Consider the following 56,873-nt stretch of genomic DNA (forward strand, 5'->3'; position numbering starts at 1 on the left):
GCCCACGACCCCCGGGCGGCGGACGACGGACCCCCCCGGACGCCGGCCGGGGGGGGTGTGGGGGCGCCGGGGGGGGCCCGCCGGGGCCCCCGGGCGCCCCTCGACCCTGTCTGCCCCCGCCCACGGTTGCCGCCCGTTTGCCGCGACCGGGCCGGGGTACGGCTGAAGGCATGACGGACGACAGGACCTGGCGCGAAGAGGAACGGCTCTCCCTGGAGGAACTGGACCGGGCCGTGGCCCGTAACACCCTGGACGGGCAGGCCGACGACATGACCGCCAACGACGCCGGTGAGGAGGCCGCCTTCGGGCACGGTGCCGAGCCGGCCGACCGGGGCCGGAAGGTGCCGGGCAGCGACCTGGAACCGACCGACCCGGAGCGCGGCTACCGCCCCTCCACCACCGGCCGTACCGGACCCGACACGATGTGATCGTTCTCCCGCGATGCGGAAAGCGCCGGCCGGACGGTCGGAAAATCGGACAGCTCGGCCAGAATCGGCCGTTCGGCTGACGGCAAGGGCCGCATCGCGCGCAAGACTTTCGGAATGCATCAGGGCTCCGGTTTCCTCACCACGCGTCAGCGTCGCCTGGCGTGGCTCGGCTTCCTCCTCGCTGCCGTGCAGGCACCCGTCTCCGCCCGGCTGGTCGCGGACAGCTCCTGGCTGTTCAGCCTCTGTGTCGCGCTGATGGTGGCCACCGTGATCATCGCCGACGACGCCGCCCGGCGGCGTCCCGCCGCAGACGGCCCGTCGCCGGACTGAATCACCGCGGCACCCCGCCCGGTCCGAATCGCCCCCTTCTCACCGGTTCCGGCCGCTGTGCGTTTGCTCACCCGGCCGCCGGCCGGTGCGGGTCGGTTCGGAGGATTCCGCTCCGGTCGTCCCCTTCCCGATGACCCCTACTGTCCGGTCCGCACCGAGTTGGACCGGGCGACCGAAGGGGTGGCTCCGGCGGTGGAGGGGTCGACCGGCCGACCGGACGAGGACGCGCAGGTCCGGCTTGGATAGATTTGTTTTCCATGCAGGTGCCCCCGAACCAGGTTCCCGCCGCCACCGCCGTCGACTCGACGCGCACCACCCTGGTGGGACTCGTCAACGCCGTAGGCCTGGACGGACTGGCCGCGGCACATCAACTGCCGGGACTGCTCGCGGCCGTCGATCAGCACGCCGCCGCGGTACGCGACAGCCTGCACGGCGATCAGCGTCCGCTGACGGCCCCCGCCCTGGCCGGGTACGCCGACGGGATCAAGGCCGCCGCGACCGAACACGGCTGGCAGCCGCCCACCGACCCGGTCGACTGGTCGGAGGCGGACTGGGTGCTGGTGCGGCTGCTCGCCGTCTGCGCCTTGACGGCCGCCCTGGACACCCCGGCCGCGCAGCCCTCGCCGCTATGACGGCAACGGGTGCCCGCCGAGGGCGGACACCCGTTGCGCGCTGCTGCCGTGCTCAGGTACGAAACTGCTGGGTCTCGTCGCCGGCGGCGCCGGACTGGTGGGTACCCCGGCCACCGGCCATCGCCTGACTGCGCTCGGCGGCGGCCCGGTCGGCCATCTGCCGCTGCATGTCACTGCGGCCGGCTGCCGCGCCCTGCCGCTGCTCGCGGACGGCCCGCGACTCCTCGGAGATGCGATGCAGCCAGTCCTCCCAGCGGTTCTGCATCGGCTTCACGAGACCACCGCCCACGCCGACGATCAGGATGCCGGCCACGGTGGCCAGTACCGCGACCAGCACCGGAGTGGTGACCGTGGTGGCGATGCCCACCTGGTTCAGCGCCGCGATCACACCCAGGGCGATGACGAAGAACGCCGCCAGGTCCGCCAGCACCTTGCCGTAGGACATGCCGCCCAGCGCACCGCTGACGATGTCCCGTACGGCGTTGGCGATGGCGAAGGCGATCACCACGATGACGATCGCGACGAACGCTCGTGGCAGCCAGGACACCACCCCTGAGATCAGGTTGCTGATCGCGTTGGGCCCCCAGACCCCGAACGCGAACTGCAAGGTGAACAGCAGCACGGCGTAGTACGCCAGCTTCGCCAGGATGTCACTGGCGTCGTACTTCGTGCGTTCCAGTGCCCGTTTGACGCCACCCCGCTCGACCGCCCGGTCGAACCCCACCCGTTCCAGGGCCGCGTCGACGATCTTGAGTACGGCTCTGGCGATGAGCCATCCGACCACCAGGATCGCGATGAACGCGATGGCCCTCGGTACGAACAGCAGCACCGACCTCCACATGTCGGCCACGGCGTCGCCGATATCGACCTGCCTGGCCGCGAAGGTTTCCGGCATGATGTCCCTCCTGTCGCATGGTCTGCCCGGCGCGCTTACCCCATCCCTCGGCCCACACGCCGCGCCGATCCCCTCCTTTTTCTCGACAGGTCGCCAGGAAGGGGCTCTTACCTGGCCTTATGCCCCGGCTGCGGCGCACCGGGACGGATGATCGAAACACTGTTCGGCCGTCCGGACTAGGCTGCTGCCATGCCAGGAACGGTCGGGCGAGTCCCCACGCCAGCAGGCCCCGTGTCGAGCGCGCGGCTGCCTGGCGTCACCGGCCTGGTCGGTCGCCACCAGTGGAGCGGCAGCAGGCTCGGCCCCCCTGAGTTCTGGGACACCGCGGTTCGGGCCGCCGCCGAGATCGTGCTCGCCTCCCCCGCCCCGATGGCGCTGCACCTGGGCGACGAGTTCTTCCTGGTCTACAACGACGCGTACGCCGCACTGATCGGCGACAAGCACCCCCAGGCCCTGGGGCAACCCGCGCCGCAGGTGTTCGCGGAGGTGTGGCCGATGCCGGGCATCGGTGACGTCGTGGAGCACACCTACCGCACCGGTCAACCGTTCCTGGAACGGGAGACGACCATGCCGCCGCGCCCGACCACCGGTCAGCTGGACCAGGCCGGGTACGTGCGGGCCTGCTCCCCGGTCCGGGACAGCCGGGGCCGCATCGTCGGGGTGCTGTCCGTGATCGCCGAGACCAACCCGGCGATCCGGCAGCTTCAGGGGATCAGCGACCTGGCCGCTGCCCTGTCGGCCACCCTCACCCTCGACGACGTGGCCCGGGTCGCCATGCGCTACGCGATCACCTCCTTCGACGCCGACCGGGTCTCCTTCGCGGTGGACGACGCCGGTGGGTGGCGGATGACCCGGCGGGTCCGGGGGGAACTGGTGGACGAGGCCGACGAACGGCTTCCCCCGCTGTGGCGGCGGGGTCCGGCGGACTGGTCGGCCCCGGGGGCGGCCAGCGCCCGCACCGGGCGGGCCAGCTACCTCAACGACGGCGAGCCGCTGCGAGAGGTCGCCGCCGACCGGCACGACCAGAAGATCCGGGCCCTGGCGGCCGTACCCCTACGGGCCGTCGGGGTACGCGGTGCCCTCACGGTCGGCTACCGATCCGCGCACGCCTGGTCGGCCCAGGAGCGGGCGTTGCTGGAGGCCACGGCCGAGTTGGTCGGCCAGGCCACCGAACGGGCCCGCCGCTTCGAGACCCAGCACGGGACCGCCCAACTGTTGCAGCGCAGCATGCTGCCGGAGAACCTGCCCAGCCTGCCCCGGCTGCGGATCGCGGCGCGCTACGACCCGGGGGTGGACGGCAACGCCGCCGGTGGGGACTTCTACGACGCCTTCGTGCTGCCCACCGGAGATCTGGGGGTGGTGCTCGGCGACGTCGCCGGACACGACGTGCAGGCCGCCGCCCGGATGGGCCAGGTACGCGCCGCCCTGCGGGCGCTGGCCCTCAACGACCCCCGCCCCGACCAGGTGCTCGTCGGGCTCGACCGACTGGTCAGCAGCCTGGGGGCGGAGGCCGGCACCCACGAACTGTTCGTCACGGTGGCCTTCGGGGTCATCGATGTCGCCGGTGAGCTGCTCACCCTGGCCAGCGCGGGCCACCCGGCGCCGCTGATCCGACGCTGCTCCCCCGACGGCGAGCCGAGAGCCGAGTACGTGCCCGTGCCGGTCGGCGCCCCGCTGGGGGTCGGCTACCGGCCGGCGACCTGCACGGTCGCCTTCCCGCCCGGGGACACCTTGTTGCTGTTCAGCGACGGGGTGGTGGAACGGCGGCGGCACGGGCTCTCGCACGGCCTGGCGCGACTGGCCGAGTCGGTGGCCACGGCGAACAGCGGCGATCCCCGCGCGTTGTGTGCCACCGCCACCGCCTCGGTACCCGGTGCCACCGAGGACGACGTGGCCGTGCTCGCGGTCGAGTACGCCCTGCGGCCGAGCCGGTCGGCCCGGATGGAGGTGCCGGCCGAGCCGACCGCCCCGAGCCGGGTACGGCACTGGCTGACCGCCCAGCTCACCGAATGGCAGGTGGCCGAGTCGGTGATCGGGGCGGCGGTGCTGTGCACCAGCGAGCTGACCACCAACGCCCTGCTGCACGCCGGTACGGCGGCCCGGGTGGAGATCGACCTCAGCCCGGAACGGCTGCTCGTGTCGGTGGCCGACTCGGGTTCGCGCGGCACGGTGACCCGGGCCCGGACGGACACCCTCAGCAGCCGGGGCCGGGGACTGGGCCTGATCGAGGAGTTGAGCGACGCCTGGGGCACCGACCCCACCGTGCGGGGCTCGACGGTCTGGTTCGAGATCCTCACCCCGCCGCGGTAGCCCGATCGCAGGGCTCAGGCCAGTCGTTCGGCCAGGGCCCGCCCGAGGTCGCGGCCGGAGCGCCAGGCCGTCTGCACCCGGGGCTGGGCACCGAAGGCGTCACCGGCCAGCCCGATCCCCGCCTCGTCGAGGTGGAAGGTGGCGGGGTGACCGGCCGTGGGCTGGGCGTAGCGCCACCGGTGCAGGTGCACCTCCACGGCCGGGTCGGGCAGGCCCAGCAGGTCGCGGACGGCCGCCTCGATCGCCGGGGCGGCGGCGGTGGGCTGGGCCAGATGGCCTTCGGCGAACTGCCCGGTGGTGTGCGCGACGAGCACTGCGGCCCGGTCGCCCGGCGTTCCCCGTCGTCGCAGACCAGACGCAGCATCGGGTGGTCGTTGACGAAGGCCCCCCGAAAGTCCGGCCAGCGTCGAGCCGGGAAGCGCAGCACCGCCGCCAGGGCGGGTGACCAGCGCTGGGTGGCGAGCGCCTCGGTGGCGGCGGTCAGGGCGGGGTCCAGCAGCAGCGCGGCCTGGGGCCCGGGCATCGCCAGCACGACCGCCTGGCATCTGCGGCCGTCCACGGAGGGGCCCGGAGCGACATCGAGCACCAGACGGTTCACCCGCACGGGCAGGTCCCGGGCCAGGTGTTCGACCAGCGAGCGGAGCCCACCGGGCGCGGCCCACCGCAGGGGACCGCCGACCGTACGCCTGCCCTGCTCGCCGTAGGCGAGGAAGGTGTCGGTCCACTCCCGGGCCAGCCCGGCCCTCTGCCACCCCGCCACCACCTCGGCGAAGTCCGGATCGCTGACCGTGAAGTAGGCCGCCCCGAGGTCGGCCGGGCGGCGGCCGTCGAAGCGTTTGCTGGCCATCCGGCCACCGACCACCCGGGCCCGCTCGTGGATCTCCACCGGCACCCCGGCCCGGCGCAGCTCCTCGGCACAGGCCACCCCGGCGATGCCGGCACCGACCACCACGACGCCCCTCCGATCGGTAGTCATCCGGTGATCCTACGTACCGGGCCGACCCGAATCCGTCCGTCCGAGGGCTGACCAGGCCGAGAGATACACCTAAAGCCGTCGATGCTTCCGGAAGGTCTTCACAATTTCGCAACGGCCCCGTACCTTGGCGGACATGTGGGAGCGCTTCCACGCAACTTGCTCGATATATCCGAGGAGCAGACCATGAGAACCCGACGCACGTCCGCCGTGGTCGGCGCGGTGACGGCACTCACCGTCGCCGCCACCGTCGGTGTGGGCGCGCTGCTGGCAGCACCCGCCGCAGCGGCCGATTCCGCCTTCTACGTGGACCCGCAGACCAGCGCCGCCCGCTGGGTGGCGGCCAACCCGGGCGACTCCCGGGCCGCCGTGATCCGGGACCGGATCGCCAACGTGCCGCAGCCCCGCTGGTACACCACCACCAACACCTCGACCGTGCAGGCAGAGGTGAGCCAGTTCGTCGGCGCCGCCGCCGCAGCGGGCAAGATCCCGATCCTGGTGGTCTACAACATCCCCAACCGTGACTGCAGCAACCACAGCGGTGGCGGCGCGCCCAACCACAGCGCCTACCGCCAGTGGGTGGACCAGGTGGCGGCAGGCCTCCAGGGCCGACCGGCCACCATCATCCTGGAGCCGGACGTGCTCCCCATCATGACCAGCTGCATGGACGGCAACCAGCAGGCCGAGGTCCGGGCCTCGATGGCGTACGCCGGCAAGGCCCTCAAGCGCGGCTCGTCGGCGGCGAAGGTCTACTACGACATCGGCCACGGCGGCTGGCTCTCGGCCGGCGAGGCCGCCAACCGGTTGGTCGCCGCGGACATCGCCAACAGCGCCGACGGCATCTCGGTGAACGTGTCCAACTACCGGAGCACCGCCGGTGAGGTCTCGTACGCCAAGTCGATCATCGCGGCCACCGGGATCTCCCGCCTGAAGGCGGTCATCGACACCAGCCGTAACGGCAACGGTCCCGCCGGCTCGGAGTGGTGCGACCCGCCGGGGCGGGCCATCGGCACGCCGAGCACCACCAACACCGGCGACTCGGCGGTCGACGCCTTCCTCTGGGTGAAGCTGCCCGGTGAGGCCGACGGCTGCATCGCCGCCGCCGGTCAGTTCGTGCCGCAGCGGGCGTACGACATGGCGATCGCGGCCGGGCCGCTGCCCACCACGCCGGCCCCCACCACCCCCGGCCCCACCACTCCCCCGCCGCCCACCACTCCCCCGCCGGCCAGCACCCCGCCGCCCGGTGACCCCGGTTGCACGGTGACCTTCACCCCGAACACCTGGACCGGTGGCTTCACCGCCGAGATCCGGGTGACCAACCGCGGCAGCTCGTTGAACAGCTGGACCGTGGCCTTCAACGCCGGGTCCGGGGTACAGCTGAGCAACGGCTGGAACGGCATCTGGAGCCAGTCCGGCGACCGGATCTCGGTCCGTAACGCCGACTGGAACGGCAGCCTGTTCAGCGGCAACACCGTCAGCATCGGCTTCCAGGGCACCTACAGCGGTAGCAGCCTGCCGGCGCCGAGTGGTTTCACCCTCAACGGCACCAACTGCACCTGATCACACACCTCGGACAGGCCCCCCGCCACCGCCTTCGGGCACCGGCGGGGGGCCTTCCCCTTCTCCGCATCCCCGGCGCCGGCCGGTGCTGGCGCGTTACCGCCGCCCTCCGAGGGGAACGCGTCATACGACGAAGGAGGAGACCCATGACCACACAGTCGAATCCCCCGGCCTGGCAGCCGGGCGTGACCGGCGGCGGCACCCTCCCGTCGGGCCCGGGCGGCCAGACCGCGGCACCCAGTGGCGACGGGCACGGTCCACAGTTCGGTCCGCCGACCGTGACGATCGGGGCCTACCCGGACTATCCCTCCGCCCAACGGGTGGTGGACCACCTGGCCGACAACCGGTTCCCGGTGGAACGCAGCGCGATCGTGGGGACCGATCTGACCCTGGTGGAGACCGTTCTGGGCCGGATGACGACCGCTCGTGCCGGACTGATCGGCGCCGGCACCGGTGCCTGGTTCGGTCTGTTCATCGGCCTGCTGTTCGGCATCTTCACCATCGGCAACTGGATCGCGGTCATCCTGGCCGGCCTGGTCATCGGGGCCGTCTGGGGCGCGGTGTTCGGCGCGGTGGCGCACGCCATGACCGGCGGCAAGCGGGACTTCACCTCGGCCAGCTCGCTGCGCGCCAACCAGTACGCCGTCATCGTCGACGCGGACGTGGCCGAACAGGCCCGTCAGGTGCTGGGTCGACTGCACCTGGGCGGGCGCACTCCACAGACCGCGGGCTGAGCACCCGATCGACGGACGCCGACGGCGTCCGGCCGCCCTCGACCATGACGGTCGGGGGCGGATCGCGTGTCAGTCGGTGGCCAGTCGGGCGTGCAGGTGCTCGTCGTGGCGTCGGCCGTCACCGTAGCGGTGCGACTGCCGCAGGGTGCCCTCGGCCAGGTACCCGGCCCGTTCGGCGACCCGGCAGGAGGCCGGGTTGCCCACCGCGTGACACAACTCGATCCGGTGCAGTCCGAGTTCGGCGAAGGCCCAGGCGGTGAAGCGGACGACCGCGGCCGAGGCCAGCCCTCGGCCACGGGCCGCGGGCACCACCCAGTAGCCGATCGAGGCGTCGTCCTCGTGGACACGGTGCAGCGACACCGAGCCGAGCAGCACGGCCGGATCGGTCGGATCGGCCAGGGCCAGGGCCACCTTCGTGCCGTCCGACCAGTCGGCCCGCCGCCGTACCCACCGGCGGGCGGCCGCCAGGTCGAGTCCCTCGCCCTGCGGGTTCCACAGGGCGATGTCCGGGTCGCGGAAGGCGTCCAGGGCGGCGGGGGCGTCGCCGTCGCGCCACGGACGCAGCAGCAGGTCGGGGCCGGTCAGGTTCACGCCGGGCAGTGTGGCACACCCTCCCGGCGTACCACCGCTGGAAATCCGGTCCTGTCGTTCAATCCTTCAACAACTGGCCCCGGGTCCCCGTTGATCAGCCGTACAGGCAGCGGTCCGGTGAGTTTGTTCAAATTTGAATTTTGAGCTATGGTCGGGTCATGACCGAGAGCCTGAGCGCCGACCGCCTCACCGCCTGGCGGGCGTACATCGAGGCCAGCCAGCGTTTGCTCACCCGGCTGGAGGAGGAGCTACGCGCCACCAGCGAGCTCAGCCTCGCCGACTACCACGTGCTGGTGCTGCTCAGCGAGGCCCCCGGGCACCGCCTGCGGATGGGCGAGCTGGCCGGCCGAATGGTCTTCTCCCCCAGTCGGCTGACCTACCAGATCTCCTCGATGCAGCGGCGCGGCCTGGTGGTGCGACAGCCGTGTCCGCAGGACGGCCGGGGCAGCGAGGCGGTGCTCACCGCCGCCGGCCTGGTGGCCCTGCGCGAGGCCGCACCGCAGCACCTGCACTCCGTACGCACCCACCTGATGGACGACCTCGACGACGCCGAGATCGCCTGCCTGACCAGGATCTTCACCCGACTCGGCCAGCGGCTACAGGCAACCGCCAGCCCCGCCCACAGCGACAGTTGAAGGAGCCTTCGATGCCCGCGATCACCGTCGACAACGTCCTCGTCCTGCCCCGCCTGCCCCGCCTCGACGAGTCCACCACCACCATCCGCCCGGTCCGTCGGCTGACCACCGCGCCCAGCGGCTTCGAGGGCGAGGGCTTCCCGGTGCGCCGGGCCTTCGCCGGGGTACCGGTCAGCGAGCTGGATCCCTTCCTGCACCTCGACCAGATGGGCGAGGTGGAGTACGCCCCGGGCGAGCCGAAGGGCACCAGTTGGCACCCGCACCGGGGCTTCGAGACCGTCACCTACATCATCGACGGGGTCTTCGAGCACCAGGACACCCACGGCGGGGGCGGCACGATCACCAACGGCGACACCCAGTGGATGACCGCCGGCAGTGGCCTGCTGCACATCGAGGCCCCGCCGGAGCACCTGGTCGTCAGCGGCGGGCTGTTCCACGGCACCCAGCTCTGGGTCAACCTGCCCAAGGTGGCGAAGATGAGCCCGCCGAAGTACCAGGACATCCGGGGCAACCAGGCCGCCCTGCTCACCACCCCGGACGGGGGTGCGCTGATCCGGGTGATCGCCGGTGAGATCGCCGGGCACCGGGGACCGGGCTCGACGTACACCCCGATCACGGTCACCCACGTCACCGTCGAGCCGGGGGCCCAGGTCGACCTGCCCTGGCGGCCGGACTTCAACGCCCTGGTGTACGTGCTGGGCGGGCGCGGCACGATCGGCGCCAACGGCCGTGGGGTCCGGACCGGACAGCTCGCGGTGCACGGCCCGGGTGACGCCCTGCGGATCAAGGCCAACGCCCGGCAGGACAGCCGGACTCCCACCCTGGATCTCTACATCATGGGTGGTCAGCCGATCCGGGAGCCGGTGGCCCAGTACGGCCCGTTCGTGATGAACAGCCGGGACGAGCTGATCCAGGCCTTCGAGGATTACCAGGCCGGGCGGCTTGGGGTGATCCCGGCGGAACGGCTGGCGCACACCGAGGGCCAGGGTTCCCGGCCCTGAGTCAGCACGGAGACGAGTCGGGGGCGCCCGATGCGACCGGAGCGCCCCCGCCCCACCTCGTCCGGCACGAACGAACCGGCCCCCGGGACAGTTGCCCCGGGGGCCGGTTCGTCGCTGTGTGTCGGTGTTCATCCCGACCGAGGTCAGCCGGTGACGGCGTCCTTCGCGTTACGGCCGGCGTCCTTGACGTGCTCGCCCGCCTGCTTCGCCCGCGCCTCGGTCTGCTGGGTGACGTGGAGGATCAGAAAAAGACCAGGCGGGCGGCGAGGGCCACGAAGACCGTGCCGGCGATCCGGTTGAGCAGCTTGTCGACCCGGTGCCGCCGGTGCAGCCACTCCCCCAGCCGACCGGCGGCGAGCGCGATCACCGAGTCGACCAGCAGCCCCACCAGCACGAAGAGCAGCCCCAGCACCAGCAGTTGCACACCCGCGCCCCCGGCGTCGGCATCGACGAACTGCGGCAGGAAGGCCAGGTAGAACAGGACGATCTTGGGGTTGAGCAGGTTCGTCATGGTGGCACGCCAGAGCACCGTGCGCAGCGGCACCACCGCACGCTCCTGGACCGCCGACGCCGACGAGGAATCCAACCAGGCCCGGATACCGATGTAGACCAGGTAGGCGGCACCGACGTACTTGATCACGTCGAAGAGCACCGGCACGGCAGCCATCAGTGCCGCCAGGCCGAGCGAGACCAGCACGGTGTGCACCAGCATGCCCAGGGACATGCCGACCGACGCCACCAACCCGGCCCGGACGCCCTGGCTGACCGAGGTGGCCAGGATGTAGAGCATGTCCGGGCCGGGCGTCACGCAGATGACCAGCACCGCGACGAGGAAGAGGGCCAACAGGCCAGGATCGATCAGCACAGACACCAACCACAGTGAACGGAGGTTCCGAAGAAGGGCCTACCTTGCCACATCCAACCGATCAAGAAACGCCGCCAGGTCCGCCAACGGGGAACCGGCCGCGAACGCCTGCCCGGCTGGCTCACTGGGGATGAAGTGCGCGGAGCTGTCGGTGAAGAGACGGTCGAAGCTGGCCGGGGCGACCGGGTCGGCGCCCTGCGGCGCCGGCAACAGCATCGCCACCCGGACCAGCCGCTCGTCCGCGTCGCCGGACGCCGCCAGCGCGCTCAGCCGGGCCCGGAACTCGGCGTACCCGAGGTGTTCGGCGCCGGCCTCGGCCAGCCGGGCGAAGATCTCCGCGTACCCGAGACCACCGGGTCGGAGCAGGTGCACCGTGCCGCCGGCCGCAGGTGCCGCACCGAGGACCGTGTCGGCCAGACAGCTGGCCAGCAGATCCACCGGCAGGTGGTCGGTGCGCGCCCCGGTCGGAAAGACCACCCCGGTACGCGTCGCCGCGTAGACCACCGAGTGCGCCAGTGACGCCGGGTTCGGCAGCCCGATCCGACGGTGCGGCCAGATCTCGCCGAGCCGGTAGACCACCGCATCGACCCCGAAGCCGCGGGCCCGCTCCAGCAGGTGCTCGGCGACCAGCTTGGACTGGTCGTACCCGCCCGGCGGGAGCGGCTCGTCCAGTCCGGGCAACCGGTCCGGGCCGATCGGCGTCCCGGACGTGCCGCGCGCCGCGGCGGACAAGACGCTGAACGTGGAGAGCACGTGCAGCCGGCAGCCGGATCCGGTGGCGGCGAGCCGGACCAGCTCACCGGTGCCGAACACGTTGGGGCCCCGGTGGGCGCCGTAGTCGCGCAGGAAGTTGACCAGTGCACCGGCATGCACCACCGCGTCCACCGCGCCGGCCAGGGCCCGGAAGGCGGTGTCGTCGAGGCCGAGCAGCGGTGCGCCCAGGTCACCGGTGACCACCCGGACCCGCCCCTGCACCAGGGCGTGCTCCAGGGCGGTGAGCGCGTCGGTCAGCCCGTACGCCCGCAGCACCGCCACCAGCCGGGCCGCTCCGGCAGCCGGATCGGCCGCCCGGACCAGGCAATGCAGTTCGACCTCCGGCCGGGTCACCAACTCGGCCAGTACGTGCGCGCCGACGAAACCGGTGACCCCGGTCAGCAGCAGCTGTCGGGCCAGCGTCGGCGCCGGCGGCACGCCGGCACCGACCAGGTCGCTCGGGTCGGCGTCGCGGGCCAGCAGCGCGGGATCCACCGCTGCGCCGGTGTCGCTCTGCCCGCTGCCCAGCAGCCGGGCCTGGGCCCGTACGGTGTCGGCCGCCAGCAGGTGGGCCAGGGAGACCGGACGGGCCTGGCGCAGGCCGAGCAGTGCGGCGAGCCGGTGGGTGAGCAGCGAGGTGCCGCCGTAGTCGGCGAAGGGCACGCTGACCGAGACCTCGGCGCGGCCGAGCACCTCACACCAGGCCGAGGCGACCAGATCCTCCGCCGGGCTGCCGGGCGCCTCCACCGGAGCACTGCCGGCGGCCGTCCGGGCCATCTGCTCCAGGGCGCGCCGGTCGAGTTTGCCGTGTGGGGTCAGCGGAATCTCGTCCACCACGGTCACCGCCCGGGGCACGGTCTCCGGGGGCAGCGACGCCCGTAGCCAGTCGACCAGGGCGGCCGGGGTGACGGTGTGGGACTCGTCGGACCGCAGACTCACGAAGGCTGCCAGGGACCGCGCGTCGCCCTCGCCCCGGACGATCACCGCGGCGCCACGTACCGCCGGGTACGCGGCGAGGACCCGCTCCACCTCGGCCAGTTCGATGCGGACCCCGCCGACCTTGACCTGGTCGTCGCGGCGGCCGTCGAACATCAGCAGCCCGTCCGGGGTGTGGTGACCCAGGTCCCCGGTGCGGTAGAGCAGGTCACCGGCGATCTCGGGGAACGGGTTGGGCACGAAGGCCCGGGCGGTGCGCTCCGGATCACCGAGATAGCCGGCGCCGACGCAGAGGCCACCGATGTAGATCTCGCCGACGGTCTCCGGGGGCACTGGGCGATGTGCGTCGTCGAGCACCACGGCGGCGGTGTTGCCGATGGCGGTGCCGAGGGGGATTCGGCCGGTGACCTCGGTGATCTCGTGGAAGACGGAGCCGATCGAGCACTCGGTCGGGCCGAAGGTGTTGGTCACCCTCAGGTCGGGCAGGAGCTTCCAGAGGCGGTCGAGCACCGCACCGTTGGCTTCCTCGCCACCGATCAGCATCCGGCGCAGACCGGCCAGTTCGGCGCAGAGGTCGGCCCGGAGTTCGAGGAGGCTGACCAGTGCGCCGAGCACCGAGGGGACGAAGTCGGTGATGGTCACCGCGTACCGGCCGAGGATGTGGCAGGTCTGCTCCAGGTCCAGGATGCCCTGCCGGTCGGGCAGGACCACCTGACCGCCGGTGGTCAACGGCCAGAGCAGTTGCCACATCGAGGAGTCGAAGGTCGGCTTGCTGTTCTGCAACACGACCTGCTCGGCGCCGTCACCGAAGTGGTGTGACATTGCCGCGAGCCGGTTGACCAGACCCCGATGTCTGTTCAGTGCGCATTTGGGAGTGCCGGTGGAGCCGGAGGTGAAATACCCGTAGATCAGGTCGTCCGGGCCGGGGCGTGGGCCGGTCGGAGTTCCGGTCACCAATTGTTCGCGGTCAATTATCAGAACATGGTCGGCGGGGCCGAGGCCGACCAGTGCCGGTGCAGTGGCGGCCACGGCGAGGACGACCCGGGGCGAGAGTTGACGGAAGAGTTCGGCCAGCCGGGACGCCGGCCAGCCCGGGTCGACCGGCACGAAGGGGGCACCGACCTTCATCGCCGCCAGCAGACCGATCGGAAACTCGACGCCCTCGGCGATGACCAGCGGGACGAAGTCACCGACGCCCACCCCGCGCTCGACCAGACTCTCGGCCAGCGCCTCGGCATGCTGGTTGAGCTTGCGAAACGTGAGGGTCTGGTCGCGGAAGCGGACGGCCGGCCGGTCCGGGGTCCGCGCCACCGTGGCCTCGAAGAGGTCGATGACCGAGCTTTCGGCCGGCACCGGCAGGGCGGGCCCGAGGCCAGCCCGGAGCGTAGAGGCGGGTCGTGGTGCGGATGATCGGGCGTCCAACGCTCGTCCCTTCTGCCGTGCCGCCGGCAGGTGTCGCCAGCGCGCACGGTCGAGGACCGGCGATTCACTGGGAATCGTCAGGCCATAGTGGATCTAGGTGTGATATGACCGAAATAATGGTTGCCGATCGTCGGCGCGGATTCGATTTACGCAAATCGAGTTACGTTTTTAACATAGACCAGCTGGTCGCGACAGTCCTTGCTGAGTGACGGATCACGTTGCTAGGGTGTGCCGGCCCTGCCAGGAGCCCTGATGGGCAGTGCTGCCCCATGACGAGAGGCACCGAACACATGCGACACGGGGACCTCGCCGACCAACGCGTCGGCGTCTTCCAGGCCGGTGGCCTCTCCAGTCTGGCCCTCGGTGTGTGGCTGCGGGAGCAGGGCGTGGCCAGTCACCACTACGTCGCCGACCTGGGACAGAGCGACCCGGACGAGATCGCCGACCTGGTCGCCTCGCTGCGCGACGCCGGCCTGCCGGCCAGCGTCGTCGACCTGCGCCCCCGGATGGCCGAGATCGGTCTCGACCTGCTGCGTTACCAGGCGCGACACGACGGCGGTTACTGGAACACCACCGGTGCGGCCCGGCTCGTCCTCGTCGAGCAGCTGACCCCGGTGCTGCGGGCCGACGGCTGCACGGTGCTCGCGCACGGCTGCGTGGGCGGCGGCAACGACCAGCGTCGCTTCGCCGCGTACGCTCGGGAGTTCGCCCCCGACCTTCGGGTCTACGCCCCCTGGACCGACCCGGACGCCCTCGAGCGCTTCGCCGCCGGCCGGGGCGCCATGCTCAACGCGGTCAAGGACGCCGGCTTCTTCCTCGACCGGGGCAGCGACGCCGACCGCTCCACCGACGCCTGCCTCGCCGGCGCGTCGCACGAGTCCTCGGCCCTGGAGGATCTGGCCACCCCGGTCGACGCCGGCAGCCTGACGCCCCGCTGGAGCGTCTATCCGAGCGAGGCACCGGCACAGGCCGAGACGGTCGCGGTCAGCTTCGACGCCGGCCGGGTCACCGATGTCGACGGCAGCGGTCCCGACCCGGTCGACGTGCTGCGTACCGCCCGGGATCTCGGCGCCCGGCACGGCGTCTGGTTGCGCGACGTGGTGGAACGCCGGATCATCGGCACCCGGTGCCGGGGCGTCTACGAGGCACCCGGGCTGGAGATCCTCGACACCGCCTGGCAGCGGGTGCTGGAGGTCTGCCTCGACCCGCACGCACGAGGGCTCTACCAGTCGCTCGGGCCGGTGCTCGGCGCGGCGGTCTACGAGGCCCGCTACGCCAGTCCGGTCGCGGCGGCCGCCCGCGCGGCGATCGACGAGCTGGTCCGCCCGGCCACCGCCACGGTTCGGCTGGTCCTGCACCGGGGCACCGCCCGGGTCGCCGGCATCGACGCCCCCGGGGTCGGCCACGACCAGCAGACCCGCTTCGGTACCGGCGGCAACCGGTGGCGCGAGCCGGTCGTCGGCCTGCGCTGACGGCACGTCACCGGCGCCTCCGCCCGGTCCCGCACCACCATCGAAGGCAGCGACAGGACAGGAGAGGTCCGTGCAGTACCGCAGGTTCGGTCGGTTGGGCTGGTCGGTCAGTGACGTCGGTTACGGCATGTGGGGCATCGCCGGTGGCGAGGGGGGTTGGAGCGGCGCCGACGACGCCATCGGCCACGCCGCCCTCGACGCGGCGGTCGAGGGGGGTTGCAACTTCTTCGACACCGCCTGGATCTACGGCCGCGGCCACAGCGAGGTGCTCCTCGGTGAGCTGCTGCGCCGGCATCCGGACCGCCGGCTCTACGTGGCCACCAAGATCCCGCCGAAGGACCGAAACTGGCCGTCCACCCGGGAGTCGAGGCTCGAGGACGTCTTCCCGGCCGACCACGTCCGGGAGTACCTGCACAAGAGCCTGGAGAACCTCGGCGTCGAGCGAATCGACCTGTTGCAGTTCCACGTCTGGGAGGACTCCTGGGCCGAGGATCCACGCTGGCAGGACATGGTGCGGGAGCTGCGCGAGTCGGGGTTGGTCACCGGGATCGGGCTCAGCCTCAACCGCTGGGAACCGTGGAACGGCATGGCCGCGATGCGTACCGGCCTGGTGGACGCCGTCCAGGTGATCTACAACATCTTCGACCAGGCCCCGGAGGACGAACTCTTCGGTCTCTGCCAGGAGCTGGACGTGGCGGTGATCGCCCGGGTGCCCTTCGACGAGGGGACGCTGACCGGCACCCTGACCATGGAGAGCACCTGGCCCGAGGGTGACTGGCGCAACAGCTACTTCGTGCCGGAGAACCTCGCCGCCAGCGTGGCGCGGGCCGAGGCGCTGGCCAAGGACGTACCGGACGGGATGACCATGCCGGAGCTGGCGCTGCGGTTCATCCTCGCGCACCCGACGGTCAGCACGGTCATCCCCGGCATGCGCAAGATCCATCATGTGCACGCGAACCTGGCCACCAGTGACGCGCCCCCGCTGGAGGAGTCGGTACTGGCCCGGCTGCGCGAGCACCGCTGGGACCGCCAACCCACCGCCTGGTCCCAGTGAGCGGAACCCCGGTGATCGCCCTCTGGGCGGTGCCGCGCTCCCGCTCCACGGCGTTCCTGCGGATGCTGATCGAGCGCGGTGACCTGGCCGTCGTGCACGAACCCTTCTCCAACCTGGCGGCCGTGGGGCACTTCGACATCGACGGCGAGCGCGCCGCCAGCATCGGTGAACTCTTCGACCTGCTGCTCGCCCTCGGCCGGCGCAGCGGACAGCGGGTCTTCCTCAAGGAGACCACCGACTACCCCTACGACGAGATCCTGCGCGACCGGCGGCTCTACACCGACGTCACCAACACCTTCATGATCCGGGACCCGGCCGCCGTGGTCGCCTCGCACTACGCGATGAACCAGTCGGTCGAACGCGACGAGATCGGCTTCGAGCGACTGCACGGCATGGTCGAGGCGGTCTGCGCGGTCACCGGGGAGGTCCCGCTGGTGCTCGACGGCGACGAGGTGGCCGCCACACCGGAGGCGGCCACCGAGCGGTTCTGCCAGGTGACCGGGCTCCCGCACCGCCCGGAGGCGCTGCGCTGGCAGCCCGGTGAGCAGCAAGCCTTCGCGCGCACCCGGGCGTGGCACCGGGACGTGGAGGCGAGCAGCGGCTTCACCACCCGGACCACCCGCCACGAGGTACGCCCCGACAACGACCCCCGGCTGGCCGCGCTGGAGGCGTACCACCGGCCGTTCTACCAGGCGCTGCACGCGCTTCGGTTCTCGCTGCACCCGGCCTGAACAGCGCCCGGACTGCAGTCCCGACGACCTTCCACGGCCGGTGCCGGGTCACTCCTCGCTGGCGGCCGATCCGGGAGCCGGTGGCCCAGTACGGCCCGTTCGTGATGAACAGCCGGGACGAGCTGATCCAGGCCTTCGAGGACTACCAGGCCGGACGGCTAGGGGTGATCCCGGCGAAGCGGCTGGCGCACACCGAGGGCCAGGGTTCCCGGCCCTGAGTCAGCGCGACGACGAGTTGGGGGCGCCCGATGCGACCGGAGCGCCCCCCGCTGGTCAGGAAACGGCGAAGATGCCGGCCAAGCCGAGCACCACCATCACCAGTACGGCCAACAGCGCTCCCCGCTCCCCTTCCACCGCCTGCTCGCGGTGCTCGGTCACAGCGCTGGTCGTCTCGCCGGGCATGGTGCGGCCTCCTCGAGTTAGGGGTGCGTGCCGATTCGGCCCTTGAGTAACCCGTCTGGGCCGCCGGAAACCCGAGGGCCCCGCCTTACCGCGACCAACCCGGCCCGGCACCCGCACGCGGAGAGTAGTAAGCCCGGTCGATGTCCGTTACCAGTGCCCAATTTGAGCCGGTTTCACGGTTTAAATCACTTAAACACATCGTCCGTTCGGCTAGATTTCTGCTGGACTATCAGGTTAGGGTGACTCCCGAACGTACCAACAGCGCCCAACCGAAGCGTCACGTCTTTATTCGCCGACGAGGTGCAGGGAGGACCACCATGACCGCGCCAACGATCACCGAGGCGACTACCGCGCCGACGACCGCGACCAAGCTCGACCCGCGAGCACTCACCGACAGCGCCACCGACCTGCTGAACGCGATGGCCGCGCTGCCCGCCGGACACCCGTCCCGCGCCGCGCTGCGCGACCGGGCCATCGAGGCCTGGCTGCCGCTGGCCAACCACCTGGCCCACCGCTACAGCGGGCGGGGCGAGCCGACCGACGACCTGGCCCAGACCGCGGCCGTCGGCCTCATCAAGGCCATCGACAAGTTCGACCCCTCCCGGGGTGTCGACTTCGCCGGCTACGCCATCCCCACCATCATCGGCGAGCTCAAGCGCCACTTCCGCGACCGCACCTGGGACATCCGGGTGCCCCGACGGTTGCAGGAACTGCGCCTGGCCATCTCGGACGCCAACAGCTCGCTGCTACAGACCCTCGGCCGCTCGCCGACCGTGGCCGACATCGCCGCCCACCTCAAGCTCACCGAGGAAGAGGTGCTGGAGGGCCTGGAGGGCGCCCGCGCGTACAACGCGGTGTCCCTGTCCACCCCCACCGGCGACGGCGACCGGGCCACCGAGCTCGGTGACATGCTCGGCGGTGAGGACAGCGAGTTCGAGCTGGCCGAGCTGCGGGTGGCGCTGGGGCCGGCCCTGGCCACCCTGGACGAGCGTGAGCAGAAGATCCTGACCCTGCGCTTCTACGGAAACCTGACCCAGTCGCAGATCGCCGAGCAGATCGGGGTGTCGCAGATGCATGTGTCCCGGCTGCTGGCCCGGGCGCTGACGAAGCTGCGGGGGCAGCTCGACGGAACGTACTAGGAGGGGGTGGCGACGGTGGCCGGGCCGGCGGGCCCGGCCACCGTCGTGTCCGCGATCAGTCGGTGCGCGGCTCGCGCCACATCGGCCAGAAGGGGGTGCCGTCCGGCAGCCGGAAGGGCTCGGACTCCTGGTAGCCGTGCCGGGCGTACAGGACCCTGTTGCTCTCGCTGCTGGCCTCCAGGTAGGCCGGTATCCCGTTGGCGTCCAGCCAGCTGTGGTGGTGACGCAGCAGGGCGCTGCCCACCCCGGTGCCTTGCCGGTCCGGCCGCACGGCCAGCAGCGCCAGGTGGTGGTGATCGGCGTGCGGGTGGTTGGTGGCGAACAGCTCGTCGAGGTGCGCGAAGCGGGGGGTCCACTCGCCGCAGGCGGCGGCCAGTCGGGCGTCGTAGTCCTCCGGTTCGGGCAGCGGATCGCCGACCGAGGGCAGCCAGACCGCCACCCCGGCCCGGTCCGTGGTGCCGAACACCAGCCCGTGCCGCAGGGCGTGGGAGACCACGATCTCGAACTGGCCGGCCAGCACCGCTTCCCGCTTGGCCTCCTCCGGCACCAGCCACCGGGTCGCGTCCAGCACCAGGAAGGACTCCGCGATCCGTTCGGCCACCCACCGGGCGTCGGTCGGTTCCAGCCGTACGATGCTCGCCTCGGTCATCGCCGTACCTCCGTGGTGGGCAGCACCGCGGCGGTGCTCTCCGCCCCCAGGCCGATCCGGGCGTAGGTGTCCGGGCGGCTGTTGCGCAGCACCAGCCCCCAGAGCACACCGAGTGCGGCGGCCACCGGGTACGCCGCCGGGAAGAGCCAGCGCAGCGGCGAGTCGGGCTCCACCCCCAGCAGGTTGGCGAAGTTCTGCACGGCCAGCACGATGATGGCGATCAACGCGATCCCGGCAATGCCGGGGGCGATCAGCCGGCGCCACAGAGTCTCCTGCTCACCGCTGCGCGCGAAGTAGACGATGATCGCGACAGCGGTCGTCGCGATCAGCAGCAGCACGCCGAAGCCGCCGCTGGTGCCCAGCCAGAAGAACAGTTGGAGCACCGGGTCCCAGCCGTTGATCGCGTACAGCAGGATGACCGCCAGGCCCAGGGTGCTCTGCGCCAGCGAGGCGGCCCGGGGGGCGCCGGTGACCGGCGAGGTCCGTCCGAAGATCGCCGGCAGCACCCGCTCCCGGCCCAGCGCGAAGGCGTACCGGGCGGTCGTGTTGTGGAAGGAGATCATGGCGGCCAGCACCGAGGTCAGGAAGAGGGCCTGCCCGATGGTGAGCACGGTGCCACCCAGGTGCGCCCCGGCCAGGTTGAAGATCAGGTCGATGCTCTGGGTGCCGGCCTCCTCGACGATGCGGTCCGGTCCCACGGCGACCGTCATGCTCCACGAGGAGAGGGCGTAGACCACGCCGATGATCGCCACGGACAGGTAGGTGGCCATCGGCACGGTGCGCTTGGGGTCCTTGCTCTCCTCGCTGAACACCACCGAGGCCTCGAATCCCACGAAGCCGAGGACCGCCAGCACCAGCACCGCACCGACCCCGGGTACGAAGAAGTTGTCCGGCGAGAAGGCCGCGAAGCTGGCCCCGCCGGGGGCCGGATTGCTCAACTGGCCCAGGTCGAACAGCAGGATGACGGCGATCTCGGCGCAGAGCAGGGCGGCCAGCACCATGCCGTTGATGTCCACCCGCAGCAGGCCCAGTACCCCCACCATGGCCCAGGCCACCAGTGCCACGACCCACCACTGTGGGGTGACGCCGAACAGTCGGTCCAGCACCGGGGTGGCCGCCGCGCCGATGGTGCCGTAGAGCCCGACCTGAAGCGCGTTGTAGGCCAGCAACGCGACCCAGGCCGTGCCCACTCCGGCGGGGCGACCCAGGCCCCGCGAGACGTAGGCGTAGAAGGCCCCGGCGTTGGCCATCCGGCGGGCCATCGCCACGTACCCGGCGGAGAAGACCGCCAGCACTGCGGCGACCGCCAGGAAGGCCAGCGGGATACCGAGCACCCCGATGACCCCGTAGCCGGTGGTGACCACCCCGGCCACCACGGTCAGCGGCGCCGCCGCGGACAGGACGAAGAAGACCACGGAGGGTACGCCGAGCCGACCCCGGGCCAGTGCCTCGGAGACGTTGCTTGGTCGCTGTGGTGTCAGTGTGGAGGACATGGATGGCTCCGGATGAGTGTGAGGGGGTGAAGGCGCCGGCTCAGGAGGTGCCGCGCAGCACGGCCGCGCCCACTGCGGCCTCGGTGTGCGCCACGAGTTCCTTCAGGGGGGCCGGCAAGGCGGGGATGATCAGATTGAGCCGGTGGTGGGCACGGGGGCCGGCGCTCCACAGCACTTCCCGGGTCAACCCGGCGGAGGCGACCAGACCCAGCAGCAGCGCGTCCGGCACGCTCGGCGGGTCGGCACGTTCCAGCACCGCACGCAGTCGGGTCGCCGGCCAGGCGGCCACATTGGGATCGATCGGCACGTAGCTGACCGTGGTGCGCAGCAGCCGTCGGCTCTCCTGCCGACGCAGCGCACCGGCCCGACAGAGCCGCTCCCCCACCGAGGTCACCGAGGTCTGGGCGAGAAAGCTGAGCCAGGTACGCACCGACTGGTGCTGGGCCTCACCGATCAACTGGTCCAGCACGGTGTGCGCCAGGGCGTCCGCGGGCGGACGGCGGTCGATCACGCTGACCTGACCGTTGGTGACGGTCAGGTGTCCGTAGAGGATCAACTCACCGAGCAGCCCGCCGGCCAGGCCCAGACCGGTGGCGGCCGGGTGCAGTTTCGCCTTGCCACGGATGTCGTTGTGCGCGATCAGGAAGAACTCGTCGGCGATGAGCAACGGTCCTCCCCCGAATGGCCGTCCTATGTGATCGCGAACCCGGAAAGCATGCACCTCGATGCCCTGCAATGCAACTCCCGTTTTCGACAGTTGCACTCCGTGCTGATGCGACCTGCGGGTTTCCCCGTGACAGACTCGGAGGGTGACCGCAAGCCCCACTGTTCGCCGCCGCCGCATCGCTCGGGAACTCCGTCAACTGCGGGAAAGCGCCGGAATGACGCTGGATGTCGCCGCCCGGCAACTGGACATGTCCAAAAGCAACCTCTCCCGCATCGAGAACGCCCAGATCGGCATCAAGCCACGCGACGTACGCGCCGCGTTGGCGCTGTATCAAGTGACCGGAAACGACGCCGAAGCGCTCATCGAGATCGCCCGTGGTGCCCAGCAACGCGGCTGGTGGCAGCACTACAGCGACGTACTGCCGGAATGGTTCGAGTTCTATGTCGGCCTGGAGGCCGAGGCCGCCACCCTGCGCACCTACGAGGCCGAGGCGGTGCCCGGCCTGCTGCAGACCGAGGCGTACGCCCGGGAGGTCTACCGGCTGACCGCCGGCGAGGAGGATCTCGACCGCAAGGTCGCCGCCCGACTGCGCCGACAGGACGTGCTGCACAGCGACGCGCCGGTCGAACTGTCGGTGGTGTTGAACGAGGCGGTCCTGTTACGCCCTGTCAGCGACCGGGCCGTGATGGCGGGTCAACTGTCGCATCTGGAGACGGTCGCCCAGTTACCGAACGTCACAATCCAGGTACTGCCCTTCGAGGCGGGCGGGCACCCGGCGATGAACTCCCCGTACGTGATCCTCACCTTCGCCGACGCCGCCGACGCCGCCGTGGTCTACCTGGAAAATCTCACGACAGGCCTGGCACTGGAGGAGTCCGCGCAGGTGCGCTCGTATAGCCTTGTGCACGAGCGGCTGCGCCGGTTGGCGCTCGATCCGACGGCATCCCTGATCCGCCTGAAGGAAGCCTCTCGCTACTTTACGTGATCGCGTCGGCGCGATCACCCTCAGTATTTATGAAGGGATCGCGATGACCGCGCTCGACCTGTCCCGGGCGAAGTGGCGCACCAGCACCCGCAGTGTGGGTAACGGCAACTGCGTGGAGGTCGCCACATTCGACGGTCATGTCGCGGTGCGGGACAGCAAGGATCGAGGCGGGCCGGTGCTGGCGTTCGCACCCTCGGCCTGGACCGCCTTCGTCGTCGGCCTTCACGAGGCCGACAACCGCTGACCGCTCCGACATCGCCGTCCAGGCGGCACCCGGCGTCGCCGCACGGCGCGATCGCCGGGCAGAGGGCAGCCCTCCACCCAGGGGCTGCCCTCTGCCGCAACCTGGACCGGCGCCTCGTCACCCCGGCGATCAGGCGGCTCAGTCCTCCTCGACCACGTCCGCGATGACGACCGTGATGTTGTCCGGCCCACCGGCGCGCAACGCCAGGTCGATCAGCCGCCGCGCGCACTGCTGACGGTCCGGGTACTCGGCCAGCACCTCGGCCAGGGTCTCGGCGCTGACGACGTTGGACAACCCGTCGCTGCACAGCAGCCACCGGTCCCCGGCCCAGGGAAGCATCGTCGCGTACGTCGGGGAGATCTCGTCGCCCTGCAACGCCTGGGTGACCACGGCCCGACGCGGATGGCTGCCGGCCTGGTCGGGGGTGATCAGACCCTGGTCGACCAGCATCTGCACGAAGGTGTCGTCCCGGGTGATCTGCTTGAGCACCCCCTCGCGGAACAGGTACGCCCGGGAGTCGCCCACGTGCGCCAACGCCAGGCAGCTGCCGGTACGCGCGAACAGCAGCGCGGTCAGCGTGGTGCCCATCCCCTGCCGCTGCGGATCCTCCACGACCGCCTGACGGATCCGACCGGTGGCCAACTGGATGCCGCTCTGCAGAGCGGCCACCAGGGCGTCCTCGGGGGTCTCCACGTCCAACGGGGCCATCGCCTCGATGGCGATCGAGCTGGCCAGGTCGCCCGCGGCCATGCCACCCATGCCGTCGGCGACCGCCACCAGCCAGGCGCCGGCGTGCAGGGCGTCCTGGTTACCACTGCGGATCAGGCCACAGTCGCTCGTTCCGGCAGAACGCAGCTTCAGGGTCATGGCACGCAGCCTGCCAGGCGAAGGGCGGGGTTGTCTCTAGGAGATCGGGACGACCGGGCGTGGCGCGGCAAATCTCACTGCTGAACGCCCCGATGAGGATCGGGTGCGATCGATTGACACGATCGGCCGTCCCTGGAAACATGCCCGATACCTGGGAGCGCTCCCAGGTTTTCCCCCACCATTTGCCCGTCCTGTTCGTCGGAAGGATCCCCCGTGACGCCACCCCGACGTCGTCTAGCGGTGCTCGCTGCGGCAACCGCCGTGGCGCTGGCCGGCACCACCGCCGGCACCGCGTACGCCGACCCCCCGGCAGACCCACCCGAGCAAATCAACAACGGCGACTTCAGCAACGGCTCCTCGCCCTGGTTCTCCTTCGGCACCGGCCCGCTCGGCGTGGTCGACGGCCAACTCTGCACCACGGTCGCCGGTGGCCTGGCCAACCCGTGGGACGCCGGCATCGGCCACGACGGGGTCCCGCTGGTCGCCGGCGCCGAATACACCCTGGGCTTCGACGTCACCTCGACCCCGGGCAGTTCGGTGACCGCGGTGCTGCAACTCGGCAGCGCCCCCTACACCGGCTACTACTCGGTCGTCGCGGCCGCCACCCCCACCCAGCAGCGGGTCGAGCGGACCTTCGTGGCCCCGACCGACGACAGCCGGGCCCAGCTGATCTTCCAGGTCGGTGGGGCCGCCGAGCAGCAGACCGTCTGCCTGGACAACGTCTCGCTGCGCGGCGGCAACCCGCCCGAGCCGTACGAGCCGGACACCGGCCCCCGGGTCCGGGTCAACCAGGTCGGCTACCTGCCGCACGGGCCGAAGCACGCCACCGTGGTCACCGACGCCACCGAGGCCCTGCCCTGGCAGTTGAAGTCCGCCTCCGGTGCCGTGGTGGCCAGCGGCAACACCACCCCCCGCGGGGTGGACCCGGCCTCGGCGCAGAACGTCCACTCGCTGGACTTCTCCTCGTACCGCACCCCAGGGCAGGGTCTGACCCTGACGGTGGACGGTGAGGTCAGCCACCCGTTCGACGTCTCCGGCGCCCTCTACGAGCAGCTGCGCTCCGACGCCCTGCAGTTCTTCTACATCCAGCGCAGCGGCATCGCCATCGACGGTGACCTGGTCGGCGAGGAGTACGCCCGCCCGGCCGGCCACCTGGGGGTGGCCCCCAACCAGGGCGACACGGACGTGCCCTGCCAGCCCGGGGTCTGCGACTACCGGCTGGACGTGCGCGGCGGCTGGTACGACGCGGGCGACCACGGCAAGTACGTGGTCAACGGCGGCATCGCCACCTACCAGCTGCTGAGCACCTTCGAGCGGACCAAGAACGCGGCCACCGCCGGGTTCGGTGCCGCCCTCGGCGACGGCACCCTGCGGCTGCCCGAGCGGGACAACGGGGTGCCGGACGTCCTCGACGAGGCCCGCTGGGAGCTGGAGTTCCTGCTGCGGATGCAGGTGCCGGCCGGCAAGCCGCTGGCCGGGATGGCCCACCACAAGATCCACGACGAGAACTGGACCGGACTGCCGTTGCAGCCCGAGGACGACCCGGAGCTGCGTGAGCTGCACCCGCCGTCCACCGCCGCCACCCTGAACCTGGCCGCCGTCGCGGCCCAGTGCGCCCGGCTGTTCGCCCCGTACGACGCCGAGTTCGCCACCCGGTGCGGCACCGCGGCCAAGACCGCCTACGCCGCGGCGAAGGCCAACCCGACCCGCTACGCCAGCCCGACGGACGGCAACGGCGGCGGCGCGTACGACGACAGCAACGTCACCGACGAGTTCTACTGGGCGGCGGCCGAGCTGTACCTGACCACCGGTGAGGCCGCCTACCTGGCCGACCTGACCGCCTCGCCGCACCACACCGGTGACGTCTTCGACGCCCGGGGCTTCGGCTGGCAGAGTGTGGCCGCCCTGGGCCGCCTCGACCTGGCCACCGTGCCCAGCGGGCTGCCGACGGCCGAGCTGACCCGCATCCGCAAGTCGGTGACCGACGCCGCGGACGGCCACCTCGCCGAGATCGCCCGGCAGGCGTACGGGCTGCCGATGCCGGGTGAGCCCAGCAGCTACTTCTGGGGCGGCAACAGCAACGTGATCAACAACGCGATCGTGCTGGCCACCGCCTTCGACCTGACCGGTCAGGCGAAGTACCGCGACGGCGCGGTGCAGACGATGGACTACATCTTCGGCCGCAACGCCCTGAACATCTCGTACGTGACCGGTTGGGGCGAGCACGCCGCAGAGAACCAGCACAGCCGCATCTTCGGGTACCAGCTGGACCCGAGCATGCCGAAGCCGCCCGCGGGTTCGCTGGCCGGCGGTCCCAACGCCGACCTCCAGGACCCCTTCGTGGAGCAGTTGCTCGCCGGCTGCGCCCCGATGTTCTGCTACGTCGACGACATCGCCTCCTACTCGACCAACGAGGTGGCGATCAACTGGAACTCGGCGCTCGCGTGGATCGCCTCGTTCCTGGCCGACCAGGGTGACTCGGCGGCCGTGCCGGCACCCACCTGCTCGGTGACGTACACCAACTACGGCTCCTGGCAGGGCGGCACCGGCTTCACCGGCCAGGTGACCATCAGCAACACCGGCACCACCACCCTGAACGGCTGGACCGCCAAGTTCGCCTTCACCGGTGACGCAAAGGTGCGCGAGGCCTGGATGGCCGAGGTGAAGCAGTCCGGCGCCACGGTGACCGCGAAGAACGAGTCGTACAACGGCAACATCGCCCCCGGCGGCACGGCGATGTTCGGCTTCAACGCCACCACCGGCAAGGGTGCCAACCCCGCACCGAACCTGATCACGGTCAACGGCGCACCCTGCACCGTCTCCTGATCCCCGGGTGGGGTGCCGTCGGCGACCGGCACCCCACCCGGCCCCACTCCCCCGCAAGACCAAGGAACCCGGCTGACGCCCGGCTGGACCTCAGCCGGGCCCGGCTGACGCCAGTCGGACCCGGTCGGACCCGGTCGGACCCGGTCGGACCCGGTCGGACCCGGTCGGACCCGGTCGGACCCGGTCGGACCCGCGAGGGCCCGGTGATCAAGAGGTTTTGGTCTGGATTCCGCTTCCAGGCGACCAAAACCTCTTGATCACCGGGCCCTTCGCTGTTCGTCTGGTCGCCGGGTAGCAGGATGGCGGGCATGGATGATCTGGTGTTGCGGGCCGGAGGGCCGGGGGACGCGGCGGCGGTGTTGCGACTGCTGGACGACGCCACCGCCTGGCTGGTGGCGCAGGGGCGTACCGGGCAGTGGGGCACCGAGCCCGCGTCGACCGACCCGCGCCGCATCGCCCAGGCCGACGGCTGGGCCAACGGCGGCGGCCTGTGGCTGGCACAAATGGGCGAACGACCGGTCGGCGCGCTCGTGGTGGGCACCGCCAACGACTACGTGCCCCCGGCCACCGAACCGGAGCTGTACGTGAACCTGCTGGTCACCGACCGGGCGTACGCCGGAGCGGGGATCGGCGCCCGACTACTGACGCACGCCGCCGACCTGGGCCGACAACGCGGCGCCCACCTGCTCCGAGTGGACTGCTACGCCGGCGACGACGGCGCCCTGGTCCGCTGGTACGAACGGCAGGGCTTCACCCCCACCACCCCCTTCACCGTGAACCGCCCCGGCCACCCCCCATGGCCCGGCCACCTCCTAACCCACCCCCTCTAACAGCCCCACCCCCACCCCCTCCCCCCTCCCCACCCCTCTCTCTGCGCGTTGATCATGAGGTTGACGGCAATCTGGAGATCGACAACTGCCGCTAACCTCATGATCAACGCGGAGGGACGGGGTGGGAGGGGAAGGGGGTGGGGGTTAGGGGGTGGGGGGGAGTTTGGGGAGGACCTGGGTGCCGAAGGCGTCCAGGAAGGGGCGTTGGTCTTGGCCTACGTGGTGTAGGGCTATCTGGTCGAAGCCGAGGTCGATGTACTCCTCCAGCCAGCCGGTGTGTCGGCCCAGGTCGGCGGAGATGTTGACCACCTCGGCCAGGCGGGCCATCGGTACCTGGGCGGAGACCACGTCGAAGTGTTCCGGGGTGGCCAGGTCCCAGCAGACCGGGGGGGCGAAGACGTTGCTGCGCCACTGGTCGTACGCGATGGCCTCGGCCTCGGCCTGGCTGCCGGCCCAGCTCAGATGCACCTGGAGGTGGATCGGCCCGCGACCGCCGGCCTCCCGGTAGGCGTCGATCATGCGGCGGAGGTGGTCGGTGGAGGCGTTCACGGTGATCAGACCGTCCGCCCATTCGGCACACCAGCGGGCGGTCTCGACACTGACCGCGGCACCGACCAGCGCGGGCGGCTGCTCGGGTCGGGTCCAGAGCCGGGCCCGGTCGACCCGGACCAGCCCGTCGTGGCTGACCTCCTCACCGGCCAGCAGGGCCCGGATGACCTCCACGCACTCGCGCAGCCGGGCGTTGCGGACCTCCTTGCGGGGCCAGGCGTCGCCGGTGACATGTTCGTTGGCCGCCTCACCGGAGCCCAGCGCGGCCCAGAACCGGCCCGGGTACATCGCGGCCAAGGTGCCGATCGCCTGGGCGATGATCGCCGGGTGGTAGCGCTGGCCCGGCGCGTTGACCACGCCGAAGGACAGGCCGGTGGCCTGGAGCGCGGAACCGAGCCACGACCAGGCGAACCCGGACTGCCCCTGCCGCTCGCTCCACGGTGCGAAGTGGTCGGAGCACATCGCGGCGTCGAAGCCGATTTCCTCGGCGTGGCACACCGCCTCCAGCAGGGCACGCGGATGAATCTGCTCGTGGGAAGCGTGGAAACCGATCGCCGTCATGCCGGCCTCCCTACCCAGGCCGGCAGAAAAGTAAGCCGGGCTACTCGGCGTGCGCCCCGGCGCCGACCCCGGCCTCCCCCGCACCGATCCACACCGTCTTGACGTTGCAGAACTCGTGCATGCCCTGGGCGGACAACTCCCGGCCGTACCCGGAGTTCTTCACTCCACCGAAGGGCAGCTCCGGGTACGAGGTGGTCATGCCGTTGATGAACACCGCCCCGGCCACCAGGTCGGTGGCGAAGCGTTCCTGCTCCTGCGGGTCCCGGGTCCAGGCGTTGGCGCCGAGCCCGAAGGCGGTGCCGTTGGCCACCTCGACCGCCTCCTCGTACGACGACACCCGGTACAACCCGGCCACCGGCCCGAACACCTCCTCGGACCACATCCGCATATCGGGATCGAGGTCGGCGACCACGGTCGGCGGGTAGAACCAGCCCTCCCCGGTGGGCTTGCGGCCACCGCAGAGCACGGTGGCTCCCTTGTCGACCGCGTCCCGGACCTGGGCGTCGACCTCGTCGCGGCCCCTCTCGCTGGCCAGCGGCCCGAGGTCGGTGTCGGTGTCCATCGGGTCGCCGACCCGCAGCGCCGACATGCGGTGCGCGAACGCCTCCGCGAAGGCCTCGTATACCTCGGCATGGACGATGAACCGCTTGGCCGCGATGCAGGACTGCCCGTTGTTCTGGCAGCGGGCGGTGGTGGCCACCTCGGCGGCCAGTTCCACATCGGCCGAGGGCATCACCACGAACGGGTCGCTGCCGCCCAGTTCCAGCACGGTCTTCTTCAGCTCCCGGCCGGCGATCTGGGCGATGGACCGACCGGCGGGCTCGCTTCCGGTCAGGGTGGCGGCGCGTACCCGGGGGTCACCCAGGATCTGCTCCACCGCCTCGGAACCGACCAGCAGGGTGGTGAAGGCCCCCTCGGGGAAACCGGCGCGGCGGATCACGTCCTCCAGCAGCAGGGCGGTCTGCGGCACGTTGGAGGCGTGTTTGAGCAGCCCGGTGTTGCCGGCCATCAGGGCCGGGGCGGCGAAGCGTACGACCTGCCAGAGCGGGAAGTTCCAGGGCATCACCGCGAGTACCGGTCCGATCGGCTGATAGCGGACGAACGCCCGGGTCGCGGAGACCGCCTTCGCGTCGGCCGGGACGTCGGCCAGGAACTCGGCGGCGTGGGCGGCGTAGAAGCGGCAGGCGGCGGCGCACTTGGTGACCTCGGCCTTGGCGGCGGCGTACGTCTTGCCCATCTCGGTGGTCATCAGCCGGCCGATGTCGTCGCGTTCGGCCTCCAGCAGGTCCGCCGCCGCGTTCAGCCACCGTCCGCGCTGGTCGATGGTGGTACCCCGCAGTTGCTGGTACGCCAGATCGGCCCGTTCGATCGCGTCGCTCAACTGCTCGTCCGACATCGGCTCGAAGGTCTTGAGCACCTGGCCGGTAACGGGGTTGGTGGTGGCGATGGGCATCAGGGTTTTCTCCCGTCACTCGAAGAGTGAGTGCCGCACACCGGGTTCCTCACGGCGGCGGGCGGCACGGCGGCGTTGGATGACGGCCAGGTCGACGACCGCGACCACCGCGAAGATCACGCAGACCACACCGAGCCAGGCCAGCTCGGCGCGGAACGCCAGTACCGCGAAGACGACCATGGTGACGAGCCCGAAGCCGGCCAGCACCAGCCGCAGATTGAGTGCGCTGTACGCGTGGCCGACCGTGCCGCGGGCACGCCGGGGCTGTGATCTCGTCATCACCTCCATCTACCCCGCACCGCCCGGACTAACCGCCGCCGCCGCGACCCGTGCCGCCTAGCACGCTCGGAGACCCGGCGACAGGGGTCTGCCGCATCTCCGACAAGACGGCACGAAGGTCACGTCGCCCACGCGTACAGTCACCCTGCCGTCTCTGCGCGCTACGAGGCTGGGGAAGTCATGCCTGGACGCTGGACAACCGCCGCCGTCTGCCTGCTCGCGTTGGTCGCCCTGGCCTGCGAGGCGGGCGGAGAGGCGACCCCCCGACCCACCGGCAGCCCGCCACCCGGCTCACCCAAGGTGGTCGCCGCCCTCGGTGACTCCATCACCACCGGCTTCGGCTCCTGCCTCGTCCTCACCTCCTGCGAACGCAACTCCTGGTCCACCGGGTCGGGGCTGCGGGTCGACAGCCACTACCGCCGGCTGCTGGACCGCAACCCCAAGCTGCGGGACAAGGCGTACAACCACGCCCGACCGGGGGCCCGGGCCGCCGCGCTGGCCGGTCAGGCGGAGGCGGCCGTACGCGACCGGGCCGACTACGTGACCGTGCTGATCGGGGCCAACGACGCCTGCCGCAACTCCATCGAGGCGATGACCCCGGTGGCCGAGTTCCGGGCCGAGATCGACCGCGGGCTGGGGGTGCTGCGCGAGGGCAGACCCAAGGCGCGGGTGCTGGTGGTCAGCATCCCCGACCTGTACCGGCTCTGGGAGGTCGGCCACGACGACTCCCGGGCCACCCGGGCCTGGCGACGGGGGGTCTGTCCGGCGCTGCTGGCCGAGCCGACCTCGACCGCACCGGCCGACCGGGCCCGTCGCACGGAGTTCAAGGAACGGATCTCGGCCTACAACAGACAACTGTCGGCCGCCTGCCGCGCATACGGCTCCCGGTGTCGATACGACGGCGGGGCGGTGCATCGGGTCAGGTTCGACCTGGATCTGGTCAACGCCCTGGACTACTTCCACCCCAACACGGCCGGTCAGTCCCGTCTCGCCGAGGTGACCTGGCGGTCCTCCGGCTACGCCGACTGATCGTCGTCCTCAGGGGAACGGCGAGGGGTCGGGATGTGCGGATGACCGTGCTGGCGGTAGTGGACCCGGGAGCGTTCGGCGAGGTTCTTGGTGGCCGAGGAGTTCGCCCAGGTGCCCAGAATGATGGCCGCCCCCGGTACGACCTTGGCGAAGACCCGTTTCGCGGCCCGCACCCCGGCCATCTGGGCCAGCCGGATCCCGAGCCGGAGTATCGCCCGACCCAGGGTGGTCTGGCCACCGCCGCCGAACAGCGCATCGGCCCGCTCCCGGCCCGCCGCCACCCCCAAGGCCACTCGGGCGCTGGCCGCCACCTTGTGCACCTTCTGCAGGACCAGCAGGTCGGCGGCCCGGTCCGGGTGTGCCGGGTCCGCGCCGTAGGCGGCGGCGACGTGCAGCACCATGCGGGCCTGGGTCCAGGCGAGCACCCCGACATCGAGCACCGCGCCGGGCAGACCGGCCGCCCCGGAGACGGCGCCGGAGAGCCGGGCCTGGTTGACGAACCGGCGTACCACCTGCTCGGCGAGGGAGTCGGGGGTGGCGTTCGGGTGCTGCGCGCGGGCCTGTCGGACCCAGGTGGCCGCCTCCGGACCGAGTCGGCGTACCGCCTCCAGGGCGAGGTGTTCCGGGGCGTACTGGGGGTCCTGGCGCATCCGGTCCCAGAGGGTGACCGGTGGCGTCTCGGTGGCCTCACCGTCGGGCCGCCGGCCCGATGCTGCCGGAATGCCGGGCTGTCCGTTCGCCGGAGCCGGGTCGCTCATCACCACTCCCTTCCACGATGCTCACTCATGTGTACCCCCGGGCCGCAACGCCGTATTCGGGCAGGGTCGGGTCGAATCCGGGTCGGGCGGACCGGCGCGGCAGGAATGCGCCAGGATGGCGGGTACGTTCTGGCGATCGGGGGAGCCGTCAAACCAGCCAACCCCGTTACGCGCAACCAGGGAGGCCGCACCGGTGCTCGATCCACACGAGCTCTACGAACTCACCACCGATCTGCCCGAACTAGGGCAACCGGTCCTGATCCAGGCACTCACCGGTTTCGTCGACGCCGGCAACGCCAGCCGACTGGCCCGCGAGCAGTTGCTGACCTCGTTGGAGTCCCGCCAGATCGCCCGCTTCGACCTCGACCAGCTCTTCGACTACCGATCCCGGCGCCCGGTGATGACCTTCGTGGAGGATCACTGGGAAAGCTACGACACGCCGGAGCTGGTGCTGCACCTGCTGCACGACGACGACGACACTCCCTTCCTGTTGCTCACCGGACCGGAACCGGATCTCCAGTGGGAGCGGTTCGTCGCCGCGGTCGCCGGGCTCTCCGCCCGGCTGGACGTACGCCTGACCGTGGGGCTGAACTCGATCCCGATGGCGGTGCCGCACACCCGGCCCGCCGGAGTGACCGCCCATGCCACCCGCCCCGACCTGATCGTCGGCTACGAGCCGTGGCTGCAACGGGTCCAGGTGCCCGGCAGCGTGGGTCACCTGCTGGAGTTCCGCCTCGGTGAGGCCGGGCGGGACGCCCTGGGCTTCGCCGCGCACGTGCCGCACTACGTGGCGCAGGCGGAGTACCCGGCCGCCGCCGAGGTGCTGCTCGCCTCCGTGTCCCGCAGCACCGGGCTGCTGCTGCCCCGCGACGGGCTGCGCTCGGCCGCCGAGGCGGTCCGGGTGGAGATCGACCGGCAGGTGGCGCAGAGCGAGGAGGCCACCACCCTGGTGCAGGCGTTGGAGGAGCAGTACGACGCGTACGCCCGGGGTCGGGAAGGTAAGAACCTGCTGGCGGCGGAGAGCGGCCCCCTGCCCACCGCGGAGGAACTCGGCGCCGAACTGGAACGCTTCCTGGCCGAACAGACCCGCCCCAACAACGAATGAGGTGCTCCCCTGTTGGCGCCGGGCGTACAGCAGGGGTTCCTCGTTTTGGCACCGCACGCCCTCGGGTGGCGGCGCGCGGAGTCGGGTCGGGATACGGCAGGCTGGCATCATGCGTCTGGCGACCTGGAACGTGAACTCGGTGAAGGCCCGCCTGCCCCGGCTGCTGGACTGGTTGGCCGGCACCGAGCCGGACGTGGTCTGCCTCCAGGAGACCAAGTGCCCCGACGGCGCCTTCCCGGTGGCCGAGGTGGGCGACCTGGGCTACACGGTGGCCAGTCACAGCGACGGCCGGTGGAACGGGGTGGCCATCCTGTCCCGGGTCGGCCTGGCCGACGTCACGGTCGGCTTTCCCGGGGAGCCGGGCTTCCCCGAGCCGGAGGCCCGAGCCATCGCCGCCACCTGCGGCGGGGTACGCGTCTGGTCGGTGTACGTGCCGAACGGGCGGGCCCCCGACGACCCGCACTACGCCTACAAGCTGGCCTGGCTGGGGGCCCTGCGGGAGGCGCTGGCCGCCGAGTTGACCGACCACCCGGCGCTGGCGGTCTGCGGGGACTTCAACGTGGCCCCGACCGACGACGACGTGTGGGACCCGGCGTTGTTCGCCACCTCCACCCATGTCACCCCGGCCGAACGGGCCGCGTTGGCGGCGTTGCGGGACCTGGGCCTCGTCGATGTGGTGCCCACCCCGATGAAGGGGCCGCATCCCTTCACCTACTGGGACTATCGGGCCGGGATGTTCCACCAGAACAAGGGCATGCGGATCGACCTGGTGTACGCCTCGGCGTCGTTTGCCGACACGGTCCGCGCGGCCTACGTCGACCGGGAGGCCCGCAAGGGCAAGTCCCCCTCCGACCATGCCCCGATCGTCGTCGACACCACCTTCACCCCCGTTCTCGAAACCTGCTGACCGAGGCGTCTGCGCCGTGGCAGGCGCTGCGCGCGTCTAGGGTGGGGACATGGCAGTCGTGAAGATCAACGCGATCGAGGTACCCCCGGGAGCCGGGGAGGAGTTGGAGAAGCGGTTCGCCGCGCGGGCGCACGCCGTGCAGGACTCCCCCGGCTTCCTCGGCTTCGAGTTGCTGCGCCCGGTCGCCGGTGACAACCGCTACTTCGTCTACACCCGCTGGGAGAGCGAGCAGGCGTACCAGGACTGGGCCGCCGGTCCGGCCCGCGCCGCCCACGCCGCCCCGCCCGGCGGCGAACAACGCCCACCGGTCGCCACCGGCGCCACCCTGCTGGAGTTCGAGGTCGTCCAGCAGGTCCCCTGAGCCAACGGCCCGCGATCGCCCCGCACCGGCCGCTCTCGGCTGCGGCTATGCGGGGCGGGTCGCGGTGTGGGTGGCGAAGGCGATGACGTTGTCGGCGTAGCCGGTCGCGCCGCCGAGCCACTGCCCCCCGCAGGTGATCAGCCGCAGGCTGGGCGGGCCGTCATGGCCGTAGATCCGGTCGGCCGGCAGTCGGTCCTTGGGGAAGCGCTCGACGGAGTCGACCGTGAACACCGCCACCGAGCCGTCCGCCCGCTGCACCTCGACGGTGTCGCCGACGCGCAGCTTGTGCAGGTCGTAGAAGACCGAGGGGCCGCTCTTGGTGTCGACATGGCCGACGATGACGGCGGGACCGGGCTCCCCGGGCACCGGGCCCCGGTCGTACCAGCCGGTCTCCTCGTGCCGACTCAACGGCGGTACGTCGATCGTGCCGTCCGCGGCGTCGCCGACCGGTTTCACCGGGGCGTTGATGTCGACCGTCGCGACGGTGAGGCGTACCGGCCGGGGTGCGGCGGGCGCGGCGACCGCCTCGCGCGCCGGTGGCTCGGCGCCGCCACCGGCCGCTGTGGCCCACCGCAGCGGATCGCCGACGCTGCGCCCCAGCCCGGCGCCGGTGGCGAAGACCCCGAGCAGTACGAGCACCACCGCCAACGGCAACGACCAGGGGCTGCGGCCGGACCTGGTGGCCCGGCGACTGGATCGGGTGCCCCGGGGAGCCTTCCCGGCGGACGGACGCGGGCCGGTCGACGGAGGCGGGCTCGCCGGGGGCGAGGAGCGGACCGGTCGGGCCGAGCCACGGGCCGGGTGGCCGGCGGGTGCCGGTCGCTTCGTAGCCGGTGCGACGTCGCCCGGGACGAAGAGGTCCGCCCGGACGGTGGAATTCCCGGGACGCTCGACCGGCGGCACGAACACCTCGGGTCGAGGATGAGGGCTCGGTCGGCTATCAGCCGGACGTGCACTACGCCCGACCTGCACCGCACCGGCCGGACGCGGGGCACGGTCGGCGCCGTTGGGACGCGTAGCGCGATCCACCCCGGCGGAACGCGAGGCGCGCTCAACCTCGGCAGGGCGCGGGGCGTGGTCGGTGCTGGTGGGGCGCGGGGTTCGGGAGACGGCCATGAGGGCTCACCGGCCGGTGTGCCGACGCCGGACGGTCACGCCCCAGAGGATGACGCCGCTGACGGTCAACGCGAGCCCACCGGGCACCAGCAGGCCGAAGGTGGTCGCGGCACCGCCACCGAATCCGGTGGCCGGTCCCCGGCTGGGTCTGACGGTGCGGACCACCTGAAGCATCGTCGAGGCGCTCTCCCCGCCCCGGCACTCCAGCTTGACCCGGTAGTTGCCGGGCAGCACCCGGTCCTTCACCTGGGCGGTACCGGTCAGCAGGCCGCGTTGCGGCTGCACGGCGACCCGGCCGAAGGCGTCCGAGACGACGATGGCCCCTACGGAGTTGTCCCGGCAGCTGGCCCGCAGGCCGACCAGATGTCCCGGTTCCACCGTGCTCGGGCTGACCTCGATGAACACGTCCGGGCCAGGTGGCTGCGGAGCGGCGACAACTCGGGCGGCAACCGGCTGGGGGGCGGCGACCGGGTGGTCGACGCCGGCCAGGGGCATACCGGGGGCGGCGGCGCGGGCCGGTGTCGAGGTCCCGGTCAGGGCGACGGCGAGCAGCGGGGCGACGAGGGCGAACACCGAGGCCGCGACCACGGTGGCCGACAGGACCGGGCGAGTACGGGTCACTGACACGATGCCCCCTCCCGGCGCGACGGAGCAGTCGCCGGGCGCCGCCGGACACCCGGTCTGCGGTACGGGAATGATGGTCTCATCCCCGGTCGTACATCACATCCGATCCGACACCGGGCTCGCGTAAGCTCGGTGCGCTGTGACCTCCACCGAACCGATCTCCGCTGGCGCCGCGCCCCACCCGGCGCGGGCGATCCGTACCTTCCACCCGCGGCGGGGCCGCATGAGCGACCGGCAGACGGCCGCCCTGCAACACCTCTGGCCGGTGTACGCCCTGCGCGTGGGTGATGCCACGTCGCTCGATCCGGTCGCGTTGTTCGGCCGCCGGGCTCCGCTGGTGGTGGAGATCGGGTCCGGCATGGGTGACACGACGGTCGAGATGGCCGCCGCCGACCCGGATCGAGACTATCTGGCGGTCGAGGTGCACACGCCCGGAATCGCCAACCTGCTGGACCTGGTCCACCGGCGTGAGCTGCGCAATGTCCGCATCGCCGAGGGCGACGCGGTGGAGTTGATGCAGGCTCTGCCGGCGGACTTCCTGGACGCGGTGCACGTCTTCTTCCCGGATCCCTGGCCCAAGTCCCGGCATCACAAGCGACGCCTGATCCAGCCGAGGCATGTCGCGTTGCTGCGCTCCCGGCTGGCCGTCGGCGGCATCCTGCACTGCGCCACCGACTGGGCGGAGTACGCCGAGGCGATGCGGGCCACCCTGGACGCCGATCCGGGCCTGGTCAACCTGCACGACGGGTACGCCCCTCGGCCTGCCCACCGGCCGGTGACCCGGTTCGAACGGCGGGCCCTGCGCGCTGGCCGCCCGATCGCCGACCTGATCTACCGCCGCCGCTGAGAGACCAGGGAGGGCCCCTTCTCCACGCCGGGCGTGGTGAGGGGTCCCCGGTTACCGGTCGGGCGAACGAAACCGGTCACCCGGTTGGCGTCGGAGGGCATGATCCAGGCACCATGGACGGGTCATGACTCTCACCGCCGCGCTGCCCAAGACCACCGACCCCGACACTCTCTACGACGCGTTCGCCGGCTGGGCCTCCGCGCGCGGCCTCGACCTCTACCCCCATCAGGAGGAGGCGGTCATCGAGATCGTCTCCGGGGCCAACGTGATCATGAATACTCCGACCGGCTCGGGCAAGAGCCTGGTCGCGATCGCCGCGCACTTCGCCGCCCTGGCCGACGACCGGACGACCTTCTACACCGCGCCGATCAAGGCCCTGGTGTCGGAGAAGTTCTTCGCGCTCTGCGAGGTCTTCGGCGCGGAGAACGTCGGCATGCTCACCGGCGACGCCAGCGTCAACGCCGACGCCCCGATCATCTGCTGCACGGCGGAGATCCTGGCCAACCTGGCGCTGCGGGAGGGCTCCCGGGCCGATGTCGGTCAGGTGGTCATGGACGAGTTCCACTTCTACGCCGAACCGGACCGGGGCTGGGCCTGGCAGGTACCCCTGATCGAACTGCCGCAGGCCCAGTTCGTCCTGATGTCGGCCACCCTGGGGGACACCACCCGGTTCGTCGACGACCTGACCCGGCGTACCGGGCGGTCCACCGCCGTCGTCCGCTCGGCCGAGCGGCCGGTCCCGCTGTTCTTCTCGTACGCGATGACCCCGTTGCACGAGACTCTCGAGGAACTGCTGGAGACCAAGCAGGCCCCGGTCTACGTCGTGCACTTCACCCAGGCCGCCGCCCTGGAGCGCGCCCAGGCGCTGATGAGCGTCAACGTCTGCACCCGGGCCGAGAAGGACATGATCGCTGCCGCGATCGGGAACTTCCGGTTCACCTCGGGCTTCGGCAAGACCCTGTCCCGGCTGGTCCGCCACGGCATCGGGGTGCACCACGCCGGCCTGTTGCCCAAGTACCGCCGGTTGGTGGAGACCCTGGCCCAGGCCGGACTACTCAAGGTCATCTGCGGGACGGACACCCTCGGGGTCGGCATCAACGTGCCGATCCGTACCGTCCTGTTCACCGGCCTGTCCAAGTACGACGGGGTGCGTACCCGGCTGCTCAAGGCCCGCGAGTTCCACCAGATCGCCGGGCGGGCCGGACGCGCCGGCTTCGACACCCTGGGCCGGGTCGTGGTGCAGGCCCCCGAGCATGTGATCGAGAATGAAAAGGCGCTCGCCAAGGCCGGCGATGACCCCAAGAAGCGCCGCAAGGTGGTACGCAAGAAGCCGCCGGAGGGCTCGATCGGCTGGGGTGAGCCGACCTTCCAGCGGCTGGTCGAGGCCGAGCCGGAACCGTTGACCTCCAGTTTCCAGGTCAGCCATTCGATGCTGCTCAACGTCATCGGCCGTCCCGGTGACGCCTTCGCCGCCATGCGGCACCTGCTCACCGACAACCATGAGGACCCCGCGGCCCAGCGCCGGCACATCCGCCGGGCCATCGCCATCTACCGGGCGCTGAGGGCCGGTGGGGTGGTCGAGGAGCTGCCCGAGCCGGACGAGACCGGCCGACGGGTCCGGCTCACGGTCGACCTGCAACTCGACTTCGCGCTCAACCAGCCCCTGTCGCCGCTGGCCCTGGCCACCATCGAGTTGCTGGACAACGAGTCCCCCTCGTACGCACTGGACGTGCTGAGCGTGATCGAGTCGATCCTCGACGACCCCCGCCAGGTGCTCTCCGCGCAGCAGTTCAAGGCCCGGGGTGAGGCGGTCGCCGCGATGAAGGCCGAGGGCATCGAGTACGAGGCCCGCCTCGAACTGCTGGACAAGGTGACCTGGCCCAAGCCGCTGGCCGAACTGCTGGACAACGCGTACGAGATGTACCGGCAGGGCCAGCCCTGGGTCGCCGACCACCAGCTCTCCCCCAAGTCCGTGGTCCGCGACATGTACGAGCGGGCGATGACCTTCACCGAGTTCGTGCAGTTCTACGGGCTGACCCGCTCGGAGGGCCTGGTGCTGCGGTACCTGGCCGACGCGTACAAGACCCTGCGGCAGACCGTGCCCGAGGAAGCCAAGACCGACGAGCTGATCGACCTGATCGAGTGGCTCGGCGAGCTGGTCCGCCAGGTCGACTCCAGCCTGATCGACGAATGGGAGCGGCTGCGCAACCCCACCGACCTGCCGGAGGTCGCCGCCGCCCTGGACGACCGCACCACGGCGGTCACCCGCAACGCCCGCGCCTTCCGGGTCCTCGTACGCAACGCGTTGTTCCGCCGGGTCGAGTTGGCCGCGCTACGGCAGTGGAACGCCCTCGGCGAACTGGACGGGGCCACCGGGTGGGACGCCGACGCCTGGGCCGACGCGCTGGAGCCCTACTTCGAGTCGTACGGCGAGATCGGCATCGGGCCGAACGCCCGTGGCCCGGCGCTGCTCATGATCGAGCAGGGTAGGGAACGCTGGACGGTACGGCAGATCCTCGACGACCCCGAGGGCGACCACGACTGGGGCATCAGTGCCGAGGTCGACCTGGCCGCCTCCGACGAGGCGGGCACGGCGGTCATCCGGATCACCGACGTCGGCCAACTCTGACCCCGTCCGAACCCCCCGGCCCCTCCGCCGGCGTGCCCCCGCCGGCCGGCACGCCTCGTTGATCAAGAGGTTTGCGTCAGTAATCCGGCGATCGCCGACGCAAACCTCTTGATCAATCGAGCGTTACCGAGGTCGGTCAGTCGCGTGGGGTCTGGAACGCCACGCGGCGACGACGGAACATCACCAGGAGTACGGCGCCGAACGCCAGCACGGCGGCGCCGACACCGGCGAGGAGGGTGGCCGAGGTGCCGGTCACCGGCAGGCCGCCACCGGAGCCGCCGTCACCGTCGCCGGTGTCGATGACGATGCGGGCGGTGTTGTTCTCCGGCTTCGACTCGCTGGAGTACATGGCGCCGTCGGCCACGATCGTGCCGTCCGTACCGGGCGTTGACTTGATCTTCAGCTGGACGGTCGCCTTGATCCGGCCACGGCCGGACGCGGTGCTCGGGAACTCGCTCTCGAAGTTGCAGCGCAGCTTCTTCGACTCGGGCAGCGTTCGGCCCGGCTCGCCGTCGGTGTAGCACCACTCGGCGGGCAGCAGCACCGTGCCGCTGGGCGCGGTGATGAGCACCCCCGGGCCGCCGCCGTCGGAGGGACCGTGGTTGACGACCTCGTAGGTCAGGTCGACGGTCTCACCCACGGCGCCCTTGATCGCCGGGGCGGTGACGGCCACGTCGAGGGTGTTCTTCTTGCTCCAGAACCGGAAGTCCGCGTAGTTGTTCGACTCGTCGAGTTCCCGCTCGGCGGCGGACTGCCGGGAGGCCTTGGCGTCTGCGGCCTTGGCCTTCAGGGCCTTGGCGGCAGCGGCGAGGGAGGGACCCTTGCCCTTGCTGCCCGCGACCTTCTTCGCGGCCCGCGACTGCCCCGCCAGGGCGACGCTGACGACTCCACTGTGCTGCCCGGGGCCGGACAGGTTGCGGCCGAAGGTGACGTTGAACAGCGACTCGCCACTCTCGTCGTCGAACAGCAGCAGTCCCTCACCCGGTTCCAGGGGCAACGGCAGTACGCAGGTGACCTCACTCGGCCCGTACACGTACGGTGCCCCGGCGGCATCGGGGTAGTAGTCGGCGTACGTGCAGTCGCTGTAGCGCTCGACGAAGGTGGCGCCGGTGGTCAGGCTGACGCTGAAGGTGAAGCCCTCGGCGGTGGTGTCGCCCTCGTTGAACACGCCACTGTAGAGGGGAACGGTGTCACCGGAGCCGACCCGGTCGGACTTGTCGTTCAGGTCCGCGGCGGCGGCCACCAGATCGGGTCCGGACGCGACCACCGAGACCGGGAAGGTCGTGGTGTTGTCGTCCGGGTTCGCGTCGTCCTCCGCGCCGGCGATGGTCACGGAGACCGAACCGGCATCGCCGGGCTTGGCACCCTTCTCGCTGGCCAACGACACCGGGTAGAGGGTGTCGACCTGCCCGGCGACGAGCACCCCGACGGCGCAGGTGATCTTCTTGTCGGCGAGCTTGCACTCGTCGACCCAGTCCGGCACGGTCGCGACGACTCCGTCGGAGAGCTTGCTCAGGTCGAGGGTGACGGTCACCGCGCTCGCGTCCGCCTCGCCGTAGTTGTAGACGTACATGCCGACGGTGGTGCCGCTGTTGTCGACCTCCGCGACCGGCTCCTGGGTGAACGAGACGAACAGGTCGGGACGTGCGTCCGCGGCGTACGCCACCGGGGCGGAGCCGAGGAGCGCCGCCGTCGCCAGCACCGCCGTGCCGACGGCAAGGCGTGGCCAACGAGCCATGAGGGATGTCATGTGGATGCTCCGGAGAATTGGGGGAATCCAGGACTTTAGACGATCTCCGAGCCGCGTGTTGTCCCCTGCCAGGGTTCGTACCGCATCCGTCGGTCCGTTTTCTCCCCTGGGCGATGTCAGACCCGTCGATTAGAATGTATGTACTAATCGAGTTCCTGACCTGGGAGGATGCTCGTGACCGCGCCCATCTCCGCCCCCCTCACGCCGTACGCCACCCTCCTCGGTTTCACCAGGTACGTCGACCGCACCGGGCCGATGAAGGCCACCTTCGTCGGCGGCCTGCGCCGCCAGCGGGCCAGCCGCTCCGGCTTCAACCCGCACGGCCAGTTCGTCAAGGCCCTCAAGACCGATATCGCCTTCCACACCGGAGGGACCCACCTGGCGCAGGTGGTAGACCTGGTCAAGCCCCGGTGGCGCCCCCTCTACCAGGCGCTGGTGCCGGGCGCCACGACCTGGCTGCACTCCCTGGGCGAGCCGCGTGCGGTGGATCTCGCCCAGACCCGCGACGCCCTGGCCCTGCTCGGTGACCTACCCGTCAAGATCAACCCCCATTTCGGCGTACGCCATTCCGACGGCCGCGCCGAGGCGGTCCGACTGCACTTCGACGAGACCCCGCCCAGCGAGGAGGCCGCACTGGCCACCCTGCACCTGATGGCCCGGCACATGGATGCCGTCCTGCCGCACGCCGAGCCGATCCTGGTCGACGTGCGCCGGGGCGTCACCCACCGGATGCCCGAGAGCGCCCGGTCCGAGGAGATCGAACGCTGGCTGGCCGGCGAAGCCGCCGCCTTCCGCGCCATCTGGTCCGCCGCCTAACCCCCGCCCACCCTGCCGTTGCGTACGAGCAACTTCGGGGAAGATGTCGCCTCGGCACGGCCGGAGGCAGCATCTTCCCCGAAGTTGCACACGGGCCTGTCTGGCGGGCCCGGTGGCGGGAGTCAGTGGGGGGTGGTTGGGGGCAGGTCGGTGATCGGTACGACTCGGGAGTCGTCGAGGGGGCCGATGATCACGCGCAGCGACGGGAGAAGGTCGCCCAGGAGTTGGCGGCAGGCCTCGCAGGGGGCGACCAGGGACCGGCCGCGATCACCGACCGTGACGATCGTTTCCAGTTCGCCTACGCCCTGGGTGACGGCGGTGCCGAGCGCGACCACCTCGGGGCACGCTCCTGCCGTGGGGTGTACCACGTTCACGGCGGAGACGACCCGACCTTCGGCGGTGCGCGCAGCGGTGGCGAGAGTGTGGGCAGCGCTACGGCAGCGCAGCTTCGCCACCGCGCTGGCGGCCTGCACCAACGCCCGATCGGTGTCACGCATCGTCATCGGCGTCCCCCGCGTTCCGCTCCCAGTCCGACGCCCCACGATAGACCGCCGCCGTCCGGGTGCAATGCCACCGCCCCTTTGCTCTGCTTCACCCCACGCACAGGTTGCGGACCAGGAACATTGCGCTGGTTGAAGCAGAGCAAAGGGGCACCGGGGAGATCCGACGTCGCCGTACCCGGACCTGGGCGCCCACCGCCCCGGCACCACACATCGCAAACCTCCGCACGGCACAGGCCGGCGCACCGCACCGCCGCCCCCGGCCCGGCCCCGGAGCGGCGCAGGCTGGCACGGCAGAGCGTCGCGCCGGGGCCTTGGCCAGCAGGGCCGGTGGGGCGGTGGGCGGGGCGGTGGGGATAACCAGGAGGCGGGGTCGGCGGCGGGCTGCATATCCTTGGGCACGACATGCAGAATCCAGCCTCACCTGCCGCGACCGACCCGATCCGCGCGTTGCAGCGTCGCCTTCCCCCGTTGATGTTCCGTGACCAGCGTCAGCTGCGCCGACGGCTGGACGGGGTGCGCAGGCTGCGCGACCCGCAGCGGCGGGAGTCGGCGCTGGCCGAGATCGCGGCCGAGGTGGCTGCGGCGGAGGTGCGGCTGGAACGGCGTCGGGCCGCGTTGCCGAAGATCACCTATCCGCCGGCGCTGCCGGTCAGCGAGCGTAAGGACGATATCGCCGCTGCCATCCGGGATCACCAGGTGGTGATCGTGGCCGGTGAGACCGGGTCGGGCAAGACCACCCAGCTACCGAAGATCTGCCTGGAGCTGGGGCGTGGGATCAGCGGGCTGATCGGGCACACCCAGCCCCGCAGGCTGGCCGCGCGTACGGTGGCGGATCGGATCGCCGAGGAGTTGGGCACCGAGCTGGGTGACGTGGTCGGCTACAAGGTGCGCTTCACCGACCAGGTCAGCGAGCGGAGCCTGGTCAAGCTGATGACCGACGGCATCCTGCTGGCCGAGTTGCAGACCGACCGGATGCTGCGCCAGTACGACACACTGATCATCGACGAGGCGCACGAGCGCAGCCTCAACATCGACTTTATTCTGGGCTATCTCAGGCAACTGCTCCCCCGCCGACCCGACCTCAAGGTGATCATCACCTCGGCGACGATCGAGACCGACCGGTTCGCCCGGCACTTCGCCGGTCCGCCGACCGAGGAGCATCCTGAGGGCGTACCGGCGCCGGTGGTCGAGGTGTCCGGGAGGACGTACCCGGTGGAGGTGCGCTACCGGCCGCTGGTCGAGGTGGCGGACACCGACGAGGAGGAGGCGGACGAGGAGAACGTCCGCGACCAGATCCAGGCCATCGGCGACGCGGTCGAGGAGTTGGCCGCCGAGGGCCCCGGCGACATCCTGGTCTTCCTCAGCGGGGAACGGGAGATCCGCGACACCGCCGACGCGCTGGGCAAGCTGGTGCAGAACAAGCGGTCGCTGCTCGGCACCGAGATCCTGCCGTTGTACGCCCGGCTGAGCGTCGCCGAGCAGCACCGGGTCTTCGCCCCGCACAGCGGACGGCGGGTGGTGCTGGCGACGAATGTCGCGGAGACCTCGCTGACCGTGCCCGGCATCAAGTACGTGGTGGACCCGGGTACCGCCCGGATCTCCCGCTACTCGCAGCGGCTGAAGGTGCAGCGGCTGCCCATCGAGCCGGTCTCGCAGGCCAGCGCCAACCAGCGCAAGGGCCGCTGTGGGCGTACCTCGGACGGCATCTGCATCCGGCTCTACGACGAGCAGGACTTCCAGTCGCGGCCCGAGTTCACCGACCCGGAGATCCTGCGTACCAACCTGGCCTCGGTCATCCTCCAGATGACCGCGATCGGGCTGGGCGACATCGCCGCCTTCCCGTTCATCGACCCGCCGGACCGGCGCAACATCGCCGACGGGGTCAACCTGCTGCACGAGTTGGGTGCCCTGGACCCGACCGAGACCGACCCGGCCCGGCGGCTCACCGCCCTGGGTCGGCGGCTGGCCCAGCTTCCGGTGGACCCCCGGCTGGCCCGGATGGTGCTGGAAGGGGAGCGCAACGGCTGTGCCACCGAGGTGATGGTGATCGCCGCGGCGTTGTCGATCCAGGATCCGCGTGAGCGGCCGGCCGACAAGCAGGCTCAGGCCGACCAGGCGCACGCCCGGTTCGCCGACAAAGAGTCGGACTTCGTGGCGTTTCTGAACCTGTGGCGGTACCTGCGCCAGCAGCAGAAGGACCTGTCCTCCAGCGCGTTCCGTCGGATGTGCAAGGCCGAGTACCTCAACTACCTGCGGGTACGCGAGTGGCAGGACATCGTCAGCCAGTTGCGCCAGGTGTTGCGTACCGCCGAGCAGGAGGGTCGGGGACGCGGACGGCGAGCCGCCGACGAGGAGGCCCCGCGCGAAGGCGGGCGACGCCAGTCCGGGGCGGACCTGCCGGAGGAGATCGACACTCCGAAGGTGCACCAGTCCCTGTTGCCCGGCCTGCTGTCGCACGTCGGTCTCAAGGACGCCCAGAAACACGAGTACCTGGGTGCCCGGGGGGCGAAGTTCGGGCTGTTCCCCGGCTCGGCGCTGTTCAAGAAGCCGCCGCGCTGGGTGATGGCCGCCGAGTTGGTGGAGACCTCCCGGCTGTGGGGTCGGGTGAACGGGCGGATCGAACCCGAGTGGGTCGAACCGCTGGCCCAGCACGTGGTCAAACGCAGCTACAGCGAGCCGCACTGGGAGAAGAAGCAGGCGGCGGTGATGGCGTACGAGAAGGTGACCCTCTACGGGGTGCCCCTGGTCACCTCTCGCAAGGTCAACTTCGGTCGGATCGATCCGGTGCTGAGCCGGGAGTTGTTCATCCGGCACGCCCTGGTCGAGGGCGACTGGTCCACCCACCACCAGTTCTGGCGGGACAACGAACGGCTGCGCACCGAGCTGGAGGAGTTGGAGAGCCGGGCCCGGCGGCGCGACATCCTGGTCGACGACGAGACCATCTTCCAGTTCTACGAGGAGCGGATTCCCGCCGAGGTGGTCTCCGGACGGCACTTCGACACCTGGTGGAAGACGACCCGCCGAGAGCAGCCCGACCTGCTCACCTTCACCCGTGAGCTGCTGGTCAACGCCGGTCGGGGCGGGGTGGACGAGGCGGACTTCCCCGACCAGTGGCGCACCGAGGGTGTCGAGTTGCCGTTGACGTACACCTTCGAGCCGGGCGCCCCGGCCGACGGGGTGACCGTCGACATCCCGTTGCCGCTGCTCAACCAGGTACCGGCGGAGAGCTTCGACTGGCAGGTGCCCGGTCTGCGGGAGGAACTGGTCATCGCGTTGATCCGCTCCCTGCCCAAGCCGGTGCGGCGCAACTTCGTGCCGGTGCCGGACTACGCCCGCGCCGCGCTGGCCGCGATCACCCCCGGCGAGGAACCCCTGCTGGAGGCGCTGACCCGGCAGTTGCGCCGGATGACCGGGGTGACCGTGCCCCGCGAGGCCTGGGATCTGAGCAAGCTGCCGAACCACCTGCGGGTCACCTTCCGGGTGCTCGGCGAGGACGACCGGCCGGTCGCCGAGGGCAAGGATCTGCCGGCTCTGCAACGCCAACTCAAGGCGGAGGTACGCCAGGTGGTGGCCGCCGCCGCGCCGGAGGTGGCCCGCACCGGGCTGACCGGCTGGGAGATCGGCACCCTGCCGCGCACCATCGAGCAGGTCCGGGCGGGGTACGCGGTGACCGCGTACCCGGCGCTGGTGGACGAGGGCACGACGGTCGGGGTACGGGTCTTCGACTCCCCGGCCGAGCAGGAGGCCGCGCACTGGGCCGGTACCCGGCGACTGCTGCGGCTGACCGTGCCGTCACCGGCGAAGTTCCTGGCCGGACGGTTGTCCAACGAGGCGAAGCTGGCCCTGTCGCGCAATCCGCACGGCGGGGTGCAGGCGTTGATCGAGGACGCCACCGGTGCGGCGATCGACAAGCTGATCGGCGATGCCGGCGGGCCGGTCTGGGACCCCGAGGGCTTCGCCGCCCTACGGGACAAGGTCCGCGCCGGTCTGGTGGACACCGTGACGGAGGTGATGGATCGGGTCCGGGCGGTGCTGGCCGCCGCGTACGCGGTGCAGCAGCGGCTCGGCGCGACGAGGAACCTGGCCGTGGTGGCCGCCCTGGCCGACATCCGCAACCAGCTGACCGGGCTGGTGCACGCCGGCTTCATCACCGAGGTCGGCTACGCCCGACTGCCCGATCTGCTGCGCTACCTGACCGCGATCGAGCGGCGGCTGGATCGGCTGCCCGGCAATCCGCCCCGGGACAAGCAGTTGCAGGACCGGATCGCGGTGGTGCAGCGGGAGTACGACGAGATGCTCGCCGCCCTCCCGCCGGCCCGGCGTGGTTCCGTGGCGGTGCGGCAGATCCGCTGGATGATCGAGGAGTTGCGGGTCAGCGTCTTCGCGCAGGCCCTGGGCACCCCGTACCCGATCTCCGAGCAGCGCATCTACCGGGCCATGGACGAGGCCGAAGGGCGCTGAGGTTCAGCCGCCCCAGCGGCGGGAGGGCTCAGCCGCCCAGCGGCGGGAGGGCTCAGCCGACCCGCAGCGGTAGGTCCCGCCCGGCCGGTAGATCCACCACTGTGCGGGTCAGGTTGCTGACCGCCGATCGGGGCTCCGGGCAGGTGGCGCCCCACCATTCCCGGTTGTCCCGGTACCAGTGGAAGACCTCGGCCAGCCCGTCGACGAAGGAGATCCGCGGCTCGTAGGCCAACTCCTCGGAGATCTTGCGGAAGTCGAGCGAGTAACGCTGGTCCTGCACCTTCCGGTCGGCGACGTGCCGGACCCGGTCCCAGTCGGCGTCGGCCAGTCGCAGGATCCGCTCGGCCAGGTCCCGGTTGGTCAGCTCGACATCGCCACCGATGTTGTAGACCTCCCCGGCACGTCCCTTGGCCAGCACCAGGGCGATCGCCCGGCAGTGGTCGTCGACGTGCAACCACTCCCGTACCGCGCTGCCGTCCCCGTGCAGGGTGATCTCCCGACCGGACAGCAGGCTGGTGACGAAACGCGGGATGACCTTCTCGACGTGCTGGTACGGCCCGTAGTTGTTGGCGCACCTGGTGATCGACACGTCCAGGTCGTAGGTGCGCCAGTAGGAGCGCACCACGTAGTCGCTGGCGGCCTTGGAGGCGGCGTACGGGGAGTTGGGTTCGAGCAGGCAGCGCTCGTCCCAGGAACCCTCCGCGATCGAGCCGTACACCTCGTCGGTGGAGACGTGCACGACCCGGTCCACCCCGCTGCGGACGCACTCGGCCATCAGTCGGTGGGCGCCCATGACATTGCTCTCGAAGAAGGGCGCCGGGTCCTCGATCGACCGGTCGACGTGTGATTCGGCCGCGAAGTGCACCACCACCTCGTGGCCCGGCACCACCTCGCGCAGCATCGACACGTCGGTGACGTCGCCACGGATGAAGGTCAACCGCGGGTGGGTGGCGGGCAGGTTCCGGCGATCACTGGCGTACGTGAGTTTGTCCAGCACGGTGACGGCGCTGTCTTCGAAGCCCAGGTAGCGTCCCTCCAGCAGGCACCGGGTGAAGTGCGACCCGATGAAGCCAGCACCACCGGTCACCAGGATCCTCATGTATGTGGCCTCCCTGCCACGCGAATCCGCGCATCGTCCATCCCGCCGCCCCGGACGCGCTCCGATGGGTGCGGCGGCCGGGGTGGGTCCCAGGGCGGTCACGGCGATCCACCCACCCCTGTGGTCGTGCCGCGCGCCCATAGATGGTTTTGGTCTCGAAAGCGACAAAGAGGGCAAGCCCTCGTGCAAGACCTCACGATAGGTGACGGGAGTGTCGTTGGTGGCTGATACGGGGAGCTTAAGGACGAATTAAACGTCTGGTGACGGCACCGCCCATACCCAGCAGTACCCGGAGCATCACGTCCGGGCCCAGCAGCCGGGCCGGCGGGTCGATCAGGTTGACCACCCGCAGGAAGGCGGCGCCGAGCACCGCGTCGTGGGCGGCCGCGACGTGTAGCCGGGCCAGGTAGGCGTTGACGAGCCGGACCCTCCAGGTACGCCGCCCGGTGACTCCCGGAAAGCGCAGGTCGGTGCCGACGGCGATGGACCAGGGCCCGTCGATCACCCGGGCCGCCCGCCGGAAGAACCGCCGGGCCAGGCGGTGGCGTCCCCGGGCCAGCAGGCGACGCAGCAGCAGGGCCTGTACGGCGGCGACGGTGATGCCCTGCCCGTAGACCGGGTTCAGGCTGCACAGGGCGTCGGCGAAGATCAGCAGGCCGTCCGGGAACCGGGACAGTCGTTCGTAACGGCGGCGGACACTGGCCGGGAAGCGCATCAGCACCGGCTCGTCCAGCGGTTGGGCCTGCCGGACCAGTTCCCCGACCTGCGGGGCGGCCAGCGAGGTCGCGTACCGGATGAATCCGGCCTCGTCGACCGGCGGCGCCTCGCCCAGGATGCCGGCCATGGTGACCGCGAACCGCCCACCCTCCTGGGGCGCGACCACCCCGTAGCGGGCCCGCCCCGGCATCGCGTTGGACAGTACGCCGAGCTTGTCCTCCAGCTGGCCGTCCTCGCGCCGGTATCGGCGGGTGACATAGGTGACCCCCACCTCGACGCGTTCCTGTTCGACCGTCGGGTAGCCGAGTTCGGCCAGCCAGATCGGGCTGCGGCTGGCCCGGCCACCGGCGTCGACCACGAGATCGGCGGTCAGGGTCGATGCCTGGCCCTCGCGGGAGGCCAGCCGTACCCCGGTGACCCGGCGGCGATCGGCGGTCGCCAGCAGGCCGGTCACCTCGCAGTCGGGCACCAGGCGCACCCCGGGCAGGGCCAGGATCCGTTGCCGGACCGCCTGTTCGAGCAGCGGGCGGCTCATGCCGAAGCCGGTCAGGTCGGAGCGGGCCGACCGCATCCGGTGGCCGTCGTTGTACCAGTGCACCTGGCCGTGCAGGTCGACCGGGGTGGCGCCGAGGCGGTACAACTCGGAGCCGAGTTCGGGCAGCAGGCTTTCCAGGGCCTGCCGACCCCGGGCGAGCAGGACGTGCACATGCCGGCCCTGTGGTACGCCCCGGCGATGCACCGGTTCGGCCGGCGGAACGTCGCGGTCCAGCAGGACCACCTCGGCGAAGCTGTCCACCAGCGCCCGGGCCGCGAGCAACCCGCCCAGACTGGCTCCGATGACGACGGCGCGACCGGAGGCTGTCATGCGGGGAGCCTATGCGTGCCCCCACCCCCGGGGCTGCTTCCGTCGTGCTCGATCCGGAGCGGGTCAGGTCAACGGCTCGACCCCGGGCGGGAGTTCGCCGGTGGTGGTGGCGGTCTGCACGTAGTCGAGCAGGATGCGGCGCAGTTCGCGCCCGGCGTGGGTGGGCACCACGTCGCGGCGGCGGGCCACCGCGATGGTGCGGCGCACCCCGGGTGGGGCCAGTCGGGTGACCCGGATGCCGGGGCGGCGGGCCACCACGATGCCGGGGACCAGGGCGATCCCCAGCCCGGCCTCGACGAAGCTGAGTACGGCGTCCATCTCCCCGCCGTCGACCGACAGGGTCGGTTCGAACCCGGCGTTGCGACAGGCCTGGAGGGTGGCGTCCCGCAGGTCGTAGCCCTCGCGGAACATCACCAGCGGCTGGTCCCGCAGGTCGGTGATGCGCAGGTCGGCCCCGGGGTGGGCGGCCGGCAGGGGGTCGACCGAGGCGACCACCAGGCTCTCGGTCAGGATCGGGTCGGCGCGCAGCCCGGGATCGGTGCCCTGGGCGGGCATGATGATCAGTGCCAGGTCCAGCGCGCCCCGGAGCAGCTCCCGGACCAGGTCCTGCGACCCACCCTCCTCCACCCGCAGGTCGACGGTGGGGTGGACGTCGCGGAAGCGGCGCAGCACCGGTGGGGCCAGCGAGGTGGCCAGGCTGGGGGTGGCGCCCAGGCGGACCCGCCCCCGGCGCAGACCGACCAGCTCCTGCACCTCGCGGGTGGCGGTCTCCACGTCCGCGAGGATCCGCTTGGCCAGGGGCAGCAACACCTCGCCGGCCGCGGTGAGGGTGATGTTGCCCCGTACCCGCTCGAACAGAGGGGCGCCGAGGGTGGCTTCCAGGGCGTGAATTTGCTTACTCAACGAGGGTTGGGTGATGCCGACGACATCGGCCGCCTGGGTGAAATGTCGTACTTCAGCCACCGCAACGAAGTACTTGAGCTGATGGAGCTGCATTTAGATAGCCTATGGCTATCAAGACTGCGGTGTCGATGCATTGGACGACTGATTGAACTGCTCCTAGCGTCGGGCCCGTGGTAGTCACGACGCGAACTCGGTCGCCCATCCGCTCCAACGTCGGTCTGAAGGCCGTCATGGCGGTGACGGGCATCTTCCTGGTGTTCTTCCTCATCGCACACATGCTGGGCAACCTCAAGGTCTTCTCCGGCGACTCCTCGTTCAACGGCTACGCCCACTGGCTGCGCGATGTCGGCAAGCCGGTGCTGCCGGGGGTCTGGTTCCTCTGGTTCATGCGCATCGGCCTCGTGGTCGCGGCCGTCGGGCACATCTGGGCCGCCACGGTGCTGGCCCTGCGCGCCCGCGCCGCCCGCCCGGTGCGCTACGCCCACCGCAAGAAGGTCCGGGGCAGCTACGCCGCCCGGACCATGCGCTGGGGTGGGGTGATCATCCTGTTCTTCGTGATCTACCACCTGTTGGACCTGACCACGGGCACCCTGAACCCGGTCGGCGACCCGACCCGGCCGTACGCCAACGTCGTCGCCGGTTTCGCGCCGGAGCGCTGGTACGTCACGCTCTTCTACGCCCTGGCGGTCGTCACCCTCGGCTTCCACCTGCGCCACGGCGTCTACAGCGCGCTGCGCAGCCTGGGCCAGCAGACCCCGCGCGGTGAGCAGCGTGCCCGGGTGGTGGCGCTGGTCTTCTCCGTCGGGCTGGTCGTCGGCTACCTCGTGGTCCCGTTCGCCGTACTCACCGGATTGGTGTCCTGACCATGGATCTGTACATCGAGGGCGACCCGGTCGCCGACACCCGGGCTCCCGACGGCCCGATCGAGAGCCGCTGGGAACGTCGCCGGTTCGAGGCCAAGCTGGTCAACCCGGCCAACCGGCGCAAGATGACCGTGATCGTGGTCGGCACCGGCCTGGCCGGTGGTGCCGCCGCCGCCACGCTGGGCGAGCAGGGCTACCAGGTCAAGTCCTACTGCTACCAGGACAGTCCGCGCCGGGCGCACTCGATCGCCGCCCAGGGTGGCATCAACGCCGCCAAGAACTACCGCAACGACGGTGACTCCGTACACCGGTTGTTCTACGACACCGTCAAGGGTGGCGACTTCCGCTCCCGGGAGTCGAACGTGCACCGGCTGGCCGAGGTCTCGGTCAACATCATCGACCAGTGCGTCGCCCAGGGGGTGCCCTTCGCCCGCGAGTACGGCGGCCTGCTCGACACCCGCTCCTTCGGTGGCGCCCAGGTGCAGCGCACCTTCTACGCCCGGGGTCAGACGGGCCAGCAGCTGCTGCTCGGGGCGTACCAGGCCCTGGAGCGGCAGATCGGCCTGGGCAACGTGGAGATGAACTCCCGGCACGAGATGCTGGAGCTGATCGTCGTCGACGGCAAGGCTCGGGGCATCGTGGTCCGGGACCTGGTCACCGGTGAGATCACCAGCGAGTTCGCCGACGCGGTGGTGCTCGCCTCCGGCGGCTACGGCAACGTGTTCTACCTGTCCACCAACGCCAAGGGCTGCAACGTCACGGCCACCTGGCGGGCGCACCGCAAGGGCGCCTACTTCGCCAACCCCTGCTACACCCAGATCCACCCGACCTGCATCCCGGTCTCCGGCGACCACCAGTCGAAGCTGACCCTGATGAGCGAGTCGCTGCGTAACGACGGTCGGGTCTGGGTGCCCAAGGCCAAGGGTGACGACCGCGCCCCCCGGGACATCCCCGAGGACGAGCGGGACTACTACCTGGAGCGGATCTACCCCTCCTTCGGCAACCTGGTGCCCCGGGACATCGCCTCCCGGGCCGCGAAGAACGTCTGTGACGAGGGCCGGGGGGTGGGCCCGACCAAGCTCGGCGTCTACCTGGACTTCGCCGACGCCATCAACCGGCTGGGCCGCAAGGCCATCGAGGCCAAGTACGGCAACCTGTTCGAGATGTACGAGCGGATCACCGGCGAGGACCCGTACGAGGTCCCGATGCGGATCTACCCGGCCGTGCACTACACGATGGGTGGCCTCTGGGTCGACTACGACCTCCAGTCCACCATCCCCGGCCTGTTCGTGATCGGCGAGGCGAACTTCTCCGACCACGGCGCCAACCGGCTGGGCGCCTCCGCCCTGATGCAGGGGCTGGCCGACGGGTACTTCGTACTGCCCAACACGATCGCCAACTACCTGGCCGCCGGGCCGTTCGAGAAGATCGACGGCAGCCACCCGGCCGCGATCGAGGCCCGCCGCGACGTGGAGGACCGCCTCCAGCGGCTGCTCGCCGTCAACGGCGACCGCACGGTGGACTCCTTCCACCGGGAACTCGGCCAGATCATGTGGGAGCACTGCGGCATGGAGCGCTCCGAGGCCGGGCTGCGCAAGGCCATCGACGAGATCCGAGCGCTGCGCGAGCAGTTCTGGCAGCGGGTACGGGTCGTCGGTGACGCCGACGGGCTCAACCAGTCCCTGGAGAAGGCCGGCCGGGTGGCCGACTTCTTCGAGCTGGCCGAGCTGATGTGCATCGACGCCCTGCACCGGGAGGAGTCCTGCGGCGGCCACTTCCGGGCCGAGCACCAGACCCCCGACGGCGAGGCGCAGCGCGACGACGACAACTTCGCCTACGTCGCCGCCTGGGAGTTCAGCGCCACCGGCGAGCCTTCGGTGCTGCACAAGGAAGACCTGAAGTTCGAATACGTCCACCCCACGCAGCGGAGCTACAAGTGAACCTGACCCTGCGCATCTGGCGCCAGTCCGGTCCCCAGGACAAGGGTCGGATGGTGACCTACAAGGTCGAGGACGTCTCCCCGGACATGTCGTTCCTGGAGATGCTCGACGTGCTCAACGAGCGGCTCATCCTCGCCGGGGAGGAGCCGGTCGCCTTCGACCACGACTGCCGTGAGGGCATCTGCGGCATGTGCGGCCTCATGATCAACGGCGACGCGCACGGGCCGCAGCGCGGCACCACCGCCTGCCAGCTGCACATGCGGCAGTTCTCCGACGGCGACACGATCGACATCGAGCCGTGGCGGGCCCGGGCCTTCCCGGTCATCAAGGACCTGGTGGTCAACCGGAACGCCTTCGACAAGATCATCGCTGCCGGCGGGTACATCACCGCGCCCACCGGTAGCGCCCCGGAGGCCCACTCGGTGCCGGTGGCCAAGGCCAACGCCGACGCCGCCTTCGAGTCCGCCGCCTGCATCGGCTGCGGCGCCTGCGTGGCGGCCTGCCCGAACGGCTCCGGCATGTTGTTCACCGCCGCCAAGGTCACCCAGCTGGGTCTGCTACCGCAGGGCCAGCCGGAGCGCTTCACCCGGGTCATCGGGATGGTCGACGCCCACGACGAGGCCGGCTTCGGTGGCTGCACCAACGCCGGTGAGTGCACCGTCGTCTGCCCGAAGGGCATCCCGCTGACCACCATCGGCCGCCTCAACCGCGACTACCTGGCAGCCACCACCACCAAACGCACCGAATCCCCCAACCCCTAACCCCACCCCAACCCCCTCCCCCCTCCCCCCTCACCCCCAACCCGCCGCGTTGATCATGAGGTTGACGGCACCGCAGAGATCGACTACTGCCGCTAACCTCATGATCAACCCAGTGAGGGTCGGGACCGGGTGGGGTTGGAGGGGGTGTTGTCGGGTAGCAGGGGGGCTACATCGACGACCAGGGGGTGGGCCATGCGGGCGCTGACGTGGCAGGGGAAGCGGGACGTACGGGTCGATCAGGTGCCGGACCCGCGGATCGAGGAACCTACCGACGCGATCGTACGGATCACCTCCACCGCGATCTGCGGCTCCGACCTGCATCTGTACGAGGTCCTCGGGCCGTACCTCAAGCCGGGCGACATCCTGGGGCACGAGCCGATGGGCATCGTCGAGGAGGTCGGCGCGGGGGTGACCCGGCTCAAGCCCGGCGACCGGGTGGTGGTGCCGTTCAACATCGCCTGCGGCTCCTGCTGGATGTGCTCCCGCCAGTTGTACGCCCAGTGCGAGACCACCCAGGTCACCTCGGAGGGCAAGGGCGCCGCCCTGTTCGGCTACACCTCCCTGTACGGCTCGGTGCCCGGTGGTCAGGCCGAGTACCTGCGGGTTCCGCACGCCGAGTTCGGGCCGATCAAGGTGCCGGAGACCGGCCCGGACGAGCGCTGGCTCTACCTCTCCGACATCCTGCCCACCGCCTGGCAGGCGGTGAAGTACGCCGACACCCCCCGCGGCGGCACCCTGGCCGTGTTCGGCCTCGGCCCGGTGGGCCAGTTCTGCGCCCGGGTCGGTCGGCACCTCGGCGCCGAGCGGGTGATCGGCCTCGACCTGGTGCCGGAGCGACTGGAGATGGCCCGCCGGCACGGCGTCGAGGTGCTCGACATCAGCCAGATAGACGACGTGCCCGGCACGCTGATCGACCTGGTGGACGGGCGAGGGCCGGACGCGGTCATCGACGCCGTCGGCATGGAGGCGCACGGCGCACCCCTGGGCAAGATCGCCCAGACCGCCGCCGGGCTGCTCCCGGACAAGCTGGCCGGGCAGATGATCGACAAGGCCGGGGTGGACCGGCTCGTCGTGCTCAAGGCCGCCCTGAAGGCCGTGCGACGCGGCGGCACGGTCTCCATCTCCGGGGTGTACGGCGGTGAGGTGGACCCGCTGCCGCTGATGGAGATGTTCGACCGGGGCGTCCAGGTGCGGATGGGCCAGTGTCATGTCCGGCGGTGGACCGACGAGATCATCCCGCTGCTCGCCGCCGACGAGGACCCCCTGGGGGTGGAGGACCTGGGGACCCACCGGCTGCCGCTGACGCAGGCCCCGCAGGCGTACCAGATGTTCCAGCGCAAGGAGGACGGCTGCGTGAAGGTCGTCCTCGCCCCGTGAGCGCATCCACGGTGCCACACGTTTCGATCCGTCGGCCTATGGTGTCTGCGAGAACATGACCGGGCACCGACGGGAGAGACGATTGACCATCCGAGTGAACCGCAGGACCGCCCTCGGCCTGGGCACCGTGGCCACGGCCGGCACGGTGTTCGGCGCGGCCGTGCCGGCCGCCGCTGACCCCGGCCGGGCCGGACAGGCGGGTGGCGGCGGTGACCGTAGGCGGGTGGCGGCGCGTATCGCTGCCGCGTACCGCCGGGAGAGCAGCCGGGCCGGGGGGAACTGGCAGGCGTACGTCAGCCTGACCGACCCGGCCGGGGCCGACCCGGTGGTCGCGGTGGCCGAGTCGGCGGACCGCCGGATCGAGGCGTACAGCGTCAACAAGATCGCCGTGGCGGTCGCCGTGCTGGACAAGGTCGACCGGGGTCTGCTCACCCTGGACCAGCAGCTCGAGGTGAGCGCCGCGATCGTCGTGCCCGGTGGCGACGGCATCTTCAGCCTGGACGGGGCCTACCCCAGCCAGGTGACCCTGGGACACGTGCTGGCCAACCTGCTCACCGTCTCCGACGACACCGCGGTACGGCTCTGCGGGCTGGTCTGCCCGGCCGCCGAGCTCAACCAGATCCTGCGGAACAAGGGCTTCCCGAACACCCAGGTGCAGCCGGTGGCCAACCCGAACCGGTTCTTCCTCGGCACCAGCACCCCCCGGGAGACCCACGACCTGCTCCGGGCCCTGGTGGGCGGCACCCTGCTCACCCCGGCCTCGACCGAGGTCGTGCTGCGGCTGCTGCGCTCGCCGGCGGCGTTCACCGACGGCATCCGGCGGGAGGTGTCCTCGGCCGAGCGGGCTCGCATCGCCACCAAGGCCGGCTGGTTCGCCGACGCCCGACACGAGGCCGGGGTGATCTTCGACGCCGCCGGTGCACCCGTGCTGACGTACGCCCTCTTCGCCGACGGCCAGGCCGACGCGGACGACTACGGCGCCACCCACCCCGCCGTGGCGGCCCGGGCCCGGATGGGGCGGCGTTTCCTGGACGCCACCGACCGGCTCGGCGGCAGCGGGACCAGACACCGGGCCCCCGCCCACCGGCCCAGCAACGGCGGCTGAATCGGCCGACGGCGACTAACGTGGACTCCAGTCACGAAAGGGGATCCATGCGGACGTCGAAGAGGTCGACC

General features: G+C 71.0%; 50 protein-coding genes and 2 pseudogenes (1 of these 52 only partly in view). 31 read left to right on the forward strand and 21 right to left on the reverse strand.

The features are described 5' to 3' along the window. Nucleotides 1–170 precede the first annotated feature (170 nt). From ACLQ2T_RS11475 to ACLQ2T_RS11485, 3 genes are all read left to right on the forward strand, one after another. The gene (locus tag ACLQ2T_RS11475) at nt 171–428 is read left to right on the forward strand and encodes a hypothetical protein (RefSeq protein WP_425765988.1); all 258 of its coding nucleotides are present in this window, start codon (nt 171–173) and stop codon (nt 426–428) included. A 114-nt stretch (nt 429–542) separates the two neighbouring features. Further along, nucleotides 543–758 carry a hypothetical protein gene (locus tag ACLQ2T_RS11480; protein WP_425765989.1) on the forward strand — a complete coding sequence of 72 codons (216 nt, stop codon included), beginning with the start codon at nt 543–545 and terminating at the stop codon, nt 756–758. A 257-nt stretch (nt 759–1,015) separates the two neighbouring features. After that, a complete protein-coding gene (locus tag ACLQ2T_RS11485) occupies nt 1,016–1,390 on the forward strand; it encodes a DUF6401 family natural product biosynthesis protein (RefSeq protein WP_425765990.1) in 375 nt (124 codons plus the stop codon). Nucleotides 1,391–1,442: 52 nt separating this feature from the next. Here ACLQ2T_RS11485 and ACLQ2T_RS11490 read toward each other — a convergent pair whose 3' ends face one another. Beyond that, nucleotides 1,443–2,285 (reverse strand): mechanosensitive ion channel family protein, encoded by an 843-nt coding sequence (locus ACLQ2T_RS11490; protein ID WP_425765991.1) that lies wholly within the window; start codon nt 2,283–2,285, stop codon nt 1,443–1,445. A gap of 189 nt (nt 2,286–2,474) precedes the next feature. On the opposite strand from ACLQ2T_RS11490, the gene ACLQ2T_RS11495 reads away from it, so the two are divergent. Next, a complete protein-coding gene (locus ACLQ2T_RS11495) occupies nt 2,475–4,595 on the forward strand; it encodes an ATP-binding SpoIIE family protein phosphatase (RefSeq protein ID WP_425765992.1) in 2,121 nt (706 codons plus the stop codon). Nucleotides 4,596–4,609: 14 nt separating this feature from the next. Here the strand turns inward: ACLQ2T_RS11495 and ACLQ2T_RS11500 are convergent. Next, a pseudogene (locus tag ACLQ2T_RS11500) lies at nt 4,610–5,571 on the reverse strand (NAD(P)/FAD-dependent oxidoreductase). 183 nt (nt 5,572–5,754) lie between these two features. Between ACLQ2T_RS11500 and ACLQ2T_RS11505 the strand changes: the two are divergent. Further along, nucleotides 5,755–7,128, forward strand: coding sequence for a glycoside hydrolase family 6 protein (locus ACLQ2T_RS11505; protein ID WP_425765993.1), 1,374 nt, complete (start codon nt 5,755–5,757; stop codon nt 7,126–7,128). Between the two features lie 146 nt (nt 7,129–7,274). Beyond that, nucleotides 7,275–7,862 carry a general stress protein gene (locus tag ACLQ2T_RS11510; protein ID WP_425765994.1) on the forward strand — a complete coding sequence of 196 codons (588 nt, stop codon included), beginning with the start codon at nt 7,275–7,277 and terminating at the stop codon, nt 7,860–7,862. 69 nt (nt 7,863–7,931) lie between these two features. Here the strand turns inward: ACLQ2T_RS11510 and ACLQ2T_RS11515 are convergent, their stop codons facing one another. After that, the gene (locus ACLQ2T_RS11515; protein WP_425765995.1) at nt 7,932–8,453 is read right to left on the reverse strand and encodes a GNAT family N-acetyltransferase; all 522 of its coding nucleotides are present in this window, start codon (nt 8,451–8,453) and stop codon (nt 7,932–7,934) included. 158 nt (nt 8,454–8,611) lie between these two features. Here ACLQ2T_RS11515 and ACLQ2T_RS11520 point away from each other — a divergent pair, with 158 nt between their 5' ends. Next, nucleotides 8,612–9,088: a MarR family winged helix-turn-helix transcriptional regulator gene (locus tag ACLQ2T_RS11520; protein WP_425765996.1), complete on the forward strand. Its 477-nt coding sequence runs from the start codon at nt 8,612–8,614 to the stop codon at nt 9,086–9,088. An 11-nt stretch (nt 9,089–9,099) separates the two neighbouring features. Beyond that, nucleotides 9,100–10,089, forward strand: coding sequence for a pirin family protein (locus ACLQ2T_RS11525; RefSeq protein WP_425765997.1), 990 nt, complete (start codon nt 9,100–9,102; stop codon nt 10,087–10,089). Nucleotides 10,090–10,330: 241 nt separating this feature from the next. Here the strand turns inward: ACLQ2T_RS11525 and ACLQ2T_RS11530 are convergent, their stop codons facing one another. Together ACLQ2T_RS11530 and ACLQ2T_RS11535 are read right to left on the reverse strand one after the other, a co-directional pair. Next, nucleotides 10,331–10,960, reverse strand: coding sequence for a LysE family translocator (locus ACLQ2T_RS11530; protein WP_425765998.1), 630 nt, complete (start codon nt 10,958–10,960; stop codon nt 10,331–10,333). 33 nt (nt 10,961–10,993) lie between these two features. After that, complete coding sequence (locus ACLQ2T_RS11535) at nt 10,994–13,996, reverse strand: non-ribosomal peptide synthetase (RefSeq protein ID WP_425765999.1); 3,003 nt, start codon at nt 13,994–13,996, stop codon at nt 10,994–10,996. Between the two features lie 338 nt (nt 13,997–14,334). On the opposite strand from ACLQ2T_RS11535, the gene ACLQ2T_RS11540 reads away from it, so the two are divergent. The 4 genes and pseudogenes from ACLQ2T_RS11540 to ACLQ2T_RS11555 all read left to right on the forward strand — a co-directional run. Continuing rightward, complete coding sequence (locus tag ACLQ2T_RS11540; RefSeq protein ID WP_425766000.1) at nt 14,335–15,537, forward strand: argininosuccinate synthase domain-containing protein; 1,203 nt, start codon at nt 14,335–14,337, stop codon at nt 15,535–15,537. Nucleotides 15,538–15,607: 70 nt separating this feature from the next. Beyond that, nucleotides 15,608–16,591, forward strand: a complete 984-nt coding sequence (locus ACLQ2T_RS11545; RefSeq protein ID WP_425766001.1) for an aldo/keto reductase — start codon at nt 15,608–15,610, stop codon at nt 16,589–16,591. Further along, nucleotides 16,588–17,322, forward strand: a complete 735-nt coding sequence (locus tag ACLQ2T_RS11550) for a hypothetical protein (RefSeq protein ID WP_425766002.1) — start codon at nt 16,588–16,590, stop codon at nt 17,320–17,322. The genes ACLQ2T_RS11545 and ACLQ2T_RS11550 overlap by 4 nt, the downstream gene beginning before the upstream one ends. Nucleotides 17,323–17,384: 62 nt before the next feature. Then, nucleotides 17,385–17,540 (forward strand): annotated as a pseudogene (locus ACLQ2T_RS11555) (pirin-like C-terminal cupin domain-containing protein); the annotation flags it as partial. 55 nt (nt 17,541–17,595) lie between these two features. On the opposite strand, the gene ACLQ2T_RS11560 reads toward ACLQ2T_RS11555, so the two are convergent. Next, a complete protein-coding gene (locus ACLQ2T_RS11560; RefSeq protein WP_327026873.1) occupies nt 17,596–17,724 on the reverse strand; it encodes a hypothetical protein in 129 nt (42 codons plus the stop codon). 317 nt (nt 17,725–18,041) lie between these two features. Here ACLQ2T_RS11560 and ACLQ2T_RS11565 point away from each other — a divergent pair, with 317 nt between their 5' ends. Then, complete coding sequence (locus tag ACLQ2T_RS11565; RefSeq protein ID WP_425766003.1) at nt 18,042–18,863, forward strand: SigB/SigF/SigG family RNA polymerase sigma factor; 822 nt, start codon at nt 18,042–18,044, stop codon at nt 18,861–18,863. Between the two features lie 55 nt (nt 18,864–18,918). On the opposite strand, the gene ACLQ2T_RS11570 is transcribed toward ACLQ2T_RS11565, so the two are convergent. The 3 genes from ACLQ2T_RS11570 to ACLQ2T_RS11580 are packed head-to-tail and all read right to left on the reverse strand — an operon-like array spanning nt 18,919 to nt 21,672. Beyond that, nucleotides 18,919–19,512 carry a GNAT family N-acetyltransferase gene (locus ACLQ2T_RS11570; protein WP_425766004.1) on the reverse strand — a complete coding sequence of 198 codons (594 nt, stop codon included), beginning with the start codon at nt 19,510–19,512 and terminating at the stop codon, nt 18,919–18,921. Next, complete coding sequence (locus tag ACLQ2T_RS11575; RefSeq protein WP_425766005.1) at nt 19,509–21,005, reverse strand: APC family permease; 1,497 nt, start codon at nt 21,003–21,005, stop codon at nt 19,509–19,511. The genes ACLQ2T_RS11570 and ACLQ2T_RS11575 overlap by 4 nt, the downstream gene beginning before the upstream one ends. 40 nt (nt 21,006–21,045) lie before the next feature. Beyond that, nucleotides 21,046–21,672, reverse strand: a complete 627-nt coding sequence (locus ACLQ2T_RS11580) for a GOLPH3/VPS74 family protein (RefSeq protein WP_327026877.1) — start codon at nt 21,670–21,672, stop codon at nt 21,046–21,048. A gap of 142 nt (nt 21,673–21,814) precedes the next feature. Here ACLQ2T_RS11580 and ACLQ2T_RS11585 point away from each other — a divergent pair, with 142 nt between their 5' ends. Continuing rightward, complete coding sequence (locus ACLQ2T_RS11585; protein WP_425766006.1) at nt 21,815–22,657, forward strand: helix-turn-helix domain-containing protein; 843 nt, start codon at nt 21,815–21,817, stop codon at nt 22,655–22,657. A 43-nt stretch (nt 22,658–22,700) separates the two neighbouring features. Next, the gene (locus ACLQ2T_RS11590) at nt 22,701–22,901 is read left to right on the forward strand and encodes a DUF397 domain-containing protein (RefSeq protein WP_425766007.1); all 201 of its coding nucleotides are present in this window, start codon (nt 22,701–22,703) and stop codon (nt 22,899–22,901) included. Nucleotides 22,902–23,039: 138 nt separating this feature from the next. Here the strand turns inward: ACLQ2T_RS11590 and ACLQ2T_RS11595 are convergent, their stop codons facing one another. Then, entirely contained in the window at nt 23,040–23,768 is a 729-nt protein-coding gene (locus tag ACLQ2T_RS11595) for a PP2C family protein-serine/threonine phosphatase (RefSeq protein ID WP_425766008.1), read from the reverse strand. 213 nt (nt 23,769–23,981) lie between these two features. Between ACLQ2T_RS11595 and ACLQ2T_RS11600 the strand changes: the two genes are divergently transcribed. Both ACLQ2T_RS11600 and ACLQ2T_RS11605 read left to right on the forward strand, forming a co-directional pair. Beyond that, nucleotides 23,982–26,594 (forward strand): glycoside hydrolase family 9 protein, encoded by a 2,613-nt coding sequence (locus tag ACLQ2T_RS11600; RefSeq protein ID WP_425766009.1) that lies wholly within the window; start codon nt 23,982–23,984, stop codon nt 26,592–26,594. Nucleotides 26,595–26,902: 308 nt separating this feature from the next. Then, nucleotides 26,903–27,424, forward strand: a complete 522-nt coding sequence (locus tag ACLQ2T_RS11605) for a GNAT family N-acetyltransferase (RefSeq protein ID WP_425766010.1) — start codon at nt 26,903–26,905, stop codon at nt 27,422–27,424. Nucleotides 27,425–27,568: 144 nt separating this feature from the next. Here ACLQ2T_RS11605 and ACLQ2T_RS11610 read toward each other — a convergent pair whose 3' ends face one another. From ACLQ2T_RS11610 to ACLQ2T_RS11620, 3 genes are read right to left on the reverse strand one after another with little or no spacing between them, the layout of a single operon-like run. Continuing rightward, nucleotides 27,569–28,534, reverse strand: a complete 966-nt coding sequence (locus ACLQ2T_RS11610) for a TIGR03885 family FMN-dependent LLM class oxidoreductase (RefSeq protein ID WP_425766011.1) — start codon at nt 28,532–28,534, stop codon at nt 27,569–27,571. 40 nt (nt 28,535–28,574) lie between these two features. Beyond that, on the reverse strand, nt 28,575–29,987 hold the full coding sequence (locus ACLQ2T_RS11615) for an NADP-dependent succinic semialdehyde dehydrogenase (protein WP_425766012.1): 1,413 nt from the start codon (nt 29,985–29,987) through the stop codon (nt 28,575–28,577). A gap of 15 nt (nt 29,988–30,002) precedes the next feature. Then, the gene (locus ACLQ2T_RS11620) at nt 30,003–30,266 is read right to left on the reverse strand and encodes a DUF6343 family protein (protein WP_357530836.1); all 264 of its coding nucleotides are present in this window, start codon (nt 30,264–30,266) and stop codon (nt 30,003–30,005) included. A gap of 180 nt (nt 30,267–30,446) precedes the next feature. Between ACLQ2T_RS11620 and ACLQ2T_RS11625 the strand changes: the two genes are divergently transcribed. Then, nucleotides 30,447–31,295, forward strand: a complete 849-nt coding sequence (locus ACLQ2T_RS11625) for a GDSL-type esterase/lipase family protein (RefSeq protein ID WP_425766013.1) — start codon at nt 30,447–30,449, stop codon at nt 31,293–31,295. Here ACLQ2T_RS11625 and ACLQ2T_RS11630 read toward each other — a convergent pair. Continuing rightward, nucleotides 31,283–32,053: an EcsC family protein gene (locus tag ACLQ2T_RS11630; protein ID WP_425766014.1), complete on the reverse strand. Its 771-nt coding sequence runs from the start codon at nt 32,051–32,053 to the stop codon at nt 31,283–31,285. The two genes, ACLQ2T_RS11625 and ACLQ2T_RS11630, sit on opposite strands and share 13 nt — an antisense overlap. A gap of 193 nt (nt 32,054–32,246) precedes the next feature. Here ACLQ2T_RS11630 and ACLQ2T_RS11635 point away from each other — a divergent pair, with 193 nt between their 5' ends. The 3 genes from ACLQ2T_RS11635 to ACLQ2T_RS11645 all read left to right on the forward strand — a co-directional run bounded on the left by ACLQ2T_RS11635 (nt 32,247) and on the right by ACLQ2T_RS11645 (nt 34,426). Continuing rightward, nucleotides 32,247–33,158 carry a proteasome assembly chaperone family protein gene (locus ACLQ2T_RS11635; protein ID WP_425766015.1) on the forward strand — a complete coding sequence of 304 codons (912 nt, stop codon included), beginning with the start codon at nt 32,247–32,249 and terminating at the stop codon, nt 33,156–33,158. Nucleotides 33,159–33,267: 109 nt separating this feature from the next. Continuing rightward, on the forward strand, nt 33,268–34,065 hold the full coding sequence (locus tag ACLQ2T_RS11640; protein ID WP_425766016.1) for an exodeoxyribonuclease III: 798 nt from the start codon (nt 33,268–33,270) through the stop codon (nt 34,063–34,065). Nucleotides 34,066–34,114: 49 nt separating this feature from the next. After that, on the forward strand, nt 34,115–34,426 hold the full coding sequence (locus ACLQ2T_RS11645) for an antibiotic biosynthesis monooxygenase family protein (protein WP_425766017.1): 312 nt from the start codon (nt 34,115–34,117) through the stop codon (nt 34,424–34,426). A gap of 45 nt (nt 34,427–34,471) precedes the next feature. On the opposite strand, the gene ACLQ2T_RS11650 is transcribed toward ACLQ2T_RS11645, so the two are convergent. Both ACLQ2T_RS11650 and ACLQ2T_RS11655 read right to left on the reverse strand, forming a co-directional pair. Continuing rightward, complete coding sequence (locus tag ACLQ2T_RS11650; RefSeq protein WP_425766018.1) at nt 34,472–35,080, reverse strand: class F sortase; 609 nt, start codon at nt 35,078–35,080, stop codon at nt 34,472–34,474. Between the two features lie 468 nt (nt 35,081–35,548). After that, on the reverse strand, nt 35,549–36,172 hold the full coding sequence (locus ACLQ2T_RS11655; protein ID WP_425766274.1) for a hypothetical protein: 624 nt from the start codon (nt 36,170–36,172) through the stop codon (nt 35,549–35,551). 217 nt (nt 36,173–36,389) lie between these two features. Between ACLQ2T_RS11655 and trmB the strand changes: the two genes are divergently transcribed. Next, nucleotides 36,390–37,013: a tRNA (guanosine(46)-N7)-methyltransferase TrmB gene (trmB, locus tag ACLQ2T_RS11660; RefSeq protein WP_425766019.1), complete on the forward strand. Its 624-nt coding sequence runs from the start codon at nt 36,390–36,392 to the stop codon at nt 37,011–37,013. A 124-nt stretch (nt 37,014–37,137) separates the two neighbouring features. Continuing rightward, a complete protein-coding gene (locus ACLQ2T_RS11665) occupies nt 37,138–39,642 on the forward strand; it encodes a DEAD/DEAH box helicase (protein ID WP_425766020.1) in 2,505 nt (834 codons plus the stop codon). Nucleotides 39,643–39,778: 136 nt separating this feature from the next. Here ACLQ2T_RS11665 and ACLQ2T_RS11670 read toward each other — a convergent pair whose 3' ends face one another. Continuing rightward, a complete protein-coding gene (locus tag ACLQ2T_RS11670; RefSeq protein WP_425766021.1) occupies nt 39,779–41,392 on the reverse strand; it encodes an LPXTG cell wall anchor domain-containing protein in 1,614 nt (537 codons plus the stop codon). A 174-nt stretch (nt 41,393–41,566) separates the two neighbouring features. On the opposite strand from ACLQ2T_RS11670, the gene ACLQ2T_RS11675 reads away from it, so the two are divergent. Further along, nucleotides 41,567–42,208, forward strand: coding sequence for a hypothetical protein (locus tag ACLQ2T_RS11675; protein WP_425766022.1), 642 nt, complete (start codon nt 41,567–41,569; stop codon nt 42,206–42,208). A 122-nt stretch (nt 42,209–42,330) separates the two neighbouring features. Here ACLQ2T_RS11675 and ACLQ2T_RS11680 read toward each other — a convergent pair whose 3' ends face one another. Next, on the reverse strand, nt 42,331–42,711 hold the full coding sequence (locus tag ACLQ2T_RS11680; protein WP_425766023.1) for a cytidine deaminase: 381 nt from the start codon (nt 42,709–42,711) through the stop codon (nt 42,331–42,333). Nucleotides 42,712–43,113: 402 nt separating this feature from the next. On the opposite strand from ACLQ2T_RS11680, the gene hrpA reads away from it, so the two are divergent. Next, complete coding sequence (hrpA, locus tag ACLQ2T_RS11685) at nt 43,114–47,172, forward strand: ATP-dependent RNA helicase HrpA (protein WP_425766024.1); 4,059 nt, start codon at nt 43,114–43,116, stop codon at nt 47,170–47,172. Between the two features lie 52 nt (nt 47,173–47,224). On the opposite strand, the gene rfbB is transcribed toward hrpA, so the two are convergent. The 3 genes from rfbB to ACLQ2T_RS11700 form a co-directional block, all read right to left on the reverse strand. Further along, nucleotides 47,225–48,271, reverse strand: a complete 1,047-nt coding sequence (rfbB, locus tag ACLQ2T_RS11690) for a dTDP-glucose 4,6-dehydratase (RefSeq protein ID WP_425766025.1) — start codon at nt 48,269–48,271, stop codon at nt 47,225–47,227. 238 nt (nt 48,272–48,509) lie between these two features. Further along, nucleotides 48,510–49,853: an FAD-dependent oxidoreductase gene (locus ACLQ2T_RS11695; RefSeq protein WP_425766026.1), complete on the reverse strand. Its 1,344-nt coding sequence runs from the start codon at nt 49,851–49,853 to the stop codon at nt 48,510–48,512. 63 nt (nt 49,854–49,916) lie between these two features. Beyond that, nucleotides 49,917–50,849: a LysR family transcriptional regulator gene (locus ACLQ2T_RS11700; protein ID WP_425766027.1), complete on the reverse strand. Its 933-nt coding sequence runs from the start codon at nt 50,847–50,849 to the stop codon at nt 49,917–49,919. Between the two features lie 77 nt (nt 50,850–50,926). Between ACLQ2T_RS11700 and ACLQ2T_RS11705 the strand changes: the two genes are divergently transcribed. The 6 genes from ACLQ2T_RS11705 to ACLQ2T_RS11730 form a co-directional block, all read left to right on the forward strand. Next, nucleotides 50,927–51,619: a succinate dehydrogenase cytochrome b subunit gene (locus tag ACLQ2T_RS11705; protein WP_425766028.1), complete on the forward strand. Its 693-nt coding sequence runs from the start codon at nt 50,927–50,929 to the stop codon at nt 51,617–51,619. Between the two features lie 2 nt (nt 51,620–51,621). After that, nucleotides 51,622–53,559, forward strand: coding sequence for a fumarate reductase/succinate dehydrogenase flavoprotein subunit (locus ACLQ2T_RS11710; protein WP_425766029.1), 1,938 nt, complete (start codon nt 51,622–51,624; stop codon nt 53,557–53,559). Continuing rightward, nucleotides 53,556–54,320 carry a succinate dehydrogenase/fumarate reductase iron-sulfur subunit gene (locus ACLQ2T_RS11715; protein WP_425766030.1) on the forward strand — a complete coding sequence of 255 codons (765 nt, stop codon included), beginning with the start codon at nt 53,556–53,558 and terminating at the stop codon, nt 54,318–54,320. The genes ACLQ2T_RS11710 and ACLQ2T_RS11715 overlap by 4 nt, the downstream gene beginning before the upstream one ends. 192 nt (nt 54,321–54,512) lie before the next feature. Then, nucleotides 54,513–55,697 (forward strand): zinc-dependent alcohol dehydrogenase, encoded by a 1,185-nt coding sequence (locus ACLQ2T_RS11720; RefSeq protein ID WP_425766031.1) that lies wholly within the window; start codon nt 54,513–54,515, stop codon nt 55,695–55,697. A gap of 82 nt (nt 55,698–55,779) precedes the next feature. Next, nucleotides 55,780–56,802: a serine hydrolase gene (locus tag ACLQ2T_RS11725; RefSeq protein ID WP_425766032.1), complete on the forward strand. Its 1,023-nt coding sequence runs from the start codon at nt 55,780–55,782 to the stop codon at nt 56,800–56,802. A gap of 47 nt (nt 56,803–56,849) precedes the next feature. Then, nucleotides 56,850–56,873: the beginning of an MBL fold metallo-hydrolase gene (locus ACLQ2T_RS11730; protein ID WP_425766033.1), read on the forward strand. Its footprint extends 1,116 nt past the window's final position; the window shows 24 of its 1,140 coding nt (coding positions 1–24); it begins with the start codon at nt 56,850–56,852; the stop codon falls past the right edge of the window.

Origin of the sequence: Micromonospora sp. DT229 (assembly GCF_049844505.1) — a bacterium.
Taxonomy (GTDB): Bacteria; Actinomycetota; Actinomycetes; order Mycobacteriales; family Micromonosporaceae; genus Micromonospora.

Coding starts and splice junctions, on each gene's coding strand:
- ACLQ2T_RS11475 (WP_425765988.1), top strand. CDS start 171: ATGACGGACGACAGGACCTGGCGCGAAGAGGAACGGCTCTCCCTGGAG.
- ACLQ2T_RS11480 (WP_425765989.1), top strand. CDS start 543: ATGCATCAGGGCTCCGGTTTCCTCACCACGCGTCAGCGTCGCCTGGCG.
- ACLQ2T_RS11485 (WP_425765990.1), top strand. CDS start 1,016: ATGCAGGTGCCCCCGAACCAGGTTCCCGCCGCCACCGCCGTCGACTCG.
- ACLQ2T_RS11490 (WP_425765991.1), bottom strand. CDS start 2,285: ATGCCGGAAACCTTCGCGGCCAGGCAGGTCGATATCGGCGACGCCGTG.
- ACLQ2T_RS11495 (WP_425765992.1), top strand. CDS start 2,475: ATGCCAGGAACGGTCGGGCGAGTCCCCACGCCAGCAGGCCCCGTGTCG.
- ACLQ2T_RS11505 (WP_425765993.1), top strand. CDS start 5,755: ATGAGAACCCGACGCACGTCCGCCGTGGTCGGCGCGGTGACGGCACTC.
- ACLQ2T_RS11510 (WP_425765994.1), top strand. CDS start 7,275: ATGACCACACAGTCGAATCCCCCGGCCTGGCAGCCGGGCGTGACCGGC.
- ACLQ2T_RS11520 (WP_425765996.1), top strand. CDS start 8,612: ATGACCGAGAGCCTGAGCGCCGACCGCCTCACCGCCTGGCGGGCGTAC.
- ACLQ2T_RS11525 (WP_425765997.1), top strand. CDS start 9,100: ATGCCCGCGATCACCGTCGACAACGTCCTCGTCCTGCCCCGCCTGCCC.
- ACLQ2T_RS11540 (WP_425766000.1), top strand. CDS start 14,335: ATGACGAGAGGCACCGAACACATGCGACACGGGGACCTCGCCGACCAA.
- ACLQ2T_RS11560 (WP_327026873.1), bottom strand. CDS start 17,724: ATGCCCGGCGAGACGACCAGCGCTGTGACCGAGCACCGCGAGCAGGCG.
- ACLQ2T_RS11565 (WP_425766003.1), top strand. CDS start 18,042: ATGACCGCGCCAACGATCACCGAGGCGACTACCGCGCCGACGACCGCG.
- ACLQ2T_RS11570 (WP_425766004.1), bottom strand. CDS start 19,512: ATGACCGAGGCGAGCATCGTACGGCTGGAACCGACCGACGCCCGGTGG.
- ACLQ2T_RS11575 (WP_425766005.1), bottom strand. CDS start 21,005: ATGTCCTCCACACTGACACCACAGCGACCAAGCAACGTCTCCGAGGCA.
- ACLQ2T_RS11590 (WP_425766007.1), top strand. CDS start 22,701: ATGACCGCGCTCGACCTGTCCCGGGCGAAGTGGCGCACCAGCACCCGC.
- ACLQ2T_RS11595 (WP_425766008.1), bottom strand. CDS start 23,768: ATGACCCTGAAGCTGCGTTCTGCCGGAACGAGCGACTGTGGCCTGATC.
- ACLQ2T_RS11605 (WP_425766010.1), top strand. CDS start 26,903: ATGGATGATCTGGTGTTGCGGGCCGGAGGGCCGGGGGACGCGGCGGCG.
- ACLQ2T_RS11610 (WP_425766011.1), bottom strand. CDS start 28,534: ATGACGGCGATCGGTTTCCACGCTTCCCACGAGCAGATTCATCCGCGT.
- ACLQ2T_RS11615 (WP_425766012.1), bottom strand. CDS start 29,987: ATGCCCATCGCCACCACCAACCCCGTTACCGGCCAGGTGCTCAAGACC.
- ACLQ2T_RS11620 (WP_357530836.1), bottom strand. CDS start 30,266: ATGACGAGATCACAGCCCCGGCGTGCCCGCGGCACGGTCGGCCACGCG.
- ACLQ2T_RS11625 (WP_425766013.1), top strand. CDS start 30,447: ATGCCTGGACGCTGGACAACCGCCGCCGTCTGCCTGCTCGCGTTGGTC.
- ACLQ2T_RS11630 (WP_425766014.1), bottom strand. CDS start 32,053: ATGAGCGACCCGGCTCCGGCGAACGGACAGCCCGGCATTCCGGCAGCA.
- ACLQ2T_RS11640 (WP_425766016.1), top strand. CDS start 33,268: ATGCGTCTGGCGACCTGGAACGTGAACTCGGTGAAGGCCCGCCTGCCC.
- ACLQ2T_RS11645 (WP_425766017.1), top strand. CDS start 34,115: ATGGCAGTCGTGAAGATCAACGCGATCGAGGTACCCCCGGGAGCCGGG.
- trmB (WP_425766019.1), top strand. CDS start 36,390: ATGAGCGACCGGCAGACGGCCGCCCTGCAACACCTCTGGCCGGTGTAC.
- ACLQ2T_RS11665 (WP_425766020.1), top strand. CDS start 37,138: ATGACTCTCACCGCCGCGCTGCCCAAGACCACCGACCCCGACACTCTC.
- ACLQ2T_RS11670 (WP_425766021.1), bottom strand. CDS start 41,392: ATGACATCCCTCATGGCTCGTTGGCCACGCCTTGCCGTCGGCACGGCG.
- ACLQ2T_RS11680 (WP_425766023.1), bottom strand. CDS start 42,711: ATGACGATGCGTGACACCGATCGGGCGTTGGTGCAGGCCGCCAGCGCG.
- hrpA (WP_425766024.1), top strand. CDS start 43,114: ATGCAGAATCCAGCCTCACCTGCCGCGACCGACCCGATCCGCGCGTTG.
- rfbB (WP_425766025.1), bottom strand. CDS start 48,271: ATGAGGATCCTGGTGACCGGTGGTGCTGGCTTCATCGGGTCGCACTTC.
- ACLQ2T_RS11695 (WP_425766026.1), bottom strand. CDS start 49,853: ATGACAGCCTCCGGTCGCGCCGTCGTCATCGGAGCCAGTCTGGGCGGG.
- ACLQ2T_RS11700 (WP_425766027.1), bottom strand. CDS start 50,849: ATGCAGCTCCATCAGCTCAAGTACTTCGTTGCGGTGGCTGAAGTACGA.
- ACLQ2T_RS11710 (WP_425766029.1), top strand. CDS start 51,622: ATGGATCTGTACATCGAGGGCGACCCGGTCGCCGACACCCGGGCTCCC.
- ACLQ2T_RS11720 (WP_425766031.1), top strand. CDS start 54,513: ATGCGGGCGCTGACGTGGCAGGGGAAGCGGGACGTACGGGTCGATCAG.